The following is a 51,250-nucleotide window of genomic DNA, read 5'->3' on the forward strand; positions in this document are numbered from 1 at the left end:
GTGTGCGATAGAGAAGACAAATAAGTCCATGAATAACAAAAGAGATAAGTTATGGCTGGTAAAATTACCCAAGACGGTGACCAGGTTTCACCGCAAACGTTAGTTCCTGATGAGCAGCGCATGAGCAAGGGGTCACTGAGTATGGCCTGGTGGGCGATCTGCAGTGCCATGTTCTGGCTGGTGGTATCGGCCACCCTGGCGATGAACTTCGGTACCATGAATACCCTGATCGGTTTGGGGCTGTCCACGGTGACCTATGGCATTATCAATGCGATCATCACACGCTATGCTATTAAAACCGGGCTTTCGGTTGCCCTGTTCTCCCGCATTATGTTTGGCAAGGTCGGTGCGAGTCTCGCGGTGCTGATCTTCTTTGCTACGGCGATCTATTACAGTGTATTTGAAGGCTCTGTGATTGCAGTGGCGATTCAGGCCTACTTCCCGTCATTAAGCCTGGAGATGGCTTATCTGATTGTGGTGTTGTACAGCGTGCCTCTGGTATTCGGAGGTGTGCAGCTGTGGATGGATAAGTTTAATGGTGTGCTATTGCCATTCTATATCCTGGGGCTGGTGGCGGCGGTGGTGCTATCCATCAATGAATACGGCTACTCCGATGCCTGGTTATCCATGGGGCCGGAAGGTGGAGAAGTCGAAAATGGTTGGTGGAACTGCTTTACCTATTTTATGGGTGTGTGGATTCTGATGATGTACACCTGGGATTATGCCCGTTTTGGTAAGGCCGATGACGCGGATTACCACGCCAAGATTAACTTCGGTATGCCGTTCTATCTGTTTACCTTTATGGTCAACGGTGTCGCGGGTATTTTTCTGGCAGCGACGATTCCGACTGAAGGTGGTTTGTCAGAAGTCTCCGTGGTGCTGGCTATTCTGAAACTGATGGGGATCTGGGGGCTGTTATTTGTCTGGGTCAGTCAAACCCGGATCAATACTGCCAACTTCTATCTGGCGGCGGATAATATGCAGGCGTTCTTTGAACACTTTGGTTTGAAGCAGGTGCCACGCTTTATCTGGGCCATAGTGGTAGGGGCTGTGGTGTATCTATTAATGCTGCTGGATGTATTCAGCTTTATCCTGCAGGCGCTGGCCTATCAGGGCATCTTTGTTGTCGCCTGGGTGGCGATAGCGCTGGCCCATATCTTCTCGCCGAAATACGATCAGCTGTTTAATGGGGAGGTGAACTGCGATATCGATCAGGTGGTGTCCTTCAATCCCCGCGGTCTGATCGCCTGGTTTGGTGGTGCCGGTCTGGGCATCGTATTACTGAACTATGCCGGAGCGACTTTGGCGCTGTTTTCTGCGCCGCTGACCTTTATTTTCTCCTTCCTGGTTTACCTGATGCTGCTGAACAGTGCTAAGCAACATTGGTTTGTACGTATGGAAGCCGCAGAGTAAAAAGTCGGATAAGCACTGGAGTGCTCAACATGGCTGAAGCGCTCTAAAATGGTGCTTTGCAGCACTCTTGTGGCGCATTTATAAACCTGTATCGGGTATTGTTTCGATACAGGTTTTGATTAATTTGTCTGTCTTTGTGACTATGACTGTATAGTCAGTTTTGTTTTTTGCTGAGCAACAGAATTTATATGTATGCCATACAAGATCTTAATAAGACTAAGGTTGAATAGTCGGCCTTAATACTCTTAAATCCCCACCCAGTATCCGGCCATAGGTTTTCTTGCCCCCGTCTTGTAAAAAACCTTGTGATATCAGACGAAAACGCTGTTTTTGTATCTGGCTTCAAGTATTTGCTCTAAAGTTGGTTTTATTATTCCTCATAGAGGGTATGGACTTTGAGACAGGGATTCGATATTGAACTATAATTGATTTTTATGGCAGGTATAAATGTCATATATTTTACTTATTTCAGCGATACCGATAACTTCATTTCAGCGAGTGCAGGGGCTAGATCAAGGCCGGATTCCAGTCAATAGAACAGAAGTGTGTTGTCGCAAGGCAAAATGCTCATGGAGTGCTTATCCCTATTGGCACGTTCTGACTGGAAAAATTCGCGAGGGAGCTGTCGCCGGATGGTACCCGTAATTAAAATAATTACAGTAAAAAGAGTAGATAACAATGCTGAAGAAATTTGCGAAACTGAAGAAACAGATTGTCACAGGCTCCCTGTCTGTTGCTCTGGGTGTAGGCGCAGTGACGGCTACGGCTTCTGCCTATGCGGCTGAGCACAACTGGCGTTTTGCTAACCTGTACACCCGTGGTACTGCGTTTGGTGATGTATACGGCAGCATGGCTGAGAATATCGAGACGATGTCCGGTGGCCGTATTAAAGTGAAAATGATGTACGCCGGTGAAGGTGTTGATACCCGTGGTATTCTGGGCGGCGTTAAGTCCGGTCTGATCACGATGGGTGCACACTTCCAGCCAATGAACGCCGGTGAACTGCCAGCGGGTATCGTTGAAGTGGGTCTGCCAGGTGGTACGGCAGATGTGGGCGAGCTGAGTGTTCTGTTCCACGAGAAAGGCTTCAACGAAGTACTGACCCGTGCTTACGCTGAGCAAGGTATGGTTTATCTGAACCCATACATTCAGCCACCTGTATATCTGCTGACTAAAAAACCAATCAACTCCGTTGAAGATTTTAAAGGCCTGAAACTGCGTGCGCCAGGTGCTTACGGTAAGTTCGTACGTAACCTGGGTGCTTCTCCTGTCTCCATGACCTGGAGTGAAATCTATACAGGTCTGGCCACTGGCGTAATCGATGGCTCTATCGGTAGTAACCTGATTGACCACCGCGACGGTAACCACGCTGAAGTGGCTAAGTATATGTACCGTCTGCCACTGGCAGGTGCTCAGGTACTGCCTGTTGTAGTGAACAAAAAAGCATGGGACAAACTGCCTGACGATCTGAAAGCGATCGTTAAAGCGGCGACTGCAGTACACGCTCGTGATCAGATGACTAAATCCCGTCTGTGGGAGTCTCAGGCGATCGCTGATATGGAAGCGAAGGGTATGAAGTGGAGCCCTGAGCCAAGCGAAGCAGATAAAGCGGCTTGGGCGAAAGCCGGTGAGAATCTGTGGGGCGAGTACGCTAAGAGCGACAAGTTCAGTGCTGAGCTGGTTGAAATTCTGAAGAAGCAGTAAGAGGCTGATCTTACTCAACCTTCTGAATTGACGTTCCGTTGTTAAATAAAGGGCGATTATCTCGCCCTTTATTTTTTTCTATCAGGCTATGGCGTTATGGTTAAAAAGTTAATTATTTTCTACTGTACAGGGATCGACCGGCTTATCAGTTTCATTGGAAAAAGCATATCGTTGCTGATGCCATGTCTGGCGTTGGTGATCGCGTACGAAGTATGTTCCCGATATGTCTTTAACCAACCAACGATCTGGGCCTACGACACCTCGTTGTTTTTCTCTGCCTATCTGGCAGCTTTAGGTGGGGCATATGCCTACCAGAAGAATGCCCATATCAACGTGGATATTCTCTATCTGGCGGTATCCAATAAAACGAAGCGTGTATTTAACATTCTGACGGGTGTTTTGGCCGCTTTCTTTATGTTGATTCTGATCTTAATGGCCCGCGAAAAGTTTGCTGAGGCTGTGAAATTTGATTACCGCAAAATGAGTAACTGGGCACCACCAACGCATCACTTCTGGATGATGCTGATTGTGGCTGCCGTGCTGATTATTCTGCAGATCTCCAGCAATATGATGAAAGACATTTTCTATATCTTTACCGGTCAGGACCTGCTACCTGAGCCAGAAATCGATACCGAGCAGGAGGATGACCAATGATGGGAATTGAACTACTAACCGGCATTCTGCTGCTGTGTATTCTGGTCAGTTTTGCCTTGGGTGCACCGGTTGGCTTTGCTCTGGGTGGCATCGCTATGGCGGTGGGCTACTTTACCTGGGGGGATGGCATCTTCCAGATAGTGCCAAACACCTTTGAGTCGGTACTGTTCAGCTTTATTCTGCTGTCGATTCCACTCTATATCTATATGGGCCAGTTGTTGACCCGTTCTGGTATCGGGGACGCCATGTTTAATGCCAGTCAGCTGGTGATTGGTAAGCTGCGTGGTTCTCTGGCGATCAGTGTGATTGGCGTCTGCTCCATGATCGGTGCCATGGTGGGGATTATTGGGGCCGGTATTATGACCTCCGGTAGTATCGCCCTGAAGCCTATGCTGGATCGTGGTTACGATAAGAAACTGGCGTTAGGCGTGATTATGGCCGGTGGTGGTCTGGGTATTCTGATTCCACCCAGCGTACCTATGATTATGTTCGCGGCATCCACCCAAAACTCTGTGGGTAAGATGTTTGTTGCGGCACTGTTCCCCGCATTATTGGCGATTATCTTTCTGGTTAGCTACATCATTATCAGCTGTAAGCTGAACCCGGAGCGCGCGCCGCTGGGAACCGGTGCAGAAGCCAAGATGACACCGAAAGAGAAGGCACGCACCCTGCGTGACGGCTTTATGTCTGTCTTCCTGATCTTTGCGGTACTGGGCAGTATTATCAGTGGTATTGCTACTCCTACTGAGTCCGGTGCTATTGGTGTCGTTGGCGCGGTGATTCTGGCCTTCTTCTTTAAGCGTTTCCGTTTGGGCATGTTTAGAATGGCCGGTATGGAAACGGCCATGCTGGTGAGTGTGGCCATGTGGATTATTTTGGGTGCCACCCTGTTCAGTAACTTCCATCTGATGATGGGCGTGCAGGATATGATCGCCAGCTTTACCCAGGATCTGGGCTTACCGCCTCTGGGTGTGGTGATCCTGATGCAGCTGGTGATGCTGGCGCTGGGCTTTATCATCGACGAATTTATTATCGTTTTGATGTGCGCGCCGCTGTTTACACCGATTGTCGTGGATCTGGGTTTTGACCCGATCTGGTTCGGTATCCTGATGATTCTGAATATCGAGATCGCGGTACAAACACCACCTTACGGTTTTGCACTCTTCTACCTGAAAGGGATCGCACCGCCAGGGGTGACCATGCTGGATATTTATAAATCGGTCACGCCTTTCATCTTATTGAAACTTTGTGTGTTGATTATCTGCATGCTGTTCCCGGAACTGGTGATGTGGTTACCCAATAAAGTGATGGGGCCCTAGAGGTTAAAGAGACTGGATATGTACAACACAATTCTGATCCCTATGGATCTGGAACATGAAGAGATGTTCCCTAAAGCCGTTGAACTGGCAAAGCAGCTGATCGGTGATGAAGAGGGTGTCATTCACGGTATCTATGTGGATGAATCCCTGATCCATCATTCGAACTTCTCTATCTCTGGCGATGCGGTAGTATCCGCTCGCCAGGAGACTAAGCAGAAGGTGAAAAAGCTATTTAAAAAATATGTGCCTGAAGCGCTGCGTGGTAAGTGCCGGGTTAGCCAGGGTGTGGTTTATGATGCCGTACTGGATGAAGCGAAAAAACAGCAGCCTGAAGTGATTATTGTGGCTTCAGGTCGTCCTGGTTTATCCAGTTACCTGATGGGTTCCAATGCGGAAAAAATCCTGCGTCACTCTAAGTGCTCAGTATTTGTTATCCGTGATGAGCATAAATGGTAAAAAAACGACGGCTTTGCTTGAATTTTTGCCGCTAACGGTTATCATGCCCGGCCAGAGTTTATGACTCAACAGTTTTAGCTTCTTAAGTCTATCCGATAAAGAGGCATTCGCGAGGCCCCACTCCCACAAGGAGATGGGGCCTTGTTCTTTCTGTCAGGAAGATTATGGTGGAAGTCGTTGGTGGTTTACAGCATCAGCTGCTTGATAATCGGGATCGGGCTGATTAGATGCTCATACATCAATTGTTTGGCTTTCACGGTATCTCTGGTGAGCAGAGCATCCACCATATCGGCATGTTCCCTGCGCTTTTCCTCCAGTGCCGATTGTGAGAACACTGTCTTCTTCAGCCATAAATGGCGGTAGCGCTCGGCCTGATCCTGTAGTGATGCTCGCAACTCCAGTAGCTTGGCTGAACCACAACCCTGCGCAATAGCGGTGTGGAAAGCTTTATGGCGACTGTCCCACACTTCCAGCATCTCATCCGGGGTATTGATCTCGTTCACCCGGGCCAGTTTATGGGCTTCCCCCAGTACGGTGGCTTCCCAATCTTCATCGCCTCGCTCGATGGCCAGCTCGGTGATCATGGCTTCCAGGTGAGCACGGGCATCATATATGTCGGTCAACTCTTCCAGTGACATCTCGGCCACACGAAAGCCCCGCTGGCTGATTGCGGTCACTAAACGGTCGGCCACCAGCTGAGACAGTGCTTCGCGCATAGGGCCAGCGCCAATGTCATAGCTTTCCTTCAGATGGCTCATCAGCAGCTTATCTCCAGGCTGATGTACCCCGTTGATAATATCCTGCTTGAGCAGCTTATAAGCGATAGTGGCTTGATTTGCTTTGCTTTGTGGCGTGCTGTCTGAGCTCATGTTGGCGTCCGTGATGACCGAATGCCACCGATTATAAACCCACGGGGCAAAGGGATGAAATGTTCATTTTGTCTATAAAGAATAAAAATGTAGATATTTTTAAATAATAAATATATTATTCTCGGCAGATGGCATTTGATGTGTCGCATAAACCCTATATGCACTTCAGGAGTCGAGAGATGAGTGTTGTTGAACAAGCAGGCATCCCTGCAGAAACGAAATACCAAGGTTTTACTTTATCCGTATCTGAGCAGAGCAATGGCCGCCTGCTGCAACTGACGTTCAACAAGGAAACCGTTGATCAATTTTTCGCGGCGATTGAGGAATGGCCTATTCAGGCGCTGGAGTACAAATCGTTCCTGCGTTTCCGTGTTGCTAAAGTACTGGACGATCTGTGTGGTAATCAGCTGCAGTCTCTGCTGATCGATACGCTGGTTGATCGTAACACCGGTGCGCTGCTGATCACTCCTGAAGGCCTGGATGATGTGTCTCAGGCAGAAGATATGGTGCGTTTCACCACAGCCGCATCTCACTTGATGGGCCGTTCTAACTTTGATGCCATGAGCGGTAAGTACTACGCACGTTTCGCGGTAGTGAACAGCGATAACTCTGATAGCTACCTGCGTCAGCCACACCGTGTCATGGAACTGCACAACGACGGCACTTACGTTGAAGAAGATACTGACTTCAATCTGATGCTGAAGATCGATGAGCAGAACATGGAAGGCGGTAACTCTCTGCTACTGCATCTGGATGACTGGGAAGATCTGGAGAAGTTCTCTACCCATCCTCTGGCCTATCGTCCAATCCGTTGGGCTGTGCCGCCGAGTAAAAATATCTCTAAGGATATCTACCACCCAGTATTTGATCTGGACGTAAACGGTGATGTGATCAGCTCTTACATCGATCAGTTTGCACAACCTGCAAACTTTGAAGAAGGTGTATGGCTATCTGAGCTGGGCGAATCTTTTGAAAGCAGTAAAGGTATTCAGTCGATCCGTGTACCTGTGGGTAGCTTCCTGTTGATCAACAACCACATGTGGTTACATGGTCGTGATAAGTTTACTCCGCACGAAGGTCTGCGTCGTGAACTGATGCGTCAGCGTGGTTACTTCACTCATAAGAAGACACTGCGTAAGCCACGTCAGTGATTTCGTTGCGTAAGTAACTCTGCTTTAAAACTAGTTGTGATAAGTGAAGTTAGTCCTGACTATGGACTTGTTTCAACAGTAGCTGTATCGAAAGATCGCTGCTGAGATTAAAAAAGACCTCTGAAAGGCATCGCGTCCTTTCAGGGGTTTTCGCGTCGAGCGAGGGATAGAATGTACGATTACATTATCATCGGTGGTGGCATTGTCGGTATGTCCACTGCGATGCAGCTACTGCAACAACAACCGGGTAAAAAACTGCTGGTTGTGGAAAAAGAAGCCCAGGTGGCACAACATCAGACCGGTCATAACAGTGGTGTGATTCACGCGGGTGTTTACTACACGCCGGGTAGCCTGAAGGCCAAGTTCTGTCTGGAAGGCAATAAGGCAACAAAAGCCTTCTGTGACGAAAACGATATTCCTTACGATGAGTGCGGTAAGCTGTTGGTTGCCACCAACGAGCTGGAAATGGAACGCATGAAAGCATTGTGGGAACGTACCGAGGCCAATGGTTTGGAGCGTTACTGGCTGAATGCTGATGAGTTGAAAGCCCGTGAGCCGAATATCACGGGGATCGGTGGTATCTTTGTACCGTCCAGTGGCATCGTCAGCTACCGTCGTGTCACCGAAGTGATGGCGGAAAAAGTGCGTGAGATGGGTGGTGAAATCCAGTTTAACTGCGAAGTGACTGCGCTGAAGGAAGGTGATTCCGAAGTGACGGTTTTCACCAGCCGTGGCAGTTTTACCAGCCGCTATATGATCTCCTGCTCTGGTCTGATGGCCGACCGAGTGGTGAAAATGCTGGGTATCAAACCGAAGTTTAAGATCTGCCCGTTCCGCGGTGAATACTACCTGCTGAAGCCAGAGCATAATCAGGTGGTGAACCATCTGATCTATCCGATCCCAGACCCCAGTATGCCGTTCCTGGGTGTACACCTGACCCGTATGATCGACGGCACCGTCACCGTAGGTCCAAACGCGGTCATGGCGTGGAAGCGTGAGGGTTACAAAAAGACCGATATCTCACTGAAAGACAGTTTTGAAGCCCTGACCTACCCAGGTATTCTGAAGGTGCTGTACAAGAACCTGAAGCCGGGTCTGATCGAAACCAAGAACTCGCTGTTTAAAGGTCAGTATCTGAAGGAAGTGAATAAGTACTGTCCTAAGATTGTGAAGTCTGATCTGACCGCATACCCTGCGGGTGTACGTGCTCAGGCAGTATCGGAAGACGGTAATCTGGTGGATGACTTCCTGTTTGTGAATACCAAGCGCACCATCAATGTGTGTAATGCACCGTCTCCGGCAGCGACCTCAGCAATTCCGATTGGTAAGCATATTCTGGAAACTGCGGCTAAGGTTTTTGCCTGATAGGTCGATATCAGCGCTTAGTCAGAGTCTATTGGTAATCACGGGCCCTGGCGTGCTACTCAAGTCGTAATAATGCCCGGTGGACGGAGATCCACCGGGCATTATTTTTTGTACTATGCTCGCTCAATCTCGTTAGGCAGGTGTTCCTGCATAAAATCTACAAAGGCGCGACTGGCTTTGGACAGATAGTGATTTTTCTTCCAGCCCAGGCCGATATAAAGCGGGATCTTGGGCTCAAAGGGCAGAGTTACTACGGGATCGCCTGGCTTAACAATACGCGACAGCCCGGTACTTATCCCGACCTCGCTGACTACCATGGCTTTAAGCAGATCAATCAGGTTGGTTTCAAAACGGATATCGAGTCGAATATGCTGCTGTTTGGAATATTGGCTGACCGCTTCACGCAGGAAATAACCTTCTCGAAATAGCACCAGGGGCTGCTGGCAGAAATCGGCCAGTTTCATTGAGCTTTGTTTTGATAGTGGGTGATTACAGGGCACCAGAGCGACCATATCTTCTGCAAACAGGTTGACGCAGCGGATCTGATCATGGGGGCGGTCAGAGCGAATCAGGGCAATGTCCAAGGCTCCTTCCAGTAGCATCTGTTGCAGAGAGGCCGTTCCGGCTTCGATCAGGTTGATTCTGACCTTGGGGTATTTCTGCTTAAATTTAGCCAGTACATTAGGTAAATAGTAGGAACTGAGCATGCTGGAGGCACCAAATTGTATGGTGCCAGTCTCGATGCCCTTCAGTTCCTGGATCTCTAATTCCGCCTGATTGACCGATTCCAGAATACGTTGCGCGTGCTTTAACAGCACCTCTCCATCTGCAGTCAGAGTCATCTGGCGCTCTGCCCGGTTAACCAGTTTAAGTCCGACCTCATCCTCTAACTTCTTGATTGCCATACTTAAAGCCGGTTGGGCGATGCCCAGATGAGTTGCGGTATGGGTGAAGTTACCGATCTTAGCCAAACTACAGAAATACTTGAGCCGTTTCAGATCCACTGGATGCCACTCCTCATGCGGGTTAGGGCTATCAACTTAAATTATTGAAACTATATCTATCATATATTGTACTTATCAGTCACGCCCGGCTAACTTTTCTGTACTGAATAATTCCAAACATAATCAGGTAAAGATTCCATGGCCTTGATTTGGCCCATTGGATGATGACCATTTTATGAAACGGTTTTAATTAACCCTTGTGGGATTAAAGCCGTTTTAGACAGAGGTGAGACATGAGCGAGCGTGCAGCATTTAACTGGGATGACCCTTTCAATCTGGATCAGCAACTGACCGAAGAAGAGCGCATGGTGCGCGATATGGCCCGTGAATACTGCCAGAGCAAGTTGCAGCCACGGGTTCTTCAGGCGAACCGTGATGAGATCTTCCACCGTGAAATCATGAACGAGATGGGTGAGATGGGCCTGCTGGGCAGCACTCTGCCTGAGAAGTACGGCTGTGCGGAAGTGAATCACGTTTGCTACGGTCTGGCGGCCCGTGAAGTAGAGCGCGTGGACAGTGGTTACCGTTCTGCGATGAGTGTGCAATCCTCACTGGTGATGCACCCTATCTACGCTTATGGCTCTGAAGAGCAGCGTGAAAAATATCTGCCGAAGCTGGCCACCGGTGAGTGGGTGGGTTGTTTCGGTCTGACCGAACCGGACGTAGGTTCTGATCCAGGCGGTATGAAAACCTGTGCTGAGCGTGTTGATGGCGGTTTCCGTGTCACGGGCGCTAAGATGTGGATCACTAATTCCCCAATTGCTGATGTGATGGTGGTTTGGGCGAAATTGGAAGGTGAAATCCATGGCTTCATTTTGGAGCGTGGTATGGAAGGTCTGAGCACGCCTAAGATTGAAGGTAAGTTCTCTCTGCGTGCGTCTATCACCGGTGAGATCGTGATGGACAGCGTATTTGTTCCAGAAGAGAATCTGCTGCCTAACGTAAAAGGTCTGAAAGGTCCATTTGGCTGTCTGAACAAAGCCCGTTACGGCATCGCCTGGGGTGCTCTGGGTGCGGCGGAATTCTGCTGGCACGCAGCACGTCAATACTCTCTGGATCGTATCCAGTTTAACCGTCCTCTGGCGGCGACTCAGCTGGTACAGAAGAAACTGGCCGATATGCAAACTGAGATCTCTCTGGGTCTGCGGGGTTGTCTGCAAGCGGGTCGTCTGATGGACGAAGGTCAGTGCCCGGTTGAGCTGATCTCTCTGATCAAGCGCAATTCATGCGGTAAGTCCCTGGATATCGCTCGTGTTGCCCGTGATATGCACGGTGGTAACGGCATCTCTGATGAGTTTCATGTGATCCGTCACTCTATGAATCTGGAAGCGGTGAACACCTACGAAGGTACTCATGATATCCATGCGCTGATTCTGGGCCGTGCTCAGACCGGTATTCAGGCGTTTGGTTAAGCCTCGGTGACAAATTATGGTTAGTGGTTTGGCAATTAAGGTTTGTGCTGAACGGCTAACCATTTCAAGGATGATTTACTCAGGGATGGGGTTGGTTTAGATCGAAGTAAGAGATGATGCTTTATGCACGGTATTTTGCTTCGATTGTTTTGTGTTGTCGCATTGGAAGGGACGTCTTTTGGGTACAATCCTTGTACTCGTTGCTTGCTAGACCCTTCTGTTTGGTGACCTTTTGGTCGCCACTCTCTGTTGGCCCTTGCTAGGCCGATTGTGCTTTGTAGCCTGCCTCTGTGCAGGCTTTTTTTTAATTTCATCGCTGACAGATGCTGCTCTGATTGCTCTTACACCTCTCTTATTCAGCCTTCTGAAAACCGTATTTGTCTGACTTAATCAGAAAATGCTTATGACACCATTCCTACGGTCACGACTCATGATAATGAACCGCTTTGGCCTGAGGCCAAGACAGGGTACACTCAGAGGTCTGACTGTGCAGTGTACTAGTCTGGTGATACAACAGAGATAGATAAGAGCTTAATCCGGTGATCCCTCCTATAGGCGATATTCCGAGAACAAAAAGCCGTGCTGGACAGACCATGTAAGAACTAAGGAGGATACATGCAAAAGAAAATCTGGTTGCCGGAAAACGAGATCCCAACCCATTGGTATAATGTTGTGGCGGATATGCCCAATGCTCCGACACCACCGCTGGGCCCAGATGGCCAACCGGTAGGTCCTGATGCCCTGTCTGCGATTTTCCCTAATGCTATTATTGAGCAGGAAGTATCCGCTGAACGCTGGATTAAAATCCCGGATGAAGTCCGCGAGAAACTGGCACAATGGCGTCCTGTACCTCTGGTGCGTGCTACTGAGCTGGAAAAAGCCCTGGGCACTCCATGTAAGATCTATTTTAAAAATGAATCCGTAAGCCCTGCAGGTTCCCATAAGCCAAACTCAGCGATCCCTCAGGCCTACTACAACAAGGCTGAAGGCGTAAAGCGTCTGGTAACTGAAACCGGTGCCGGTCAATGGGGCAGCTCTCTGTCTTTGGCCGGTCAGATGTTTGGTCTGGATGTACGCGTTTACATGGTGAAGGTGAGCTATAACCAGAAGCCATACCGTCGTTTGATGATGCAGACCTGGGGTGGTGATGTACGCGCCAGTCCAACCAATCTGACTCAAGTGGGGCGCGATATTCTGGCGAAAGATCCAGATTCCCAAGGCTCTCTGGGTATTGCGATCTCTGAAGCGGTTGAAGAAGCGGCGGGTAACCCGGAGGCTAACTACGCACTGGGTTCTGTACTAAACCATGTGTTGTTGCACCAGACAGTGATCGGTCTGGAAGCTAAGAAACAGCTGGAAATGGTGGGTGACTACCCGGATATGGTGTTTGCACCGTGCGGTGGTGGTTCTAACTTCGGTGGTATCGCTTTCCCATTCTTTGCGGATAAGGCTGCGGGTAAAGATGTAAAACTGGTGGGTGTTGAGCCGACCTCTTGTCCATCACTGACCAAGGGTGAGTACACCTATGACTTTGGTGATGCCACCGGTCTGACGCCGATGATGAAGATGTACACCCTGGGCCATGATTTTATGCCGCCAGGTATCCATGCCGGTGGTCTGCGCTATCACGGTCAATCTGCTCTGGTAAGCCAGCTGTACCATGAAGGTTTACTGGAAGCCCGTGCCGTCGCTCAGACGAAGACCTTTGAGGCTGGTGTGCTGTTTGCCCGTACCGAAGGTATTATCCCTGCGCCTGAGTCAAATCACGCCATTGCAGCTGTCGTGGAAGAAGCCCTGCGTTGTAAGGAAACCGGTGAAGCGAAAACTCTGCTGTTTACGCTATCGGGCCATGGTCACTTCGATATGGTGTCTTACGACCGTTACTTTAAAGGCGAGTTGGAAGACTACGATTACCCGGAAGAGGCGATTAAAGAGTCTCTGTCTCACCTGCCTAAATTTGGCTAATACCACACCAGATAATAAGTTGGTGCAGGTGCAGGTGCAGGTGCAGGTGCAGGTCGGAAAAGCCGCAAGGCGCCTTCCGGCAATCATCAGATACCGGAGCCAATGTCGGACGGCGCTTCGCTTATCCAACCTACTCGGATATCAATAGACTTATCGGGAAGGGTATAAGCGGATTCGGCTAAGAGACAGGGTTAAGCGATTTAAAACGCTTAACAGTTTTAGCTGGGAAGTACGAAGGCCGTTGCTGAGAAGCAGCGGCCTTTTAGCTTAAGCATCTGGTTTGGGAAGCCAGAGTTCAAGTTTGTGCTGTAGCTCGCCAAAGTCAATCGGTTTAGCGATGTAATCACTCATACCTGACTCCAGGCAGCGTTCCTGATCTCCCTGCATGGCATTGGCTGTCATAGCGATAATGGGGAGTTGCTGCCACTGGGTCTGCTGGCGAATCTGGCGGGTGGCGGTTAAACCATCCATGATGGGCATCTGCAGATCCATCAGTACAACATCGTAATGTCGCTGTTGCAGTTGCTCGATCGCCTGTTGACCGTTTTCGGCCAGATCAAAGGGCATCCCTATCTTTTGCAAAAAACGTCCAGCGACCATCTGATTGATCGAGTTATCTTCAACCAGAAGAATGCGGCAGTTCTGTTGAGTGTCATCCGCTTGAGGGGGGCAAGAGCCCGCCTTAGCCTTGTCCGGCTCTGCTGTAGAGGTTAGTTGCGCGCATAGTTCGACCGGTGTTAAGGGTTTGCTCAGCACCTTGATAGGAGCGTTAGCAGGCAGTTGAGCCTGAATCGTGGTTTTATTCTGGTAACTGTAGATGAGAGTGGGCAGTTGCCACTGTTCCAGGCACTGTTTCAGGTGATGCAGATCGGTAGTGCTGAGCTGTTCCCAGTTGACCAGCAGATAATCCTGTTCCGGGCTAGGGCTGCCAGGTGTATAGCTTAAGCTATCGATGGTATGCAGGCTTCCCTGATAGTGTCGGAGCAGTTTTTCCAGACCGGCCTGAGCCAGGGGATTTTGCTCCAGCTGTAGCAAACGTACGTTTTCCAGTGCGGGATAATGGCAGAAACTGTGTCGGCTTTTGATGGTTAAGGGCAGGCTAAAGGAGAAGCAACTGCCCCGATCCTGGCGGCTTTGCAGTTTAAGCTGACCACCCATCAATTCAATCAGTTGGCGGGAGATCGCCAGCCCCAGTCCTGTGCCGCCATAGTGCCGGGTAATCGAGCTATCAGCCTGAGTAAAAGGGGCAAACAGTTGTTGCTGCTGTTCAGGATCAATACCGATACCGGTATCAATGACTTCGATTTTTAACAGAATTTGCCCCAAGTCGTTCGTCTCGGAGCCGTTGTGCTGTGAGGCACTAATGTGTTGCTGCTCTTCTGGTGCCAGGGTGTTATGGTCGGTTTCTGTCTCTTTATATAGAGTGAGGGCGTGTTGAGACAGCGCTCGAATCCGAATGGTGACAGAGCCCTGATGGGTGAATTTTACCGCATTGCCCGCGAGGTTGGTCAGCACCTGACCCAAGCGCAGCAGATCACCTCCCAGGCGTTTGGGGATATCCGGGCCGATATCCCAGTAAAAATCCAATAACTTTTCCTTACAGGCAGGCTGAACAAAGGTGCTGATCTGTTGGACAAGTTGGTTAAAGTCAAAGCTGTGCTGATGCAGGGCCAGTTTTCCGGCTTCGATCTTGGAAAAGTCGAGGATATCGTTTAGCAGTCCCAGCAGGTGATTGGAGGAGTGGTGGATTTTGTCCAGATACTCCCGTTGGTCGGCAGATAGCTGAGGATCCTGCAGTGCCAGATGACTGAGGCCGATGATGGCATTCATCGGTGTGCGGATCTCATGGCTCATGTTGGCCAGGAATTCGGATTTGGCCCGGCTGGCTTGCTCGGCTTTCTCTTTTTCTGCCCGTAGGTTGTTTTCCAGTTGTATGGTATCGGTGACATCACTGTAGATCCCCACGGTTCCGCCTTCCGGTGTGGGGTACTCCATGGCACGAATATAACGATCATCATGGGTGCGCACGATATTGTATTTGGTGCTAAAACGGGTTTCCCGGTTTGTTTGATGTTCCAGCCAGCGCTGACCGTCCATATCCAGTTTAAAAGCGCCTCGTTCAATCAGGGCATAGGCCATATCGTTATAGTGACAGCCTAACTGGATAACGTCATCGATACGGCTGTAGAGCGCTTTGGCGCGATCATTAAACAGGATCAGTTGGTCATTGGCGTCAAACAGCGCAATACCTTCATTGGTACTGCTGATGGCGGTTCTGAGTTGGCTTTCAACCTTTTGCAGTGAGCGATCAGTTTCCCGCTGCGCCGTGATATCCCGGGCGCAGCCCCGATAACCGATAAACTGGCCTTCGGCATCAAAGATAGGCTTCCCATTAATGGAGACCAGACTGGAGCCATCAGGCATCTCAAGCTTATACTCCAGGTCCCGGAACGGTCGGTGTGCATTCAGGTCCTGAATATGTTGCTCAAATACCTCTTTCGGAGCGTGCTTCATCAACTCCATGCGGCTGCGGCCCAGTAGCTCATCGGGCTGGATATGGGCCGCACGGGGTGAAAATCCGCTCAGACGGATAATCCGGTGCTTCTCGTCGGTCTCCCAGAACCAGTCGGAGGAGGCTTCGGCAAAATCCCGGAACATCTGTTCACTGGCTTTTAGGCGCTCTTTGGCGTGATAGCGTTCACTGATATCACGGAAGATGAGAAACCACTCCTGACGACCTGCATTGCGCAGATCGCCCCGGACCAGCTCCACCGGCAGGCCTGAGTGTGCCAGCTGACTTTCGGTTGCCTGACTTTCCTGAGTGTCGGCATCCCAGTGAGGGAAAGGGTTAAACAGCGCGAAAACACTCTGCCCCTGTAATGAGGATAATGGTTGGCCTAAGAGCTGTTCTGCAATCTGATTCGGACCAATAATCTGATTTTTCCGGTTAAGAAAAAGTACGCCTTCGCCCAGCTGATTTAGCACGGTTTCAAAGTGTTGCCGTGCCTGGCGAATCGTTTTTTCATTCAGTGCCATCATCTCCTGTTCCATCAGGTCGGCGGCGTGACTGGTCAGGCGTCGCTCCTGATCCGCTTCTTCATAGCTGGCGCTAACCAGCTCAAGCAGGTAATCCATATCCGGTGTGTCATTACCCGAACGGCGCAGGGCTTTCTTTAACTGTCGTTGTAACAGCTTATGCATCCGCTTTCTCACTGATGGTCGTGATTGTCATGGTTTGATTATGCAGTTCGCAGCGTTGGGAAAAGCCATTGGGGGCAATTTCACCATAGGAATAGAATCCGGCCAGTTTGGTATGGGGGCCCAGAATATCTGCCACGGCTTCAACTTCATCGGCAACCTGCTGACCCATCAGAAGTTTGCGGCCGATACAGCTGACTAACAGTGCCAGGGTGGTATTGGGATGATCCTGCTGTGCGGCTTCGGCAGCCTGAGCCGCACCTTCAATAAGATGATCGAAGTTACCGCGCATCAGTTGTGCCACATAGCCTTGAGGTACATTACCGGCAAAGGTCATACTGTTATCGTTTTCATCCACAGATAGTATGGTTCGGACCAGTACGGTGTTTTCTTCATCCGGGTGGCGAATCGTCAGGGGGAATAGCAGAGCACTACCGGGCAGCTGTTGGGCATCCTCACCCAGATAGCGCTTATACAATTCCAGAGCGGGTTGGCCATCCAGCTCATAAAGTACATTATCTTTAGCTCGGGTGATCATCCGCTTAGGGCCAAAGCTGTTCCACCCTCCCATGCTGCCCCAGCTCACCTCCAGCTGATCACCATAAAACCCGATGGCTGCCAGCTGGCCCGAACAGGCAGGACTATTAGCGCAGACATAGGTTTGATTGAAATCTGCGCTATCTCCGGCCAGCCCCCCGGTAAGCAGTACCTGCTCTGGCAGTATTTGGCGACAGCCTTTGATCAGTTCGCTGCCGTTGACTCGCATGCCATCGGAAAGCAGCCAGACCAGTTTCAGCTGTTCCTGGGGGAGTTGAGAAACCAGGTGTTGGGCTTGTTGAGCAGATTGGCTGGGGTCTTCAATAAGAGTGGATGCCAGCTGGATATGGCTGTGTTCGAACTCAATGGCGACTGCGGCGATAGTATTATCAAACACCTCATCACCCAAAATTTCACCACCGGTACTGAGGCCGGTTATACAGGCGTTGGGAAAGCGTTGTTGCAACAGTTGCCAGGGATTCTGCTCGCGACACAGTTGAGCGCTGGAAAAGAAGAGCACTAGCTGGGGTTGGTTGACGCTATCATCGGATAGTACTGACCATCGGTTTTGCTCATACAGTAGCTGCTGCACCTTCATCGTATCTTTCCCTCTGATCAATACGGACTGTTTCGGCACATCAATCTGCGGTTGTGCAGGCTAATGGGGGAAAGCCCAGCCACACACCGTTAACTGATTCAGTTTTTCTTATTATCTCTACTCAGTGTATAGGCTGATACAAAAATGAAAAGCTTTAACCAGAAGGGAAGCAAACAGAACAGGCCCGGTCAACAGAGAGGGTTGCCGGGACTATTTGAGCATTATGCAAACGGATACACAGTAAAATTAACGGAAACTGATCACCGGCCAGCCGCTTTGCTCTGCGGTCTCTTTCAGTTGTTGATCCGGGTCGACTGCAATAGGTTTGCCCACCAGCTTCAGCAACGGCAGATCGTTGTGGGAGTCGCTGTAAAACCAGGTATCGGCCAGATCATAGTCTTTATCTTCCAGCCACTTGTTCAAGCGGGTTACCTTGCCCTCTTTAAAACTTGGGATGCCCGCAACCTGACCGGTATAACGGCCATCGATCACTTCCGGTTCAATGGCGATTAGCTCGTGTACACCCAGGCGTTCGGCGATGGGCTCGGTGACAAAACGGTTGGTCGCGGTAATGATCAGAATAAAGTGGCCCTGTTCTTTATGCCAGGCCAGCTTCTCAAAGGCTTTATTCAGTAGAATCGGCTCGATTTTTTCCTGCATAAACTGCTGGTGCCACCGTTGCAGCTGCTGTGGTTCATGCTCTGCCAGAGGGGCCAGCGAGAAAGCCAGATACTCCATAATATCCAGCGTACCCGCCAGATAGTCCTGATAAAAACGGTCGTTAGCGTCTTTGTAGACCTGAGCATCAACGATGCCTTGTTCAACCAAAAACTCACCCCATGCGTGATCACTGTCACCGGCGATCAGGGTGTTATCTAAATCAAAAATAGCCAGGCTCACTCGGGATTCTCCAATCAGTCATATCTTGCAGGCTTATAAAGCAGGGATTATCCCAGAGCTTATCTACATGTAAAGGATAAGGGCGCTTGGATTGATGAACAGCTGTGCTTTGTGAAACAATAGCCTTAATAAAAAACTAAGGTGATTTGCGTGATAGATGCTGACGGTTACCGACCCAATGTTGGTATTATCTTGATAAACCAAGACGGCCAGTTGCTATGGGCACGGCGTGTTGGTCAGGATGCCTGGCAATTTCCGCAAGGTGGTATTAAAGAGTACGAGACGCCTGAACAGGCTTTATTTCGCGAGCTGAAAGAAGAGATTGGCTTAGATCCTGACGATGTGGATATTCTGGGCTGTACACGTGGCTGGTTAAGGTACCGGTTACCGCGCAAAATGATTCGCAGACACAGTAAACCGATCTGTGTCGGTCAGAAGCAGAAATGGTTCCTGCTGCGATTACGTTGTCCAGAGAACAGTATTTGCGTCGATCATACGCCATCTCCTGAATTTGACCGTTGGCGCTGGGTCAGCTATTGGTATCCATTGGGGCAGGTAGTTTCCTTTAAGCGGGAAGTTTACCGTCGGGCACTGAAAGAGCTGTCACATCGTTATAACCGTAATTTGCTTAAATCCTGTCCTGAACAGGTTGATTAGACTTAGCACGACAATATACGAGGGTTAACATGCTCAAAACCTTGCAGCGCATTGTACAGGAAGTGAACTCAGCCAGAAGCCTGGATGAGACGCTTTCTATTATTGTGCGCCGGGTCAGACGAGCGATGAAAACTGACGTGTGCTCGGTTTATCTATTGGATAGTAACAGTCAAAGTTACGTTTTAATGGCAACTCTGGGGCTGAAAAAAGAGTCCGTGAAACAGGTGTCATTAAAGACCGATCAGGGTTTAGTGGGTTATGTGGGAATGCGGGAAGAGCCGGTTAATCTGGATGATGCTACCCAGCACCCTAATTATGTCTATCTGGCCGAAACCGGAGAGGAACGCTTCCACAGTTTTCTTGGTGTGCCTATTATCCATCAGCGCCGTGTACTCGGTGTTATTGTGGTTCAGCACAAGGAAAAACGCCGTTTTGACGAAGGCGAAGAAGCCTTTTTGGTGACGGTTTCGGCGCAGCTGGCCGGTCAGATTGCTCACTCTTTAGCCACTGGTGCGACCAGTCAGGCTGATGCTCATATTAATGGTATTCGTGGCAGTTGCTTTAAAGGCGTCGCCGGTACATCCGGGATCGCCGTGGGCACTGCCGTGGTGATTTTACCTCTGGCTAATCTGGATACTGTACCGGATAGAGCGACGGACGATATTGAGGGCGAAATTACTCAATTCCGTGCGGCGTTGGCGGCGGTGCGTAATGATATCCATGAAGTGAATCGTCGCTTAGCACAACGGTTAAGCGAAGAGGAGCGGGCGCTGTTTGAAGCCTACCAGCGTATGCTGGATGACAGCGCTTTGGGTCAGGAGGTGATCAATAAGATTCAGGAGGGTAACTGGGCACAGGGTGCCCTGACGGAAGTGATTACCCGTCATGCCCGTTTCTTTGAGTTATCGGAAGATGACTATTTAAAGGAGCGTGCCACCGATATTCGTGACCTGGGCCGCCGGGTGCTGGCTTATCTGCAGCAAACGGAACAGGCTGAAGTGGAATATCCGAACCAAACCATTCTGATCAGTGAGGAGATCACACCGGCGATGCTGGGTGAGATCCCTAAGGATCAGCTGGCGGGTTTGGTGTCGGTACAGGGTTCCAGTAACTCACATGTCGCGATTCTGGCTCGTGCCATGGGCATTCCTGCGGTGATGGGAACAGTGGATCTTCCAGTTGCTGTTCTGGATGGCCAGCAACTGATTGTCGATGCTTATCAGGGCGTAGTGTTTAACGCGCCCAGTGATGAGTTGCTGATTCAATATGGCCAGCTGATGCAGGCGGAGGAGAAACTGCAAAAAGGCTTGGAGCATATCGCCGGGCTGCCTTCTGAAACCCTGGATGGCCACAAGATGCCACTGCTGGTAAACACGGGGTTGGCCCAGGATATTACCCACTCGTTGAATCACGGTGCCGAAGGTGTTGGTCTGTATCGCACCGAAGTGCCCTTTATGATCAGCGAACGTTTTCCTTCTGAAGGTGAACAACAAGCGGTGTACCGTGAACAACTGGAAGCTTTTTTCCCGCAGCCAGTGACCATGCGTACGCTGGATATTGGGGGGGATAAGGCTCTGCCCTATTTCCCGATCAATGAGGCGAACCCGTTTCTGGGTTGGCGTGGTATTCGAATCACCCTGGATCACCCTGAAGTCTTTCTGGTGCAGGTGCGGGCGATGCTACGGGCCAGTGAGGGACTGGATAACCTGCAGATTATGCTGCCGATGATCACCAGTCTGACCGAAGTTACCGAAGCGACAGCGCTGATTGAACGAGCCTATCATGAGCTGTGTCAGGAAGGCTTGAGTATTAAGCGTCCTGCTATCGGTGTGATGATCGAGGTGCCAGGTGCGATCTATCAGGTGACTCAGATCGCCCGTTATGTGGACTTCCTATCCGTGGGCAGTAACGACCTGACGCAATACCTGCTGGCGGTGGATCGTAATAATCCTCGTGTCGCTGGGCTGTACAGCAGCTTTCATCCTGCAGTGCTGAATGCACTGTATAGTATTGCTCAGAGCGTCAAACACACCGATTGTCGTTTAAGTCTGTGTGGCGAGCTGGCTGGTGATGCCCGTGGCGCGATTCTTTTGATGGCGATGGGCTATGACTCCCTGTCGATGAATGCGGTTAACCTGCCTCGGGTTAAATCGGCGATTCGCAGTTTGCATCGTCGTGATGCGGTGCAGTTGTTGGATTTGGTACTGAATCTGGAAAGCTCAGAGCAGGTGCTGGAGCAAATAGGCATCACGATGGAAGAGTTAGGCTTACGTCAGCTATTACAACCTTCTCTATCCCTCTGATCAATCCAGCCTTTGGTTATCCCTCTTTATCTTGTTTCTGTGCCGTAGCCAGGAACGTTTTACGGGTGTCAGAGACGACAGGCAACTGGTCCTTTTGGTAGATATCGTCACGCCATTGCAGTTGCCCATTTTCATCCTGCCAGACGGTCCAATACATCAGATAAACAGGCAATTCTGCCTGAGCCGTTGGCAGATAAGTTTCTTCTTTTGCATCCAGTACAGATTGCATTCTGTCTGGGTTCCAATAATCCGTCAGTAAGTGCTCAGCTAACAGCAAAGCGTTCTCCAGCCGGATACAGCCATTGCTAAGGGCTAACTCGTTTTCCTTAAACAAGTATTTGCCTGGGGTGTCATGCATATAGATGGCTTTATTGTTAGAAAGACGGAATTTGACGTGGCCCAGCAGGTTACTATTGCCAGGGAGTTGCACAAAACGATAGGGAAAGTCACTGGAGCTGTTGTAAGTGGTAAAGTCGATTTGTTCTAAGGGGATCTCGGATGCCGGCTGACTCCATCCATCGACTACTATAATGCCCCGTTGACGTAAATAATCCGGATCTGCTTTAGCTTGTGGAAAAATTAAACGGCTGGCAATGCCTCTTGGTACATTCCAGCGCGGGCTGAGAATAACAGAGGTCAAAGTTTGGGTCATAATTGGCGTACGGGCTTTGGGTGTACCTACAATGACCTTCATATTCAGGCTTTCCTGTCCCCGCTTGATTAATTGCAGTCGATAATCCGCCATATTAACCATGACATACTGTTCTCCCATCTCCTGGGGAAGGTGATAAAGACGTCTGAAATTGTGAGCTAGCTGGCGTACACGATCTTTGGGGGTCAGGTTCAGCACCTTGCGGGTTTTTGGACCTATAATGCCATCGATTGTTTGGCCATGCTGAGACTGCACTTTTTTGACAGCTTCAATCAGTTTATCGTCGTAACGGTTTGTCAGCTCTGGTGTGTAGTCCAGGCTGAGTAGCTCCAACTTTTGCAGCTGCTGAGTCAATACAGGAATCCAGTCTGGCCGTATCTCTCCTGCTGTTAAGTTCTGGCCTTCAGAGAGTTGAGGCCACTCATCTTCCTGTTTAGCACGCCAGTAATCCATAGCAGAAAGCAGGGCTTTGCTCTGGGGCGAGTTTGGATAAAGTTGCTCTATCTGTTGAGTGAGATAATCGCTGCGACCCTCTTCGTCTAAAGTAGCTGCCGTTTTAAGCTGGAGTTGATAGCCTAGTTGCCAAGCGCTGATATCATTGTGTAGAGGCTCAGATACAGGTAAGTTGCCAGTATACTCTTTATGATCATTATCGCTGTCGGCTTGAACAAAGCGTCCGGAAGCCAAGTCTTGTTGAATGCGGGCAAACATATCACTATATAAGAGATCAGTAGCCAGTAGATAACGCGGGAGCGGCAATTCCAAGGGCTGTTGTGCGCGCTGAATGAAGGTTTTATAAGGAGCCAGCCAGGGATGATCCTCTGCCAGTTCCGTAAACGGAGTGATCAACTTGATTAATGCTTTGGCCGCAGGGGTTGGATGTCCGTCATGATCCAGCCATAGGTATTGGAAGTTATTGTCCAGGTAGCTTGAGGACATTAGGCTGCCGTAGTCGGACTGCAAACCCTGAAAACGGCTATTCAGTGCAATATTCACCCATTCTTCTTCATAGCGCACCTCTTCATAGCGCACCTCTTCATAGCGCACTTCTTCATAGCGCACTTCTTCATGTTCATAGCGCAGATCGGCAAAGCTCTTGTCAGATAAGGGAAATATCAGCAAACTGATAGCCAAAGCCAGAGTTACTACTGATGATGTGTCCAGGCCCTTGTGGGGATGAAGTCTACTGAGGTGTCCCATTAAAACAGTCCAATGCTGTAGCGCTGTGATTAATTAATAGTCAATAAAAAAGTGTTCAATAAAGAGAGCCCTGATGCCAATACGTTCTGACTGCTTGGGTTCCATTTTGTTGCCAGCTTTGTTCAATAAAACTTTGTGCTCCAGAGCGATAGCGAATCAATAAAGAGCTTGCCCTGGTGCCATATTCTGTACTTGATGCAATAAACCGGGGGGCTAGGAAGCGCTCGCGCTCCAGGCCAATGCCTGTATCTGGTAGTAGGTTATCATCGGCTACCAGGGTATTTTCTAAAATGCTGAGTAGCTCATCTTCATTTGCATTATCATGCAATTTTTCCGCCAGAGCCTGTTTGCCCTGCGTAACTTTAGGCCAGGGGGTATCCAACAGGTGGTTGCTTAGACCGTAGATACCGGGTTCCAGCTGACTGTTATAACGGTAGTGGTCGTAGCCCCGTTGGTCCTGAAAGCGGTTGCTGGCGTAGCCCAGTTGCTCACCATCACTGACCAGAAGATTAAATCCCCCTGCATCCATCGCTGAGCTACTGAGCTGCTCCAGGAAGGCTTTCACTGACCAGTCCTGCTGCAAAAAATCCTGGCAGAGTTGTCCTCGGCTCAAGGGGAACGTTTGGGTCATATCTGCCGGTCGGCGGTAATTGGTTACCGCAGCAAAGCGACCTGATGTGGTAATACCCATCCAGGTTCCTCCTGCCTGCAGATCACGACCCGCAACAACAGGACTATTTGGCCAAAGAGTCAATGCAGATGTTTCTCTATGGTAGAACTCATCTCGATTGGCTGTGACTATCAATGGGCGTTCAGAGTCTTGCTGCCAGGAAAAAAGTATCAAACACATGGTCAACCTCTGAGTAATGCTGATTAAATTTTGAACAAGAAGGTGTATGATACACCCCTATACAGGAATGAATTTATCATTAGTGCGAAACCTCGACAGGGATGATCATGACTCCAGAAAATGAACAGACACCCCTGCTTTCATTAAAGCAATGGGTGAATAAGGTCTATGTCCGTTCTGGTATGTTTCAGTTGCTGGTGATTGAAGGCTTACTTTTATGTATTTTGTTTGGAGCCTTTTTCTTACTCAATCATAGCCATACCAGTGAAGCAAGCAAGGATCGTGAGCAACAGATGATACAGGCCTTGCAGGCCAGAACGGATTGGGTGTCATCCCAGTTGCTATCAGTTAAAAATGCGCTGCATCTGTTTCAAAAGCAAGCGGCACGTCAACTGCTGCCTAATGCCTCATCCGATCAGCACAGTGTGTTAAAGTTATCCAACCAAAATGTGCTGTATAAACCCTATGATGATGGTGGTATATCCGTTTACTACTCCACCCAGTCTGCACAGATGGCTGCACGTCCGGTGCTGGCCCGGCAATGGTTACCACTGAGCCCTATTATGGTGGACCTGAAGCATAGTCATGGGCTGATTCGCCAGATCTACCTGAATACTCCAGATGGTTTAAACCTGCTCTACCCCTTTGTGGATGTCACTCAACATTTTCCTCCTGATCTGGATCTGACAGAATTTAACTTCTTTTATTTGGCCGAAGCGTCCCATAGCCCTAATCGGGAGTCAGTCTGGACCGATGCTTATCTGGACCCTGCAGGTCAGGGGTGGGTGATCTCTAATATTGCCCCTGTCTATAAGAATGACCGGTTAGAAGCCGTTGTTGGTGTTGACCTAACGATACAAAGCTTGATTAATGAACTCTTTGCAACGCCGCAACAGTGGCCTGGGTACGGCGTTTTGGTCGGTAAAAATGGTAATATTCTTGCTCTGCCACCTGAAGGCGAGCAGGATTTTTCTTTAAAAGAGCTGGCAGGCCAACAGTATAGTTTTCAGCAGGAGCAGCGTAATCAGCCGACGCCCTTTAACCTCTATAAACGGGATGATTTTACTCAACTGTCCCGCTTGATTGCTCATCAGCGGGCTGGCTTGGCTCAGGTACAGCTGAATCAACCCAGTGTCGTAGCCTGGAATACGATTCCTGCAACAGGCTGGAAGCTATTAGCGGTAGCCAAAGCTGAAGATCTGTATATCAATGCCCGCCACTTCTCGAACCAGATTAAGGACATTGCTCTGTTGGTATCGGTTCTGGCGGGTATTATTTTGCTGCTTTACTTCTTTTTTCATACCACGCGTACCCGTCGCCTGAGCCGGCATATGTTAGGCCCATTGGATTATTTCCAGGATGTGATCCGTAACTCTGGCAAGATAGATACCTCGCGGACATTGAACTCTCCCGTGCTAGAGATTCATCAGACCGCAGAGCTGATTAAGGCCTTAGTACAGCAAAGCAATGGGTTGAGTGATGAACTCGAAGAGCATAAACAGCAACATCAGCAGCAGAATATCTATTTTCAGAAATTATTGAATAGCATTCCTATTCCTATCTTTGATACGGATGCAGAACTACGTTTAAGGGGGTGTAATCGCGCTTTTGAGCAGTTCTTTGGGCGTTCTGAAAGTGAACTAAGTGGTCATCTGATCACTGAGTTTATTCCAGTGGCAGCACCTAAACAGGGCATGAGTCAGCAGAGGTTAACGATCTCAAATGCTGCAGGTATTGGGCGGCATATGACAGTATTGCTCAGCCGTGGTATAGAGAATGAAAAAAATCAGCGTCAGTTACCCTTGATCGGCCTCTTGGTGGATATTTCTGAACAGCATCATGAACAGGATCAGATCCGCTTTGATAGGGACCGTGCGTTAGAAGCTTCTCAGCTGCAATCTGAATACCTGCAGGCGATCCGTCGAGAGATAGAGGTGCCGTTACAGGGGTTGAAAGAGTTGATTGGTCAATTGGGCAGCTCGCCAAAAGAGGTCTATATCCTGCAGCAACAACTGATGGAGAAGGTTCAGGCGTTAAATTATCTGGCTAAAGATGGCTGGCTGATACACAAAGAGAGTGAACTGGGTTCGGGTACTACTCCCGGTATGGATATTAGTGGTTCAAAGACTACAGTTGTTGGACCTGCGAACTTTGCTACAGCTTCGCGTCAGGTGCAGCACGGTTGTCATGTGTTGGTTGTGGATGATGGGCCGGTCAATACCATGCTTGCTCGCTCAGTACTGCAAAAAGCCGGTTACGATGTGGATGTGGCTTTTAGTGGTATGGAGGCCTTGGATAAGCAGCGAGAGAAAAGCTATCAGGTAGTCTTGATGGATATTTTTATGCCAGATATGGACGGCATTGAAACCACTAAGCGCTGGCGTGAGCGGGAAAAAGAGCAGCAGCAGCCTTCTGCAGCAATTATTGCACTAACAGCCAATGTGATTGAAAGTGAACGTGAGCACTTCTTTGCTGCCGGTATGAATGAATATCTGGCTAGGCCCTACCACCCTTCTGAGCTGCGCGATCGGGTCGATTACTGGCGTCAGCAATATGAAACGGGGCCAATTGAAGTTTAAGCCTGTTGATTTTCCGCAGGTGTTTTTCATGGCCTCAACTTGTTTAGATTCTCTTTACCTGGAGAAGTCTAAATAGACCGATTAGGGTATAATCCCTGCCTTTCCTGTCAGGGGCTGCTGATAAGCCCCTGATATCTCCTGCTTTTAAAATATAGAGCTGAAGACATCGAGCTGAGTGCCATTTGGCATCACCGATGTTGATTAAATTCGATCTGGGATAGATATAATGACAACTCTTCTGCTTTATCTGGTATTGGGTGCTGCGGCAGGTACCCTGGCGGGCCTGTTTGGTATTGGTGGTGGCCTGATTATTGTGCCGGTACTGGTACTGACCTTTGAAGCCCAGGGGGTAGCTCCCGAGGTACTGACACACCTGGCCGTAGGGACTTCCCTGGCCACCATTGTGGTGACCTCAATCAGCTCGGTGAAAGCGCACCATGCCAAGGGTGCGGTGCGTTGGGATTGGTTTAGCCCTATTGCCATTGGTATTGTAATTGGTAGTGCTCTGGGGGTGAAAACCGCCGGTATGCTCAGCGGCCCGATTTTGCAGAAAGTGATTGGTGTCTTTGCCATCTGTATGGCGATACAGATGGGGCTGGGGCTGAAACCTAAAGGCAGTCGAACCATACCGGGTAAACCGGGTCTTATTGGCGCTGGAGGTATTATCGGTTGGGCATCGGCGATCTTTGGTATTGGCGGTGGCTCCCTGAGTGTACCGTTTTTAACCTGGTGTAATGCCAAGATGCAAACCGCTGTGGCGACGTCTGCGGCCGTAGGTTTGCCGATTGCGGTGGTGGGTGCACTGGTGAATATCCAGGAAGGTTGGGGCCATGAACTGTTACCGGAATGGGCCACAGGTTATGTTTACTGGCCTGCCTTTATTGGTATTGTGTCCATGAGTGTGATCTTTGCCAAACTGGGTGCTAAGTTGGCCCATAGCCTGCCTGCGGATACCTTAAAGCGTATCTTTGCTGTGCTGTTGCTGTTTGTTGGTAGCCGCTTCCTGTTGAGTTAAACCATGCCAGGCTATCGTTAACCAAGGATTATTATGCTGCAATATCCCGAGATAGATCCCGTTGCCATTGCGCTGGGACCGTTGAAAATCCACTGGTACGGTATCATGTACCTGATCGGTTTTGCCGGTGCCTGGTGGTTGGGTAAAAAACGCGCCAAACGTTTGGGGTGGAGCGATGAGCAGATCAGCGATCTGATCTTCTACGGTGCCGTGGGTGTGGTACTGGGTGGTCGCTTTGGTTACGTTTTTTTCTATAATTTTGATCGCTTCCTGGCAGATCCTTTGTGGTTATTCCAGGTTTGGGAAGGTGGTATGTCCTTCCATGGCGGCCTGTTGGGCGTGATTCTGGCGATGCTGTTGTTTGCCCGTAAGGTGAAAGCGTCGCTGTTTACCGTAACCGATTTTATCGCCCCTATGGTGCCGATCGGTTTAGGTGCGGGGCGTGTGGGTAACTTTATTGGTGGTGAGCTTTGGGGGCGGGAAACGGATCTTCCCTGGGGGATGGTGTTTCCTCATGTGGATAACCTGGCCCGTCACCCGTCGCAGCTGTATCAGTTTGCCTTAGAGGGCGTTGCACTGTTCTGCATCCTTTATTGGTTGGATAGTAAGCGTCCTGCACGTTTTGTCGTGTCTGGAGCCTTCCTGCTGTTTTACGGTATCTTCCGCTTTGTGATTGAATTTGCCCGTCAGCCCGATGCCCACTTAGGCTTTATCGCCTTTGACTGGCTGACCATGGGGCAGCTGTTATCCCTGCCGATGATCATCGTGGGTATACTGATGATGCAGTGGGGTAAAAAACACAATATTCGTGATGAGGTCAGCGCTTAAGCGGCTTCAAACCAGATCAGGTGACAGGCTTTTCGCCTGTCACGAGAGAGATTATGCAACAGTATTTAGAGTTATGTCGCCGTATTATTGAGCAGGGCGAGTGGGTTGAAAACGAACGCACCGGTAAACGTTGTTTGACGGTGATTAATGCCGATCTGGAATACGACGTGGAGAATAACCGATTTCCCCTGGTGACCACCCGTAAGAGCTATTGGAAAGCGGCCATTGCCGAGATGCTGGGTTATCTGCGCGGCTACGATAATGCAGCTCAGTTTCGGATGTTGGGTTGTAATACCTGGAACGCCAATGCCAACGAAAATGAAGCCTGGTTGAATAATCCTTACCGCAAGGGTGAGGATGATATGGGGCGGGTATATGGCGTACAGGGGCGCTCCTGGGCGACGACTGATGGCAAACATATTGATCAGCTGCGCAAAGTGGTAAACAACCTAAGCCAGGGTATTGATGACCGTGGTGAGATTGTCACCTTTTACAACCCCGGTGAGTTCCATATGGGCTGCCTGCGCCCTTGTATGCACACCCATCAATTCTCGCTGCTGGGTGGTAAGCTGTACTTGAATAGCATTCAGCGCAGTGCCGATGTGCCTCTTGGCGTTAACTTCAACCAGTGTCAGGTGTTTGTTCTGTTGGCGTTAATGGCTCAGATTACCGGCCATAAGCCGGGTCGTGCCTATCACAAGCTGATCAATGCTCATATCTATGAAGATCAGCTGGAGCTGGTACGGGATGTACAGCTGAAACGTGAGCCTTTTCCATCACCTCAGTTAAAGATCAACCCGGATATTAAATCGCTGGAAGATCTGGAAACCTGGGTGACGCTGGATGATTTTGAGCTGGAAGGGTATCAGCACCATGATGCTATTCAGTATCCGTTCTCAGTATAGTGCTTGCCGGTTAACAGCAAGCTGCTTTAGAAGAGCCGGTTTCTGAAAAGAGCCTATTTTTAAGAAGAGATAGACGATAGATGACTTCATTAGACCTAGATGCCCCGGTAGCCCTGATCTGGGCCATGGCTGAGAACCGAGTGATTGGTATCGATAACAAACTGCCGTGGTATCTGCCAAAAGACCTGCAGTTTTTTAAACAATGTACCTGGGCCAAGCCTGTGATTATGGGACGTAAAACCCATGAATCCATTGGCCGTCCTCTGCCTGGGCGCACTAATATCATTGTGACCCGTGACACGGCTTTTACAGCAGAGGGTTGTAAAGTGGTACATTCGCTGCAGGACGCGCTGGAGCTGGCTGATCAGTGTTGTCTGATTGACGGTGGCGAAGAGATCATAGTCATGGGGGGCGCAGAGATCTATCAACAGGCACTGCCCTATGCTGATAAGCTCTATATCACCCGTGTTCACGCTGAAGTGGAAGGTGATGCTTATTTTCCTGAGTTTGACCTGTCAGTTTGGCAGGAAGTGTCCCATCAACACTGCCCGAAGGAAGGGACTGGGGAATATGACTATGGTTTCTATGTTTACGAGCCTGTTGAATAGCTCTTTACAGCGTGTTTAGAGCGCAGGATACTTAGCCATTACAGTAAGACATAAGAACCGGATAGAGTCTATGGGGAATGATGTAGCCAAAACAACACTGGATCAGCTGTTTGATCAGGTTTTTGTCCGTGCTCAGAGCAGTATGAACACCATGAAGCAGCAGCGTCAGCAGCTGGAAACGCTTACGCAGGAAAACCAGGGTTTATTGGGTGCTCAAGCGCAGTTGGAAGCGGAGAAGCAGGCTCTTCAGCAGCAGCTTCTTAATCTGCAGCAGCAATTGACGCAAGCTCAGCAACAGCAGAGTGATGACCAAGATCTGCACGAGATTAATCACAGGTTGGAAGAAGAGAATCAGCGTCTGCAGGCTGATAATCAGTTGTTGTCTGAGCGCCTGGTTGGTCTGCAGGAACGGATCAAAGAAATTGCCCGTAGCTCTCTGCTGGATAGCTCTGAAGCCCTGTTGGCTATGATTCGTGAAAGTATGCAGGATAATGAGCAATCTGTTGAGTCTGCTGCTGAATCTGAGCAGGAAGAAGCCCTGCCGGAGACGTTCTCTGCCAAGGATATTCTTAATCAGTGGTGTAAGCGCTATCCCAAAGCATTTTCCAATCCCTGTATGCAGCCTTTAAAAATCGGTATCCATGAAGATCTGGCCGCCAATGAGAGGTTGCCGGATCATTGGATTCGCCGGGCGTTGGCAGGTTATGTGCGCAGCCCTCGTTATTTACGTTTATTAAAAGCCGGTGCGGTACGCCTGGATCTAATGGGAAATAATGCTGGCTTTGTGACTGAGCAAGAGGCATTACATGCGGCTAATCAATTGGATGATATACGTGTTCAGCGGCAGCAGAAAGAGCAAGCTCATCGGGAAAAAGAGGAAAACCGTCGTTTAAGCTCCAAGCTGGCTCAGTTGGTTAATAAGCGCAGCTGACCCTGACCAAGTAACGTTAAATAAGCCAGTCAGTTAAGAGAGGGCAGCTTCGCGGGCGTAGGTCGTTAGGTATGGGCAAATGGGGTACTGAGTGGGGTGCTCAGTACCAGAGTTCAAGGTGATGGCTCACGACTGCTTGCAATACATCTGTACGGGTAATCAGACCAATAAGCTCGTCTTTTTCTGTCACTACCGGTAATGCTGATAGCTTCTGATCATGCATGACGCTGGCTAAATCCAGTACTTCAGTATCAGGGCCCACTGTTAATAGCTTGCGATTAATCAGTGTACCCAGCATCACCTGATCCGGTGAACGGTTTGCCAGATCAATATGACCCACCCCTGATGTAGCTTTCAAAATATCCTTATCAGTTACCATGCCCAGTAGAGCACCGCGGCGGTTTTGCAGAACCAGGTGACTGACACCATGCTGCTGCAGTAGCTGCCAACCGTCCTGAATACTGGCGTCGAAGTCCGCAGTAATTACGGGTTCCGTCATAATCATCCTGGCGGAAACCCGTGGCCTTTTGCCAATTGCAACCTGTTTTGTGTTGTTATAAGCGTTTAATGCCCGTTGAGAGTTATCCATTGGCTTCGGCCGGGCCTGTTTCTCATCTGCTTCATCACGGTTCAACTGCAGTCGACGTTGAATCTGTTCAAAGGGTTGTTCGGCAAGACGCTCAAGGTGGTTGCTGTCACTGTCTGTATCGGCCATTTTCCGGCTGGCGCTTGGCTGTTCCAGTGCAGTAACGCTCCGGCGTCCCAGTAACGCTTTGCGGGGTGTTTGGATGCGCATCCCCTGTTCATATACCGCAAAAACCATAACCTTCTCCGTCTCTTCAGCCGTCTTGCTACTTCGTTGTTTAAGATTATATCGGCGTGGTTAAACAGAGGTTTACCCTGCTGACCATACTTTGTGACATTTTGTTAATGCTATCCGTTATTATTTTGCCCTGTTAAGGCCCGGTTTTCATCACTACTTTACGCCGCTTAAAAGTCCTGCGATTGAAAGTCCAGCGATGCAGGGGGACTCAACGCCTTTCTCCACGCCTTTAAAGGTTAGAGCTGTTTTCTACGAAAAAGATCCTTAGAGACCCAAAGGGTGTTATTGCTGGATTGGCAATCATAGAAAGCGGCTTTTTTACAGTGAGTTTTCATCCAGGAAAGCAAAGGTCAGAAAGCAGCAGAACAGTCCCAGAATTGCTAAAAAGGCTGGTACAGGGTAGCTAAGAGCGATTAGGCCGCCACCAATCCACAGATCCTTGATACGGTTTTTCCGCACCTGGTAGCGACGGGTAAAGCCTCGTCGGTAAAAGTGATCTTTGTCGGGCGTTTTATTACGCATCCATGGCAGGATGAACCAGTCTGATAATCTCTTCATAAGGCCTCCTGAAGGATAGGAAAAAGGATAAACAGGTCAGAAAAACGCTGGTTGATTCATATTAGTTTAACACTGTTATGGATAGGGCTGATATTTAGTCGTCGTGCGTACAGATAGATGTAAATAAATTTTTACAAAAATATATATGTTTAAAATGGAACTAAGTATGGGCGTCATAGAGCTGAAGCAGGCTTAATTGCAGGTTATGACAGGCGTTTGCGACACTATTTTCACTGTAGTGACACCCTTTTTTAGACTTTTTTAGCCATCTGGGTCGCACCAGCAGAAGAAAGAGTCCCATTTGAGCAGGACATAGGCTGGACGACCCGGTGTAATTAATTTATAACTTTGGTCTAATGCTGGAAATATAAAGTATAAATACTAACCATCTGGAAGCGCCTTAATGTCTGACGCGCCTATTGCTCTGGAAATCAGAGATCTGCACAAAAGTTACGGTTCACTGGAGGTTCTGAAAGGTATCTCCCTGCAAGCACGGGATGGAGATGTGATTTCTATTCTTGGCTCCAGTGGCTCAGGAAAAAGTACCTTTCTTCGTTGTATCAATCTGTTGGAGTCACCGTCACAGGGCACCATTGAGATGGCCGGTGAAGCACTGCGTTTAAAGTCAGGCAAAGACGGTGCTTTAGAAGCCGCCGATCAGAAACAGCTGGAGCGTATGCGTGCCGGGATAGGTTTTGTCTTTCAGAACTTTAATCTCTGGCCCCATATGACCATTCAGGAAAATATCATCGAAGCACCGATCCATGTCCTGAAGCGGAGTAAAGATGAGGCTATCGCCCGTTCGGAAGCGCTGCTGAAGAAAGTCGGTTTGTTTGAGAAACGTCATAATTACCCCAGTCAACTGTCTGGAGGCCAGCAACAGCGTGTGGCGATTGCCCGCACATTGGCGATGGACCCGCAGGTACTACTGTTTGATGAGCCGACGTCGGCCCTGGACCCAGAATTGGTGAATGAAGTATTAAGTGTGATGCGTGATCTGGCGGCGGAAGGCCGTACCATGTTGATTGTGACACACGAGATGCGTTTTGCCCGTGATGTGTCATCACAGATTGTCTTTCTGCATCAGGGTCGGGTTGAAGAGATCGGCCCGCCTGAACAAGTGTTTGGCAATCCGACCTCGGAGCGCTGCCGGGAGTTTCTGAGCAGTCATCTGTAGGCGATTATTGTCGAAACGCGCTATGTTAAAAACAGAAAATAACAGTTTTAAGCAAAAGATACGTTTGATTCGCTTGTAATAAGCTAATAAAAAAAACCATCCCATAGAGGACACAACAATGAGTCTGAAAAAAGCACTGGCTACTGCAACTCTGGTTGCAGCAACGGTATCTGCTCCTTTTGCCCTGGCCGCTGATAAGGTACGTATTGCGACTGAGGGTGCTTATGCACCGTTCAACTTTATTGACGAATCCGGCAAACTGAAGGGTTTTGATGTGGATATCGCCAATGCGCTGTGTGAGAAGATGAAGGCAGACTGTACCATCGTTGCACAGGATTGGGATGGTATTATCCCGGGTCTGATGGCCCGTAAGTACGATGCCATTATCGCGAGTATGTCGATCACGCCAGAGCGTAGCCGCGTGGTGGATTTTTCTGATCCTTACTACTCCAATAGTCTGATTTTTGTGGCACCTAAGAGCAGCAAGTTCAGCCCGGCTCAGGTGAAAGGTAAAGTGATTGGTGCACAGCGTGCCACCATCGCTGGTCAGTACCTGGAAGATAACCTGTCCAGCAAAGTAACGGTAAAACTGTACGATACCCAGGATAACGCTTACCTGGATCTGTCCTCCGGTCGTTTGGATGCGATCGTATCTGACCAGCTGCCAGCCTACGATTGGCTACGTTCTAAAGAAGGTCAGGCCTATGAGTTCAAAGGCGAGAAGATCGATATCGATGATAAGATCGGTATCGCTGTGCGTAAGAACGACAAGCTGCGTGAAAAAATGAACAAAGCGCTGCAGGATATTCTGGCGGATGGTACTTACGACCGTATCAATGCCAAGTACTTCCCGTTCTCTATCTATTAATCTGAACAGTTTACTGTTCTATCCGTGATGGCCGCCTATGCGGCCATCACTGTTTCAAACGGTGTTGTTTATGGATCTGCAAGGTTTTGGTCATCTGCTGCTGGAAGGCGCTTGGGTGACCCTGCAACTGGCACTCTGCAGCCTGCTTTTTGGCCTGTTATTAGGGCTGGCAGGGGCTGCGGCCAAGATGTCCTCCTCTAAAGTCGCCAATGCCATCGGTAATGGTTACACCCTGTTTGTGCGGGGTATGCCGGAGCTGCTGCTGGTATTGACCATCTTCTTTGGTTCGTCCGCTTTACTGATGGCCATTGCCAGTCTGTTTGGTTATGACGAGTATATTGAACTCAGCCCCTTCGTGGCCGGTGTTGCTGCTTTGAGTATCGCTTTTGGTGCCTATGCCACCGAGGTGTTCCGTAGTGCGTTACAGGAGATACCCAAAGGTCAACGGGAAGCGGCAGTGGCGCTGGGTATGACTGGGTTTCAGACCTTTCGTCGTATTATCCTGCCGCAGGTCTGGCGTTTAGCCCTGCCGGGTTTGGGTAACCTGTTTCTGGTCTTGCTGAAAGACACCGCATTGGTGTCGGTGATCGGTTTGAATGAGCTGATGCGCCAAGCCTCGGTGGCGGTGGGTTACACCAAAGAGCCGTTTACCTTCTATCTGGCAGCTGCCGTGGTTTATCTGCTGCTGACCTGTATCTCCATGGGCGGTTTATACCTGTTGGAGCGTCATGCAAATCGTGGTTATCGGGGAGCGCGCTAATGAACTGGTCGTGGGATGTAATTTTTGACAATCTGCCTAAGCTGATCAATGGTGCCTGGCTGACCCTGGAACTGGTTGTGATCTCCGGTTTAATCGGAGTAATGCTATCGCTGCCTCTGGCGTTGATGCGGGTGTCTAAGCGCCGCTGGGTACAGGCGTTTCCGTTTGCCTATATTTTCTTCTTCCGTGGTACGCCTCTGCTGATTCAGATCTTTCTGGTCTATTACGGTGCGTCGCAGTTTGATGTTATTAAAGAGTCTGCATTGTGGCCTATTCTGCGTGAACCCTATTGGTGTGCAATTATCACCTTTGCCCTGCATACCGCAGCTTATATTGCCGAGCTGCTGCGTGGGGCGATTCAGTCTATCCCTAAAGGTGAGTTGGAAGCGGGCAAGGCGCTGGGTATGAGTTATCCGCTGATGCTGCGTCGTATTATTCTGCCCCGTGCTTTCGGGATTATGATGCCGTCTTATGGTAACGAAGTGATTCTGATGTTAAAAGGCAGTGCGCTGGCCAGTACCATCACCTTGCTGGATCTGACCGGTATGGCCCGTACGGTAATTGCCCGGACTTATACGCCATTGGAGATTTTCCTGGCAGCAGGTGTGATCTATCTGATTATCAGTGCGGTGATTATTGCACTGTTTCGTTTTTTGGAACGCCGTTTTAATCGTCATCAACACTGGCCCAATGAAAAGCCAAAAGATCTGGATGCTCAGTTGTGAGTGCTCTGGGTTGCACTGATTAATACCAAGCCAGATAAGTTGTTGCAGGTCGGAAAAGCCGCAAGGCGCCTTCCGACAATAATCAGGTATCGGAGTCAGTGTCGGATGGCGCTTCGCTTATCCAACCGACTCTGATATCAATAAACTTATCGGGAACGGTATAAGACTTGAGCCGGGTTTATGTCGGCGCTAAGTACTCGCTGGAAAAACATAAAAATCCCCGTGTTTTCTGATCAATCAGATACAGAAACTACGGGTTTTATGCAGGGAAAAGTACTATATGCCTACTTACACCAGAAGAGTGATGTTTAGCACTTAAAGCGCGCGACATTCTGCTGTAACTGGATCGCCAGCTGTGACAGCTCTTCACTGCTGGATGCGACTTGGTCCGACCCGGCAGCGGTCTCTTCTGAAACATTGACGATATTGACCAGGTTGCGGTTCATCTCTTCCGCTACAGCGCTTTGCTCTTCGGTAGCAGTGGCAACCTGATCCGTCATATCCCGAATCTGCTGCATCTGCTGTACGATCATTGCCAGTTCTCCACCGGCCTTGTTCGCAGCGGTCACCGACTCATCCGCCCACTTGCGGCTGCGCTCCATCACCTCGACCGCATTACGGGCACCATTTTGCAGGCGCTCATTCATATTGCGGATCTCCATGGTGGAGTCCTGGGTACGTTGTGCCAGTTGGCGGACTTCATCAGCAACCACGGCAAAACCACGGCCGCTTTCACCGGCGCGGGCAGCTTCAATGGCCGCATTCAGTGCCAGTAGGTTGGTCTGCTCTGAAATACCCTGAATCACCTCAAGCACACTGCCGATCTCATCGGTATCTTTTTCCAGAGCCTTGATGACCTGGGCAGCTGATTCCACTTCGGCGCTAAGATGAGTGATCTTATTCACCGTATCCTCGACTTCATGGTTGCCCTCATCCGCTTCTTCATCCGCATTATGGGTAGCTTGTGCGCTGATACTGGCATTGCGCGCCACCTCTTGTACCGTGGCTGACATCTCATTCATTGCTGCAGAGAGCAGGTCCGTTTCTTCCGATTGGCGGCGAATACCCTGACTTGTCTGTTCCGCTGTAGCCGCCAACTCTTCTGCTGCTCCATGTAGCTGATTGGCGGAGCTGGTCAGGGTGAACACCAGATCCTGGAAAACCTGAAGCGTGCTGTCGACGTTTTTTGACATCTGACTGAGCTCATCTTGTCCTGTCAGATTAACACGAACACGCAGGTCGCCAGCGGCTGCCTGTTTCAGGGCCTGACTGACTTTGTCCAGTGGCGTAATAATCGAGCGGGTAATCATCAGAGCTACAGCGATCAGAACGGCCAGCACTATTAATAACTGAATGGCGGCATGGGTCACACCTTGCCAAAAGATCTCATCAATCTCGAAGGTGTAATCGCCGGAGCCGATGACCCATCCCCACTGCGGAAAAACCTTAACGTAGGAGATCTTTTCTTTAGGTTCAGAGTGCCCGGCTTTAGGCCAGTAATAGGTGAAGTAACCATCGGCTTTTCCTTGTTTACCCAGATCTGCCATCTGTTTAAAAACCTGCGTACCATCTGTGGTGCGGGTATCTCTCAAGTTTTTACCCACAGCGGATGGGCTGCCGCCATTTGCCAGGGTTGTTGTATCGTAGTCCAATACAAAAAAATATTCGCCATCGGCATAGCGCATAGCGTTCAGGTTATCCAGGGCGCGACTCTGTGCTTCCTGCTGTGTCAGCTGGCCTTGCTGAGCCTTTTTTTCCAGGTTGGCCACCATGGTATGAGCAGATTCAACCAACATTTGAACCCGGTTGGCAGACTCTTCATAGAGCGCCTGGCGGTGATCCTGTAATGCTAAAAGCTCCAGAACAGCCATTGCGATCACTGCAATGGAGGTCAGTAGGTAGAGACGGGCTTTGACACTAATGTCCTGTAAACTCATTGCAGGCTTCCTTCGGTGATAATGTGTGTAGTGGGATGCCAAATCACCCTTGTTGAATGGGCATCCATTGCCATTAGGCTGAGTGTAACATGGTGCAGGCTGCTCGGCTGCAATCTGTTTTTTTGGTCTGGTGTTTTTTTACGGCAAGATCAAGTCTGTTTTATGACAGGTACTGGAGGCTACACAAGAGTAGTCGCACAAGGTTTTTTCTGATTTGAGAGAAAAGTATAAAACCTATAGGGAACGCATAAGTCAGAGCCTGTAAACCCCTCTAGGGTTATAGAGGGGCTGAATAAAAAAGCAGGCGGCTTAACAGGCTAGAAGCGACGTGTTGAGCCGTTAAAGGGCATAAAGTTACCCCGGTCTACCACAGGCCCCATATCTTCAGGAGCCACCTCTTTATGCATAGGTTCGATACTGACCAGAACCTCGGCGTTCACCAGTTGCTTACGATAAGGCATGGGTACAGTATATTTGCCCAGGCCTTCGTGAGGCAGGGTACCTAGCATGACATACTCTCCGTTCATCTTAAGCCACAGCTTACAGGCCATGCCTGATTCCAGCTTAGGGGGCTGTACGGTTTGAACCATGATATTAGTGCGATCCATGCTGGTATTCACCAGCCAGGCCGGTTTCTCTTCCTGGCTGTTCACCACATAAACATAGTCAGAACTACTGTTTTTCATCGTCGGTTGCTGAAGTAGCAGAACTGATCCCATTGCCAGCATAAAGGAGAACGAAACCGCGCTGGTAAGCTGCCATAGCTTCAGGCTTTCGTACCAGCGTCGGGGCTGAATCTCCTGCTCGATGGCCTGCCAGACACGCTTCGGTGGTGTTATAGGTTTCAGGCTGTCATTCAGACTTTGCAGGTGTTCACGCCAATGCTGCACTTCCTGCTGAAGATCAGGACTAAAGGCCAGCAGGGCTTCAAAAGAGGCCTTCTCCTCGGGGGATAGCGTACCCAGTACATATTCGCCAGCGGCTTGGTTACGCTGCTGCGGATCTGTTAAATCGATTGATTCATGCATGATTTTAACCTCTCAAGACCACGACGAATCCATGTTTTGACAGTGCCTAACGGCTCCATCAGCCGGTCAGACAGCTCCTGATGACTGTAGCCGTCAAAATAGGCCAGCTCAATGCACTGGCGCTGATCTTTATTCAGCGTACCCAGGCAGTGATGTACCTGGTCTGATGCCTGCCACCGCTGGGCGATATGATCAGTATCCTGATAGTTGTCTGACATCTCGGTCAAGACTTCGTCACCGTCATTCAACTGATCATTCTTATAACGGCGCAGCCAGTCCAGGGACTGGTTACGGGCAATGGTGCTTAGCCATGTCATAGGTTTGGCAATATCGGCATTATATTGTCCCGCATTATTCCATATCTTAATAAAGACTTGCTGAAGGCAGTCTTCGGCATGACTCTCATTTTTTAAGATACGCAGCACAACCGCAAACAGATGCGATGAAGTGCTTTGGTAGAGCTTTTTCAGGGCTCTGGCATCTTTTTCGCTGCAGCGGGCGAGCAGCTTTTTCAGCTCCAGCTGATCTGAGTCGGTTGCTTTCATCTTTGTTCCATCCAGCGAATGGCGCATATTTTAGCGGTAAACAGCAGCGCTAAAGTTAGAAAAGGTTCACATTTTTAGGTGTGGGACTCTAAACGAGAAGTGCTTTTATTCCAAGACTTCAGTCAGCACCAGGTCGCGAAAAAACTTACCGAAGTAACGAATAATTTATCCTCTGGAGCTATATTTGAAGAGTATGGAAATATTGTGGTTTTGCGATGACTATTCCTGCTTTTGTGTTGAATGATAAGGGAAAATTGATCCATAAGGGAAAGCCTTATAAGAATATGCTAGGGTGTATAGGCCCCATTAAAAAGATTTCACAGGATTAATTGATATGTCGTTAGAACAACGGGCAGGTATCTGCTGGATTAGAGAGGAACAGTGGCAGCGTTTTCTGGATGTGGCCGATGATTCGGATATGCTGGAGGATGATTGGCATGAATGGGCAGCTAAAACAGACGAGATGATCACTACCTTTGCTGAAAAAGGTATCAGTGTTGACAAGGTGCCGGTAGATGTTGAAGCACTGATCATCTGGTGTAACGAGCGTGACCGCAGTATTAATAGCAGCAGTCGCGCCGAGTATGTGACTCAGATTATGACCAGCGAGCCTAAAGGCTCCGATACTCGCCATTGAAGCGGGGTTTGAGTTAAACGAGTACAAATAAAACCGAAGCATCGAGTTCGTCAGAGAACAGCCGCTGATGCTCCGGTTTTATTGTGCCTATCACAACGCCTAAGCTATTGATGAACTTAAAGTGGTTGTGGCTTAAGGCATTCTTCCTGAAAATCAGCAGGCCATTGCTGAGTCCTTTGAGTCTTTATTGCTGATAGTTGTCGCTCGACGATTGACCGCTTGTTTAAACATCGAGCGTAGGTGCTTTACCGGTGCGCTACGGTCATAACGAATGTTCATCGGACCGCTTTGGAATAGACGGCTATCCATGATCGTCAGATCGTGAGCGATCTCCGGGCTGAAGTCCATCTGTTGCAGAATATCCCGGTGCAGGTCGACTCCCGGCGCAATTTCGGTGAGGCATAGTCCCTTTTCGGTTAAACGGAAAACAGCCCGTTCGGTGATAAAGGTGACCTGTTGCTGACGCTCTGCCGCATATTTCCCGTTAAAGGTGATCTGCTGTACAGCGGCACAGAATTTCTTCTGCTTGCCATTTTCAAGGATCTGCAGCTCGCCGTTGTCGAAGCTCATCTGCTGTGGCCCAGAAGTAAAGGTGCCCAGAAAATACAGATCCTGAGTATTTTGAGTGATATTGATAAAACCGCCAGCCCCTGCCAGCTTACTGCCAAAGCGGCTGACATTCACATGGCCTTGTGGACAGGTTTCAGCAAGCCCCAAAAAAGCCTGATCCAAACCGCCGCCATCATAGGAATCAAATTGTGCGGGCTGGTCGATCACAGCATCAGCGTTACTGACCGCACCAAAGCTTAAACCGCTGGCAGGCTGACCGCCGATACCTCCGGGTTCCACGCTCAGGGTAAAGCTATCCAGAATCCCCTCTTCTGCCGCAACCTGGGCGACCATTTCCGGCATACCGATCCCCAGATTGATTACGCCGCCCTTTTGCACTTCCAGCAGGGCGCGACGACCTATCACTTTACGGGCGTTCAGCTCCGTAGGAATAACCTGGCTGGCCGGAGGGCGAATATCGCCGCTATAGGCCGGGTTGTACTGCTCACCAAAGGTTTGTGGGTGGTCTTCAACGGGGGCGATAATCACGTGATCAACCAAGATACCAGGGATACGGACACGGTCAGCGGTGAGCTGATGGTGCTCGGTGATCCGTTCTACCTGTACCAAAACCTGACCACCGCTGTTCTTAACCGCCTGAGCAATCGCCAGCACATCCAGTGGCAGGGCTTCTTTTTCCATAGAGATATTGCCGTTCTTATCGGCAGTCGTGCCACGCAGCAGGGCAAAATCGATAGGGAAGCTTTTATAAAACAGATAATCTTCGCCATTAATCGGCATCAGTTGGACGTGATCTTCAGTGGTGCGACTATTGATTTTGCCGCCATCCTGGCGGGGGTCAACAAAGGTGTGCAATCCCACTTTGGAAAACAGGCCAGGACGTCCTGCGGCAATTTCCCGATACAGGTGGCAGATGACACCTTGAGGCAGATTGTAGGCTTCGATCTCATTGTTGATCGCCATCTCACCCAGTTTAGGGGCCAGCCCCCAGTGGCCACCGATCACCTTACGTATCATACCCTGATGAGCAAAATGGTTAAGGCCCCGTTCTTTGGCATCGCCCTGACCGGCCGCATAAACCAGAGACAGATCTGCCGGTTCTCCGGTGGTCAGAAAGCGTTTTTCGATAGCCTTAGCCAGTGTTTCGGCAAAGCCAATACCGATAAAGCCACCCGTGGCCAGGGTACTGTTTGAGTGTATCAGCTGGGCGGCCTGCTCAGCGGTGATCAGTTTATCCATGACAGAACTCTCAGGTTTTTTGTTATTTTTAGAGCCTTAACTTTAAGCAAGATACTCTTAAAAACAGTCTGTTAAAACAGCCAATCGCTGATATACCCACTTCAATAAAAGCCAACCGGACAAGTGTGTGCACAAAATAGTCTGCTGAGCCCGGTTAAACCTGTGTGTGCCTATTTCATCGGAGCTGTTGATATAAGCTCAGTTAGTACAAGGATTGGGCCAGGATTATAAAGTTTAGTAAAAACAATATGTTGCCTGGTAGTTGTGTTTTGGCCTGGAAAGATATGTCTAATTTTTTATACGATTAGTGTCAAGGTGTGTGCAGCTTTGTCTGAGTAGGTTGACACTTGTGGTTGTGGTTGTGGTTGTGGTTGTGGTTGTGGTTGTGGTTGTGGTTGTGGTTGTGGTTGTGGTTGTGGCTGTGGCTGTGGCTATTCAGCCTGTGCTTTTTTGAGTCGGTTGTATAGCGTCGCGCGGGATATGCCGAGGCTTTTCGCGGCAGCCGTGCGATTGCCATGATGTTGTTCAATAGCCCGTTGAATCAGTACATAGTCATTCTGCTGACGCTGTTGCTGCAGGCGGTTGGTTTGTGTTGAAGGATGGTTTCTTGTTGATATTATGGCTACCGGCACATGGCCCTGGTCCGTTAATTGAATGCCAAAATCATCAGCGTAGATCTGTTCCCCTTCGGCCATCACACAGGCACGCTCCAGACGATTTCTCAGCTCCCGTACATTGCCGGGCCAGTGGTAGCCTTCCAGCCAGTGGATAGCCTGTTGTGATAGCGCCAGCGGGGGGAGGTGAGTTTGCTTCTGGATCTGTTGCAACAGATGTTGTGCTAATACCGGGATATCCCCTGTACGCTGGCGCAGAGGCGGCAGGTCAATCGGGAGGACATTCAGACGATAATAGAGGTCAGCGCGGAATTCCCCTTGCTGTACCAGCTCAGCCAGGTTTTGCGAGGTTGCAGCGATAACCCGCACATCGACACTGATCAGGCGATTGGAGCCGAGGGCTTCAGCTTCCCGCTCCTGTAGTACTCTGAGTAGCTTGGCCTGCATTGCCAGAGGCATCTCTGCGATCTCATCAAGAAACAGGGTGCCGCCATCGGCCAGCTGGACCTTGCCGACACGGCCTTTTTTATCGGCTCCGGTATAGGCCCCGGCAGCGGTGCCAAACAGTTCCGCTTCGGCCAGAGGCTCCGGCAGTGCCGCCATATTGATACCCACAAAAGGGGCGTCGCGACGGGGTGAGGCCTGATGAATACCCTGGGCTAACAACTCCTTACCGGTTCCTGTCTCACCCAGTAGCAGCAGCGTGGTATCCAGCTGAGCGGCTCTTAAAGCCTGGCGCTTGAGTTGCAGAACCTGTGGCGACTCCCCGACCATATCGTCCAGGGCGTAACGGCTGGTGCGCAGTAGATTTTCTTTTTCAAAACGGCGACGCAGGCGGGCAAATTTATCGAACAGAGGTTGCAGTTGTTCCAGGTCGTCATGGAAGATCAGACCCAGAGCACCCACAACGTTATCCTCCTGATCCCTCAGAGGCAGGCGGTTTACTACACACCAGCGACCACTGATCTGCATCAGATCCAGAAACATCGGTTTACCGGTTTGTACCACCCGGGGAAGTTGAGAAGTCGGGAGAATCTGCTCAAGAGGCAGGCCGGTGGGGTCAAAATCATCGTCCAGTTGCAGCATGGCACGATAGGCCTGGCTGATCCATACGATATTCAGCGCTGCATCAATCGCGATAGCCCCCTGACAAGCCTTGGCCAGCTGATCCAGCAGGGTGGCGTAGTGAGCGTCGCAGGATAGTAGTTGCAGCAGGTTTTGAGGGCTCATGGTCGATAATCTCAACTCTTTAAACGGTAGCAGCGTACTGACCTGTCAGATAGCCGTAGGCTAAGTCATGATCAATACATGCGGTTGATCATGCCGATTAATAGAACATAGGGTGGAAGTTTTTCAGCTAATCGTCGAATTTTACTGCCAGCCCAGGGTCAGTAAGGATAAAATAGCACGTCCAGATAAGAGGTGACCATGCAGTTACAAGATGTTGATAAAGCAGCGTATTTAAAACTGAGTCGAAAAGTCAGTATCACGCTGATCATTTGTTTTGCTGTCAGCGCTCTGGCCAGTGGCCAGGTGTTGGTGCACACGTTAGGCAATCCCGAGGGCGGGAATTTCTATCTTAACCTGGCGGGGGTGATTGTCGGGATTTTAATATCGAGCCTGCTGTTTTCCTTCTATCGCAATGATCCTCGCCTGGAATCTCTGTTATATGTGTTCCGTCTGAAACGTATGCTGGCGCGGGTGACTAATCGAATGCATAAGCTGAAACAGCTGTCTGAGCAGGGTAATCATAATGCCCGTATGATACTGCGCTTCTATTATGAGGGTTTGTTGCAGGTCTATTTTCTGGAAAGCAACGAATATGGTCACACCGAGCTGGAAAAAGAGCAGCAGGCTTTTTTGGCTACCTTAACAGAGGAGCAGCGGGCAGAGCCATTGCTTGTGGTTGAACCCGAGCTGATTGAAGTGACGGCTAAATTGGCAGACTAACCACTGAGAAGTCAGCAATGATCAGGTAGCACAGTGGTGTTACCTGATCAATTCGATCTGTTGCTCCCGCCGAACGATTGATATTTGTCGTTCTTGTGTTGAGTATTGAGTGTTGAGCGCTAGGTTTTATCGCTGTCGTGTGAGCCGGTGTTTTTGTCTGGCTCATTCTTCAGCTGTCGATCAGGCAGTGGCATCGGCTTAAGGTGGCGTTGTTTGCCATCCCTGCGAGACAGTTCTGTACCGCAATATTTGCAGTAATCCGCATCCGCTTCATGACCTTCTTCACCACAACCATGACACACCAGCATCATATGGCGTTTCATGGTTTGTGATAGTTCAACGGTGACAATGCCTGTCGGGACCGCAATGACGCCGTAGCCCATAATCATCACCACCGATGACAGAAACTGGCCAATATTGGTTTGGGGGGTAATGTCGCCATAGCCCACGGTTGTCAGTGTGACGACGGCCCAGTAGATACTGCGCGGGATACTGGTAAAACCGTTTTCCGGGCCTTCGATTACATACATCAGCGAACCAAAAATCACTACCATTGTGAGAACGGTAAACAGAAAGACCGTAATTTTACGCCGACTGGCCTGCATCGCTTTGGTCAGAGCGGCGGCTTCACCGACATAGTGAAACAGCTTCAAAATCCGGAAGATTCTTAACACCCGTATTAAACGTACTACCAGCATCACCTGAGTGCCTGCGAAAAACAGGCTGAGGTAAGTGGGGATAATACATAGCAGATCAATCAGGCCAAAAAAACTGGTGGCGTACTTCAAGGGCTTGCCAATGGAGTAAAGACGCAGCAGGTACTCAATGGTAAAGATGATGGTAAAAAACCATTCTGCGATGTAAAGCTCCCGATGCCAGACCTCACGAATGGATTCGACGCTGTCCAGCATCACCAGAATCACACTGGCCGCAATAAAAAATATCAGGCAAAGATCAAATCCTCTGGCCAATGGCGTATTGGCCTCAAAGATTACGTGGTAGATCCAGGCCCGGTGTCCGGAAGGTTTGGCTGAGTTCTGTTCGCTCATCTTGGCAGTATCCTGTTATTTCCCTGTGCCAGATTTTTAATGGGTCTGAAGGTTTTTCTTCAGGGTGTTAAAGCTTAGGGCGATACGACCCAGCTCCAGAACTTTGTCGTACTGATCCTTCTGATTTCTTGCCAGTAGCGTCGGTTCAACTTTCAGGCCTTGGTCTATCATGTTTTGAATGGCCAGCTCTTCTGACATCAGGCCGCCCAGCTCATTAATCAGATCGACCAGTAGATTGGCTTCATGGATTAAGTGTTTGGTACCCAGCCCCTGCTGAGGGTTCTGATAATTGACCCAGCGAATCAGGTGTAACAGAGGTGATGTTTGTTTTAGCCAAAGGATTTTATCTGTAGGATGTAAAGGGAGTTGTACGCGACGAAGCAGGTCCTGAAAGATCAGTTCATTGTCATGGAAGGGATAGGGCAGGTCTTCTTTGTTCAGGATATACAGCCACTGCATCACCTCCAACATGCTCTGCCCCATCCAGGGTTCATTGATTATGGCGTGATACTGGCTGTTAAGCAGGGTAAAATCAGCTTGGTGTTGAAGCTCCTTTGGGCAGTTGTCCAGACGTTGCCAGGCCTGGCTTTGGCGGTAGATATTGACCAGGTGTTCCAGGTTATAAGTGAACATGCGTAGCTTATAGCTTAAATAAGTGGGCATCTTCAGGGCTTTATCGATTACGCTGGAGCGGTTCAGGTGGTAGCAACACCAGCGTAGTTGCAGCAGTGACTCATACAGGCTTTCCAGATTGAGCCAGTTGCGATCAAAGCTCAGAATATCCCGTGCGGCGATAAAGTGATCCAATTCAATTTGTGCTGCAGTGACCAGTCCGGCATAGCTGTCAAAAGGTGGTATACGATTGACGCGGACTCCTGCCTGCTGTGGTGCAAAAAGACGATAACCGCGTTGAGCCTTACTGATATTGCTCAGTTGCAGAGGAATGACGTCGCTTAGATCATGGGCGACCTTAAACAAAAGGTCGCTATCACCGGAGACCAATTCCAGTTCGATTTCGCTGATAGTATCTCTGTGTCCACCGGCAATGGCAGCCCCGTTGTCCAATACCATCTCAATTTCGGCTTGTGTTTGATCAAAGTGAACATCCAGTAGCCATTTCTTGCGGGTAAAGTTGGTCTCAAAAGCAGGTTTCAGATTTTGAGCCAGATAAACTGGGTCCAATGGTGCAGGCCAAAGCGACGGATCGATATGTTCCAACTCCAGTTGCGGGCCTTTGACAACCCACTCCCATTCGCCTCTTTGATGCAGACCACCGCTGCCATTACCGGCGGTTTTCAGGGTCTGGATATACTGATCCCCGGCTTTACGGACTCTTAAGGCCACTCTGGCACGGTTCAGGTCCAGATCGTCGGTATCAAAGTAGATATTGATCAGCTCTTTACTGTCATAGCTGCGTGCCTGTTGCAATACCCGATGCTGTTTGAGCAGATCTGCTGCCTGGGCTGGAATTGCCAGCTTTAGTTCAATTTCCTTGGCCATGACGTCCTCGGCGAATAATTAGGGTCAGAGTGTTTCCCCGGCATTTTACTGTGCAAATGGTCGTTCGCCAAAAGAAGAAAAAAGCTTACTGCTGTAATAAAAGTGTAATCTTGATGTCATATAAGGTTCTTTATCAGATGAATATGACATTTTTATCAAAAAAAGATGACATGAAGCAGAACTTTTTATGACACGGAAAGATCCTGCTTTTATACTTTCGCCCAAGATTTAATACCCCCAAGGTGAAGACCATGAGTAACGCATTTTCCAAGCTATTTGGGCGCTCTCCTTTCGGCCCTATGCAGGAACATATGTCAAAATCCTACGCGTGTGCTGAGCAGCTGATCCCTTTTTTCTCAGCTGTGTTGGCAGAGGATTGGCAGGAAGCTGAAACACTGCAGCAGAAAATTTCTGGTTTGGAAAACGAGGCGGACGATATCAAGGCGAAGATCCGTGCAAACCTGCCGGAAAGTCTGTTTATGCCAGTGTCCCGCTCGGATCTGTTAGAGCTATTAACGGTACAGGACAAGATCGCAAATAAGACCAAGGATATCGCAGGTATCATGCTGGGACGCCAGATGAAGGTCCCAGAGGAACTGGCGGAAGATATGGTCGCGTATGTGCAAAAAGCGGTATTGGCTGCGGAGCAGGCAAAGGTCGCTATGAGTGAGATAGATGAACTGCTGGAAACCGGCTTTGGTCGCCATGAATCAGAACTGGTGAAAGGCATGATTCAGAAGATCGATCAGTACGAACACGAAGCGGATAAGCTGCAGGTTCATATTCGTGCCAAGCTATTCAAGCTGGAAGCGAATCTGCCACCGGTAGACGTGATCTTTATGTATAAAATAATCGATTGGATCGGTGATCTGTCTGACCGTGCCGAGCGCGTAGGAAGTCGCCTGCAGATTCTTCTGGCGAAATAATCGACAGGCAACACATAGAATGCGACTCCACTCTGTCGCGATGACTGAATAACGAAATACGACTTAACGGTTATTTTATGGAAATTATTGCTCAATACGCCGATGTCTTTATTATCCTGGCCTGTGTCTTCGGCTTTTTTATGGCCTGGGGTGTGGGTGCGAATGATGTGGCCAATGCCATGGGGACCTCGGTAGGCTCCAAAGCGATCACCATCAAGCAGGCAATTGTTATTGCAATTATGTTTGAGTTTGCCGGTGCCTATCTCGCCGGTGGTGAGGTAACGGCGACCATTCGTAAAGGTATTATTGATCCGGCGTTAATGTCTGATACGCCTGAATTACTGGTTTTTGGTATGCTGGCCTCGCCGCTGGCAGCGGGTATCTGGTTGCTTGTTGCTACTCACTTTGGCTGGCCTGTATCCACTACGCATTCCATTGTGGGCGCAATTGTTGGTTTTGCCGCTGTTGGTATTTCAGTGGAAGCCGTTGCCTGGGCTAAAGTGGGTAAAATTGCGGCCAGCTGGGTGGTGTCTCCCCTGTTAGCCGGTACGATAGCCTTCTTCCTGTTCCGTAGTGTACAGAATCTGATTCTTGAGAAAGACGATCCTTTTGCCAACGCTAAGCGCTACGTGCCTTTCTATATGTTCCTGGTTGGCTTTGTGATTGCGATGGTGACCTTGCTGAAAGGCCTGAAGCATGTGGGTTTGCACCTGTCTTATCTGGAAGCAACGCTGTGGTCAATGGTGATTGGTGCTGTGGTTATGGCGATTGGTGTCATGTTGCTGAAGAATATTCAGCGTGATGAGCAGGCGGATAAAGAGTTCCATTTCTCCAGTGTAGAGAAGGTGTTTGGCGTTCTGATGATGTTCACTGCCTGTGCGATGGCATTTGCTCACGGTTCCAACGATGTGGCGAATGCCGTGGGTCCTCTGGCTGCTGTTGTGGGTGTGGTTCAGTCGGGTGGTGAGATTGCCAGTAAGTCAGTGATGCCTTCCTGGGTTCTGCTGCTGGGTGCTGGTGGTATTGTCGCAGGTCTGGTGATGTACGGTCACAAGGTAATCGCTACTGTGGGGACCAATATTACTGAACTGACGCCGAGCCGTGGTTTTGCCGCGACACTGGCGGCCGCAACAACAGTGGTTGTCGCATCCGGCACAGGTCTGCCAATCTCCACTACGCATACGCTGGTAGGTGCTGTACTGGGTGTGGGTCTGGCCCGGGGTATTGCGGCGCTGAATATGAATATTGTGAAAACCATCTTTCTGTCATGGATTATCACGCTGCCAGCCGGTGCTGCGCTGTCTATTCTGTTCTTCTTCGTACTGAAAGGTGTGTTTGGCAATTAAATCAGACGCCAAAGGTGCTTTTTTATAAGCGATGGCGGCTCTAAGGCCGCCATTTTTATGGCATGCTATCCGGCATGAGTTTACAGTTTTGCGTTAAATGTTTGATCCCTCTGCAGGGTTTAGTCCTGCTATCCTATCTTTCTTCTTGTCGTGCTGGCGACTACAATCAGCATAACTTTATGCTATGAATATTTGATCAACCCGCTGAGTTGGACTGACAGAAATTGGACAACCTACAAGATTACGTACATTGGTTTCGTAACTCGTCGCCTTATATTAACGCCCATCGTGGCCGCACCTTTGTCCTGTTGTTGGATGGCTATGCCCTGCAGCATCAAAACTTCACCAATATCGTCAATGACCTGGCGCTGTTAAACAGTCTGGGAGTGCGTTTGGTGCTGGCCTTTGGCGCACAACCGCAGATTCAGCAGCGTCTTGAGCAACGTAATATAGAGTTGGCATTTTTTGGCCCCCGTCCTGCAATCAGCAGCGATGCGATGGAAATAATTAAGGATGCAGCAGGTTCTGCGTGTCTGGAGTTGCAATCCCGTTTGTCGTCTGGTTTGCCAAACTCTCCCATGCATGGTGCCAGCATTCGGGTGACCAGCGGCAATATGATTACAGCGCGCCCGCTGGGTATTATCAATGGTCAGGACTTTGGTCATGCAGGTATTGTGCGCAGTGTGGATTGTGTATCGATTAATCGTCAGTTGAATGATGGCGCTATCGTCTTGCTGCCCCCCATTGGTTTTTCACCGACAGGAGAGGTGTTTTCGCTGACAGTGCAGGAGGTAGCGACCCGTGCGGCCATTGAGCTGAAAGCGGATAAGCTGATCGTCTTCAGTGAGCAGAAAGGTTTGCTGGATGATGAGGGTGAGGTGATCCGGGATATGGCACCTAAACAGGCAGGGCAGTTGCTGGATCTGCTATCAGAAGAACATCGTTTGTATCCGGCCCTGCAAGCTGCCTGGCAGGCCAGTCGCTTTGGTGTCGGGCGCGCCCATTTGATCAGCTATCAGCAGGATGGAGCCTTGCTGGAGGAGCTGTTTACCCGTAATGGCGGCGGTACCATGATCACTCAGGAGCTGTATGAGCAGGTACGTGATGCCAGTATTGATGACGTTGGCGGCATTCTTGAGTTGATTCAACCCCTGGAAGAGCAGGGAGTGCTGGTACGTCGCTCCCGTGAACGGCTGGAAACCGAGATCGATCAGTTTACCGTGGTGGAGCTGGATGGCATGATCGTCGCCTGTGCGGCGCTATATCCTTATATGGATGAACAGGATGGAAGGATTGGAGAGCTGGCCTGTGTTGCGGTTGATCCCCAGTTTCGCGGCGGTGATCGTGGCGGCCTGATTCTGCAACATATCGAGAAGCGTTCCCGTCGCTTGGGGCTGAAGGCGCTGTTTGTGTTAACTACGCATACCGCCCACTGGTTTCAGGAGCGGGGCTTTGAGCCTGCGGGTGTGGATGCTTTGCCGCAAAGTCGTCAGCAGCTGTATAACTGGCAACGCAACTCTAAGGTTTTTGTTAAGGCGCTATAGTGCTGGGTAAGAGTAATACCAATCAAGATAAGTTATTGTAGGTCAAGATAAGTTATTGTAGATACCATCTCTCCAAATCACCTTCAACAGCTCTTTTAGGCTGATTGAGGGTGATATTCGCTTTGATGCTTTACAACACCAAAACAAATTTGAACAAGCTTGCGCATACCTGCGCACAGGGCCTGCATTTTACTTTTACCCTTCTCTACTAAACGCTTAAATTGATGTCGAATATCTGGGTTATGTTGTAAACAACTGACTGCTGCCATATAGAGCTTTGCTCTTATTTTGGCTGGCCCCTGCTTACTTAAACGGCTTCTTCCTTTCCATTGCCCTGATTGCTGGATACGAGGCACTAAACCCAAATAGGCCGCTACTTGT

General features: G+C 49.6%; 43 protein-coding genes. 26 read left to right on the top strand and 17 right to left on the bottom strand.

Annotated elements, in window-relative coordinates:
- Positions 1-51 precede the first annotated feature (51 nt).
- From H579_RS0104615 to H579_RS0104635, 5 genes are all read left to right on the top strand, one after another.
- Positions 52-1,413 carry a purine-cytosine permease family protein gene (locus tag H579_RS0104615; RefSeq protein WP_028299709.1) on the top strand — a complete coding sequence of 454 codons (1,362 nt, stop codon included), beginning with the start codon at positions 52-54 and terminating at the stop codon, positions 1,411-1,413.
- A 678-nt stretch (positions 1,414-2,091) separates the two neighbouring features.
- Complete coding sequence (locus H579_RS0104620; RefSeq protein WP_028299710.1) at positions 2,092-3,117, top strand: TRAP transporter substrate-binding protein; 1,026 nt, start codon at positions 2,092-2,094, stop codon at positions 3,115-3,117.
- A 177-nt stretch (positions 3,118-3,294) separates the two neighbouring features.
- Positions 3,295-3,771 (top strand): TRAP transporter small permease subunit, encoded by a 477-nt coding sequence (locus tag H579_RS0104625; RefSeq protein WP_245583212.1) that lies wholly within the window; start codon positions 3,295-3,297, stop codon positions 3,769-3,771.
- Positions 3,771-5,090 carry a TRAP transporter large permease gene (locus H579_RS0104630; RefSeq protein ID WP_028299712.1) on the top strand — a complete coding sequence of 440 codons (1,320 nt, stop codon included), beginning with the start codon at positions 3,771-3,773 and terminating at the stop codon, positions 5,088-5,090. The genes H579_RS0104625 and H579_RS0104630 overlap by 1 nt, the downstream gene beginning before the upstream one ends.
- A gap of 18 nt (positions 5,091-5,108) precedes the next feature.
- Positions 5,109-5,546, top strand: coding sequence for a universal stress protein (locus tag H579_RS0104635; protein ID WP_036565326.1), 438 nt, complete (start codon positions 5,109-5,111; stop codon positions 5,544-5,546).
- Positions 5,547-5,731: 185 nt separating this feature from the next.
- On the opposite strand, the gene csiR is transcribed toward H579_RS0104635, so the two are convergent.
- Positions 5,732-6,415 carry a DNA-binding transcriptional regulator CsiR gene (gene csiR / locus H579_RS0104640; RefSeq protein WP_036565328.1) on the bottom strand — a complete coding sequence of 228 codons (684 nt, stop codon included), beginning with the start codon at positions 6,413-6,415 and terminating at the stop codon, positions 5,732-5,734.
- Positions 6,416-6,594: 179 nt separating this feature from the next.
- Here csiR and glaH point away from each other — a divergent pair, with 179 nt between their 5' ends.
- On the top strand, positions 6,595-7,566 hold the full coding sequence (glaH, locus tag H579_RS0104645) for a glutarate dioxygenase GlaH (protein ID WP_028299715.1): 972 nt from the start codon (positions 6,595-6,597) through the stop codon (positions 7,564-7,566).
- Positions 7,567-7,737: 171 nt separating this feature from the next.
- A complete protein-coding gene (gene lhgO / locus H579_RS0104650; RefSeq protein WP_028299716.1) occupies positions 7,738-8,931 on the top strand; it encodes an L-2-hydroxyglutarate oxidase in 1,194 nt (397 codons plus the stop codon).
- Between the two features lie 113 nt (positions 8,932-9,044).
- Here the strand turns inward: lhgO and H579_RS0104655 are convergent, their stop codons facing one another.
- On the bottom strand, positions 9,045-9,935 hold the full coding sequence (locus H579_RS0104655) for a LysR family transcriptional regulator (protein WP_028299717.1): 891 nt from the start codon (positions 9,933-9,935) through the stop codon (positions 9,045-9,047).
- A 233-nt stretch (positions 9,936-10,168) separates the two neighbouring features.
- Here H579_RS0104655 and H579_RS0104660 point away from each other — a divergent pair, with 233 nt between their 5' ends.
- Both H579_RS0104660 and H579_RS0104665 read left to right on the top strand, forming a co-directional pair.
- Positions 10,169-11,347: an acyl-CoA dehydrogenase gene (locus tag H579_RS0104660; protein WP_028299718.1), complete on the top strand. Its 1,179-nt coding sequence runs from the start codon at positions 10,169-10,171 to the stop codon at positions 11,345-11,347.
- Positions 11,348-11,962: 615 nt separating this feature from the next.
- Entirely contained in the window at positions 11,963-13,312 is a 1,350-nt protein-coding gene (locus H579_RS0104665) for a TrpB-like pyridoxal phosphate-dependent enzyme (RefSeq protein ID WP_028299719.1), read from the top strand.
- Between the two features lie 267 nt (positions 13,313-13,579).
- Here the strand turns inward: H579_RS0104665 and H579_RS27585 are convergent, their stop codons facing one another.
- From H579_RS27585 to H579_RS0104680, 3 genes are all read right to left on the bottom strand, one after another.
- Positions 13,580-16,513, bottom strand: coding sequence for a response regulator (locus H579_RS27585; protein ID WP_028299720.1), 2,934 nt, complete (start codon positions 16,511-16,513; stop codon positions 13,580-13,582).
- On the bottom strand, positions 16,506-17,645 hold the full coding sequence (locus tag H579_RS0104675) for an FIST signal transduction protein (protein WP_028299721.1): 1,140 nt from the start codon (positions 17,643-17,645) through the stop codon (positions 16,506-16,508). The genes H579_RS27585 and H579_RS0104675 overlap by 8 nt, the downstream gene beginning before the upstream one ends.
- 246 nt (positions 17,646-17,891) lie before the next feature.
- Entirely contained in the window at positions 17,892-18,545 is a 654-nt protein-coding gene (locus H579_RS0104680) for a histidinol-phosphatase (protein WP_028299722.1), read from the bottom strand.
- 150 nt (positions 18,546-18,695) lie between these two features.
- Here H579_RS0104680 and H579_RS0104685 point away from each other — a divergent pair, with 150 nt between their 5' ends.
- A complete protein-coding gene (locus tag H579_RS0104685) occupies positions 18,696-19,202 on the top strand; it encodes an RNA pyrophosphohydrolase (protein WP_028299723.1) in 507 nt (168 codons plus the stop codon).
- Between the two features lie 29 nt (positions 19,203-19,231).
- Positions 19,232-21,505 carry a phosphoenolpyruvate--protein phosphotransferase gene (gene ptsP, locus H579_RS0104690; RefSeq protein WP_028299724.1) on the top strand — a complete coding sequence of 758 codons (2,274 nt, stop codon included), beginning with the start codon at positions 19,232-19,234 and terminating at the stop codon, positions 21,503-21,505.
- Between the two features lie 16 nt (positions 21,506-21,521).
- Here ptsP and H579_RS27590 read toward each other — a convergent pair whose 3' ends face one another.
- Both H579_RS27590 and H579_RS0104700 read right to left on the bottom strand, forming a co-directional pair.
- Positions 21,522-23,279, bottom strand: coding sequence for a L,D-transpeptidase family protein (locus tag H579_RS27590; RefSeq protein WP_169449690.1), 1,758 nt, complete (start codon positions 23,277-23,279; stop codon positions 21,522-21,524).
- 133 nt (positions 23,280-23,412) lie between these two features.
- Entirely contained in the window at positions 23,413-24,207 is a 795-nt protein-coding gene (locus H579_RS0104700; RefSeq protein ID WP_028299725.1) for an NRDE family protein, read from the bottom strand.
- A gap of 107 nt (positions 24,208-24,314) precedes the next feature.
- Here H579_RS0104700 and H579_RS0104705 point away from each other — a divergent pair, with 107 nt between their 5' ends.
- The 6 genes from H579_RS0104705 to H579_RS27595 all read left to right on the top strand — a co-directional run bounded on the left by H579_RS0104705 (position 24,315) and on the right by H579_RS27595 (position 31,073).
- Positions 24,315-26,786: a response regulator gene (locus H579_RS0104705; RefSeq protein ID WP_169449691.1), complete on the top strand. Its 2,472-nt coding sequence runs from the start codon at positions 24,315-24,317 to the stop codon at positions 26,784-26,786.
- A 226-nt stretch (positions 26,787-27,012) separates the two neighbouring features.
- On the top strand, positions 27,013-27,801 hold the full coding sequence (locus tag H579_RS0104710) for a sulfite exporter TauE/SafE family protein (RefSeq protein ID WP_036565331.1): 789 nt from the start codon (positions 27,013-27,015) through the stop codon (positions 27,799-27,801).
- A 33-nt stretch (positions 27,802-27,834) separates the two neighbouring features.
- On the top strand, positions 27,835-28,629 hold the full coding sequence (gene lgt / locus H579_RS0104715; RefSeq protein WP_028299728.1) for a prolipoprotein diacylglyceryl transferase: 795 nt from the start codon (positions 27,835-27,837) through the stop codon (positions 28,627-28,629).
- Between the two features lie 53 nt (positions 28,630-28,682).
- The gene (locus H579_RS0104720) at positions 28,683-29,534 is read left to right on the top strand and encodes a thymidylate synthase (RefSeq protein ID WP_028299729.1); all 852 of its coding nucleotides are present in this window, start codon (positions 28,683-28,685) and stop codon (positions 29,532-29,534) included.
- Positions 29,535-29,614: 80 nt separating this feature from the next.
- Complete coding sequence (locus tag H579_RS0104725; RefSeq protein ID WP_028299730.1) at positions 29,615-30,142, top strand: dihydrofolate reductase; 528 nt, start codon at positions 29,615-29,617, stop codon at positions 30,140-30,142.
- A 70-nt stretch (positions 30,143-30,212) separates the two neighbouring features.
- Positions 30,213-31,073 carry a ProQ/FINO family protein gene (locus H579_RS27595; protein ID WP_051227308.1) on the top strand — a complete coding sequence of 287 codons (861 nt, stop codon included), beginning with the start codon at positions 30,213-30,215 and terminating at the stop codon, positions 31,071-31,073.
- A 100-nt stretch (positions 31,074-31,173) separates the two neighbouring features.
- Here H579_RS27595 and H579_RS0104735 read toward each other — a convergent pair whose 3' ends face one another.
- Together H579_RS0104735 and H579_RS0104740 are read right to left on the bottom strand one after the other, a co-directional pair.
- Positions 31,174-31,896 carry a CBS domain-containing protein gene (locus tag H579_RS0104735; RefSeq protein ID WP_028299731.1) on the bottom strand — a complete coding sequence of 241 codons (723 nt, stop codon included), beginning with the start codon at positions 31,894-31,896 and terminating at the stop codon, positions 31,174-31,176.
- A 318-nt stretch (positions 31,897-32,214) separates the two neighbouring features.
- Complete coding sequence (locus H579_RS0104740; protein WP_028299732.1) at positions 32,215-32,454, bottom strand: hypothetical protein; 240 nt, start codon at positions 32,452-32,454, stop codon at positions 32,215-32,217.
- Positions 32,455-32,857: 403 nt separating this feature from the next.
- On the opposite strand from H579_RS0104740, the gene H579_RS0104745 reads away from it, so the two are divergent.
- From H579_RS0104745 to H579_RS0104760, 4 genes are all read left to right on the top strand, one after another.
- The gene (locus tag H579_RS0104745) at positions 32,858-33,631 is read left to right on the top strand and encodes an ABC transporter ATP-binding protein (protein WP_028299733.1); all 774 of its coding nucleotides are present in this window, start codon (positions 32,858-32,860) and stop codon (positions 33,629-33,631) included.
- A gap of 118 nt (positions 33,632-33,749) precedes the next feature.
- Positions 33,750-34,499, top strand: coding sequence for an ABC transporter substrate-binding protein (locus H579_RS0104750; RefSeq protein WP_028299734.1), 750 nt, complete (start codon positions 33,750-33,752; stop codon positions 34,497-34,499).
- 70 nt (positions 34,500-34,569) lie between these two features.
- Positions 34,570-35,259, top strand: coding sequence for an ABC transporter permease (locus H579_RS0104755; protein WP_028299735.1), 690 nt, complete (start codon positions 34,570-34,572; stop codon positions 35,257-35,259).
- The gene (locus H579_RS0104760; RefSeq protein WP_028299736.1) at positions 35,259-35,984 is read left to right on the top strand and encodes an ABC transporter permease; all 726 of its coding nucleotides are present in this window, start codon (positions 35,259-35,261) and stop codon (positions 35,982-35,984) included. The genes H579_RS0104755 and H579_RS0104760 overlap by 1 nt, the downstream gene beginning before the upstream one ends.
- A gap of 308 nt (positions 35,985-36,292) precedes the next feature.
- Here the strand turns inward: H579_RS0104760 and H579_RS0104765 are convergent, their stop codons facing one another.
- From H579_RS0104765 to H579_RS0104775, 3 genes are all read right to left on the bottom strand, one after another.
- The gene (locus H579_RS0104765) at positions 36,293-37,921 is read right to left on the bottom strand and encodes a methyl-accepting chemotaxis protein (protein ID WP_028299737.1); all 1,629 of its coding nucleotides are present in this window, start codon (positions 37,919-37,921) and stop codon (positions 36,293-36,295) included.
- A 317-nt stretch (positions 37,922-38,238) separates the two neighbouring features.
- Entirely contained in the window at positions 38,239-38,949 is a 711-nt protein-coding gene (locus H579_RS0104770; RefSeq protein WP_028299738.1) for an anti-sigma factor, read from the bottom strand.
- Positions 38,928-39,494, bottom strand: coding sequence for a sigma-70 family RNA polymerase sigma factor (locus H579_RS0104775; protein ID WP_028299739.1), 567 nt, complete (start codon positions 39,492-39,494; stop codon positions 38,928-38,930). Before H579_RS0104775 ends, H579_RS0104770 begins: the two co-directional genes overlap by 22 nt.
- Before the next feature lie 334 nt (positions 39,495-39,828).
- On the opposite strand from H579_RS0104775, the gene H579_RS0104780 reads away from it, so the two are divergent.
- Positions 39,829-40,131: a hypothetical protein gene (locus tag H579_RS0104780; protein ID WP_028299740.1), complete on the top strand. Its 303-nt coding sequence runs from the start codon at positions 39,829-39,831 to the stop codon at positions 40,129-40,131.
- Positions 40,132-40,284: 153 nt separating this feature from the next.
- On the opposite strand, the gene H579_RS24245 is transcribed toward H579_RS0104780, so the two are convergent.
- Both H579_RS24245 and H579_RS24250 read right to left on the bottom strand, forming a co-directional pair.
- Complete coding sequence (locus tag H579_RS24245) at positions 40,285-41,940, bottom strand: acyl CoA:acetate/3-ketoacid CoA transferase (protein WP_051227309.1); 1,656 nt, start codon at positions 41,938-41,940, stop codon at positions 40,285-40,287.
- Between the two features lie 431 nt (positions 41,941-42,371).
- Positions 42,372-43,784 carry a sigma-54 interaction domain-containing protein gene (locus tag H579_RS24250; RefSeq protein WP_036565333.1) on the bottom strand — a complete coding sequence of 471 codons (1,413 nt, stop codon included), beginning with the start codon at positions 43,782-43,784 and terminating at the stop codon, positions 42,372-42,374.
- Positions 43,785-43,982: 198 nt separating this feature from the next.
- Between H579_RS24250 and H579_RS0104800 the strand changes: the two genes are divergently transcribed.
- On the top strand, positions 43,983-44,504 hold the full coding sequence (locus H579_RS0104800) for a DUF3087 family protein (protein WP_028299741.1): 522 nt from the start codon (positions 43,983-43,985) through the stop codon (positions 44,502-44,504).
- Between the two features lie 119 nt (positions 44,505-44,623).
- Here H579_RS0104800 and H579_RS24255 read toward each other — a convergent pair whose 3' ends face one another.
- A complete protein-coding gene (locus tag H579_RS24255; RefSeq protein WP_084623938.1) occupies positions 44,624-45,553 on the bottom strand; it encodes an ion transporter in 930 nt (309 codons plus the stop codon).
- Between the two features lie 36 nt (positions 45,554-45,589).
- Positions 45,590-47,053 carry a CYTH domain-containing protein gene (locus H579_RS27600; RefSeq protein WP_051227310.1) on the bottom strand — a complete coding sequence of 488 codons (1,464 nt, stop codon included), beginning with the start codon at positions 47,051-47,053 and terminating at the stop codon, positions 45,590-45,592.
- 251 nt (positions 47,054-47,304) lie between these two features.
- On the opposite strand from H579_RS27600, the gene H579_RS0104815 reads away from it, so the two are divergent.
- The 3 genes from H579_RS0104815 to argA all read left to right on the top strand — a co-directional run bounded on the left by H579_RS0104815 (position 47,305) and on the right by argA (position 50,869).
- The gene (locus tag H579_RS0104815) at positions 47,305-47,979 is read left to right on the top strand and encodes a TIGR00153 family protein (RefSeq protein WP_036565335.1); all 675 of its coding nucleotides are present in this window, start codon (positions 47,305-47,307) and stop codon (positions 47,977-47,979) included.
- Between the two features lie 77 nt (positions 47,980-48,056).
- The gene (locus H579_RS0104820; protein WP_028299743.1) at positions 48,057-49,325 is read left to right on the top strand and encodes an inorganic phosphate transporter; all 1,269 of its coding nucleotides are present in this window, start codon (positions 48,057-48,059) and stop codon (positions 49,323-49,325) included.
- Positions 49,326-49,549: 224 nt separating this feature from the next.
- Positions 49,550-50,869 (top strand): amino-acid N-acetyltransferase, encoded by a 1,320-nt coding sequence (argA, locus tag H579_RS0104825; RefSeq protein ID WP_028299744.1) that lies wholly within the window; start codon positions 49,550-49,552, stop codon positions 50,867-50,869.
- Between the two features lie 95 nt (positions 50,870-50,964).
- Here the strand turns inward: argA and H579_RS0104830 are convergent.
- Positions 50,965-51,250 (bottom strand): IS110 family transposase (locus tag H579_RS0104830; protein WP_028299745.1); only part of this gene is annotated, 286 nt, incomplete at its 5' end.

The sequence above is a fragment of the Oceanospirillum beijerinckii DSM 7166 genome (assembly GCF_000422425.1).
In the GTDB taxonomy this organism is placed as follows: Bacteria; Pseudomonadota; Gammaproteobacteria; order Pseudomonadales; family Halomonadaceae; genus Oceanospirillum; species Oceanospirillum beijerinckii.

Coding starts and splice junctions, on each gene's coding strand:
- H579_RS0104750 (WP_028299734.1), top strand. CDS start 33,750: ATGAGTCTGAAAAAAGCACTGGCTACTGCAACTCTGGTTGCAGCAACG.
- H579_RS0104800 (WP_028299741.1), top strand. CDS start 43,983: ATGCAGTTACAAGATGTTGATAAAGCAGCGTATTTAAAACTGAGTCGA.
- ptsP (WP_028299724.1), top strand. CDS start 19,232: ATGCTCAAAACCTTGCAGCGCATTGTACAGGAAGTGAACTCAGCCAGA.
- lgt (WP_028299728.1), top strand. CDS start 27,835: ATGCTGCAATATCCCGAGATAGATCCCGTTGCCATTGCGCTGGGACCG.
- H579_RS27585 (WP_028299720.1), bottom strand. CDS start 16,513: ATGCATAAGCTGTTACAACGACAGTTAAAGAAAGCCCTGCGCCGTTCG.
- H579_RS0104720 (WP_028299729.1), top strand. CDS start 28,683: ATGCAACAGTATTTAGAGTTATGTCGCCGTATTATTGAGCAGGGCGAG.
- H579_RS24245 (WP_051227309.1), bottom strand. CDS start 41,940: ATGGATAAACTGATCACCGCTGAGCAGGCCGCCCAGCTGATACACTCA.
- H579_RS24255 (WP_084623938.1), bottom strand. CDS start 45,553: ATGAGCGAACAGAACTCAGCCAAACCTTCCGGACACCGGGCCTGGATC.
- H579_RS0104665 (WP_028299719.1), top strand. CDS start 11,963: ATGCAAAAGAAAATCTGGTTGCCGGAAAACGAGATCCCAACCCATTGG.
- H579_RS0104760 (WP_028299736.1), top strand. CDS start 35,259: ATGAACTGGTCGTGGGATGTAATTTTTGACAATCTGCCTAAGCTGATC.
- H579_RS0104735 (WP_028299731.1), bottom strand. CDS start 31,896: ATGGTTTTTGCGGTATATGAACAGGGGATGCGCATCCAAACACCCCGC.
- H579_RS27595 (WP_051227308.1), top strand. CDS start 30,213: ATGGGGAATGATGTAGCCAAAACAACACTGGATCAGCTGTTTGATCAG.
- H579_RS0104615 (WP_028299709.1), top strand. CDS start 52: ATGGCTGGTAAAATTACCCAAGACGGTGACCAGGTTTCACCGCAAACG.
- H579_RS0104700 (WP_028299725.1), bottom strand. CDS start 24,207: ATGTGTTTGATACTTTTTTCCTGGCAGCAAGACTCTGAACGCCCATTG.
- H579_RS0104815 (WP_036565335.1), top strand. CDS start 47,305: ATGAGTAACGCATTTTCCAAGCTATTTGGGCGCTCTCCTTTCGGCCCT.
- H579_RS0104725 (WP_028299730.1), top strand. CDS start 29,615: ATGACTTCATTAGACCTAGATGCCCCGGTAGCCCTGATCTGGGCCATG.
- H579_RS0104740 (WP_028299732.1), bottom strand. CDS start 32,454: ATGAAGAGATTATCAGACTGGTTCATCCTGCCATGGATGCGTAATAAA.
- H579_RS0104780 (WP_028299740.1), top strand. CDS start 39,829: ATGTCGTTAGAACAACGGGCAGGTATCTGCTGGATTAGAGAGGAACAG.
- glaH (WP_028299715.1), top strand. CDS start 6,595: ATGAGTGTTGTTGAACAAGCAGGCATCCCTGCAGAAACGAAATACCAA.
- lhgO (WP_028299716.1), top strand. CDS start 7,738: ATGTACGATTACATTATCATCGGTGGTGGCATTGTCGGTATGTCCACT.
- H579_RS0104675 (WP_028299721.1), bottom strand. CDS start 17,645: ATGAAGGTGCAGCAGCTACTGTATGAGCAAAACCGATGGTCAGTACTA.
- H579_RS24250 (WP_036565333.1), bottom strand. CDS start 43,784: ATGAGCCCTCAAAACCTGCTGCAACTACTATCCTGCGACGCTCACTAC.
- H579_RS0104755 (WP_028299735.1), top strand. CDS start 34,570: ATGGATCTGCAAGGTTTTGGTCATCTGCTGCTGGAAGGCGCTTGGGTG.
- H579_RS0104630 (WP_028299712.1), top strand. CDS start 3,771: ATGGGAATTGAACTACTAACCGGCATTCTGCTGCTGTGTATTCTGGTC.
- H579_RS0104660 (WP_028299718.1), top strand. CDS start 10,169: ATGAGCGAGCGTGCAGCATTTAACTGGGATGACCCTTTCAATCTGGAT.
- H579_RS0104775 (WP_028299739.1), bottom strand. CDS start 39,494: ATGAAAGCAACCGACTCAGATCAGCTGGAGCTGAAAAAGCTGCTCGCC.
- H579_RS27600 (WP_051227310.1), bottom strand. CDS start 47,053: ATGGCCAAGGAAATTGAACTAAAGCTGGCAATTCCAGCCCAGGCAGCA.
- H579_RS0104620 (WP_028299710.1), top strand. CDS start 2,092: ATGCTGAAGAAATTTGCGAAACTGAAGAAACAGATTGTCACAGGCTCC.
- H579_RS0104625 (WP_245583212.1), top strand. CDS start 3,295: ATGCCATGTCTGGCGTTGGTGATCGCGTACGAAGTATGTTCCCGATAT.
- H579_RS0104765 (WP_028299737.1), bottom strand. CDS start 37,921: ATGAGTTTACAGGACATTAGTGTCAAAGCCCGTCTCTACCTACTGACC.
- H579_RS0104770 (WP_028299738.1), bottom strand. CDS start 38,949: ATGCATGAATCAATCGATTTAACAGATCCGCAGCAGCGTAACCAAGCC.
- csiR (WP_036565328.1), bottom strand. CDS start 6,415: ATGAGCTCAGACAGCACGCCACAAAGCAAAGCAAATCAAGCCACTATC.
- H579_RS0104635 (WP_036565326.1), top strand. CDS start 5,109: ATGTACAACACAATTCTGATCCCTATGGATCTGGAACATGAAGAGATG.
- H579_RS0104710 (WP_036565331.1), top strand. CDS start 27,013: ATGACAACTCTTCTGCTTTATCTGGTATTGGGTGCTGCGGCAGGTACC.
- H579_RS0104745 (WP_028299733.1), top strand. CDS start 32,858: ATGTCTGACGCGCCTATTGCTCTGGAAATCAGAGATCTGCACAAAAGT.
- H579_RS0104820 (WP_028299743.1), top strand. CDS start 48,057: ATGGAAATTATTGCTCAATACGCCGATGTCTTTATTATCCTGGCCTGT.
- H579_RS0104705 (WP_169449691.1), top strand. CDS start 24,315: ATGACTCCAGAAAATGAACAGACACCCCTGCTTTCATTAAAGCAATGG.